Source organism: Pseudomonas sp. (assembly GCF_035512415.1).
GTDB lineage: Bacteria > Pseudomonadota > Gammaproteobacteria > Pseudomonadales > Pseudomonadaceae > Aquipseudomonas.
In genome coordinates this window covers 1-51,913 of the sequence record NZ_DATKDZ010000014.1, presented here as the reverse complement: position 1 = coordinate 51,913, position 51,913 = coordinate 1, and the positions used below count along the sequence as shown (strand labels likewise).

The 51,913-nt window shown below is 60.7% G+C and carries 47 protein-coding genes and 2 pseudogenes; 31 read left to right on the top strand and 18 right to left on the bottom strand.

Annotation, left to right across the window (positions count from 1 at the left end; translation table 11 throughout):
* Positions 1-312 precede the first annotated feature (312 nt).
* From VMP31_RS08980 to VMP31_RS08950, 7 genes are all read right to left on the bottom strand, one after another.
* Entirely contained in the window at positions 313-807 is a 495-nt protein-coding gene (locus VMP31_RS08980) for a hypothetical protein (protein WP_325506226.1), read from the bottom strand.
* Between the two features lie 101 nt (positions 808-908).
* On the bottom strand, positions 909-1,334 hold the full coding sequence (locus VMP31_RS08975) for a hypothetical protein (protein WP_325506224.1): 426 nt from the start codon (positions 1,332-1,334) through the stop codon (positions 909-911).
* A gap of 109 nt (positions 1,335-1,443) precedes the next feature.
* Positions 1,444-1,851 carry a hypothetical protein gene (locus tag VMP31_RS08970; RefSeq protein WP_325506222.1) on the bottom strand — a complete coding sequence of 136 codons (408 nt, stop codon included), beginning with the start codon at positions 1,849-1,851 and terminating at the stop codon, positions 1,444-1,446.
* An 83-nt stretch (positions 1,852-1,934) separates the two neighbouring features.
* Positions 1,935-2,429 carry a hypothetical protein gene (locus tag VMP31_RS08965; protein WP_325506220.1) on the bottom strand — a complete coding sequence of 165 codons (495 nt, stop codon included), beginning with the start codon at positions 2,427-2,429 and terminating at the stop codon, positions 1,935-1,937.
* 109 nt (positions 2,430-2,538) lie between these two features.
* On the bottom strand, positions 2,539-2,979 hold the full coding sequence (locus VMP31_RS08960) for a hypothetical protein (protein ID WP_325506218.1): 441 nt from the start codon (positions 2,977-2,979) through the stop codon (positions 2,539-2,541).
* A 438-nt stretch (positions 2,980-3,417) separates the two neighbouring features.
* Positions 3,418-4,056 carry a two-component system response regulator NarL gene (gene narL / locus VMP31_RS08955; RefSeq protein WP_325506217.1) on the bottom strand — a complete coding sequence of 213 codons (639 nt, stop codon included), beginning with the start codon at positions 4,054-4,056 and terminating at the stop codon, positions 3,418-3,420.
* Complete coding sequence (locus tag VMP31_RS08950) at positions 4,053-5,852, bottom strand: HAMP domain-containing protein (RefSeq protein WP_325506215.1); 1,800 nt, start codon at positions 5,850-5,852, stop codon at positions 4,053-4,055. The genes narL and VMP31_RS08950 overlap by 4 nt, the downstream gene beginning before the upstream one ends.
* 235 nt (positions 5,853-6,087) lie before the next feature.
* Here VMP31_RS08950 and VMP31_RS08945 point away from each other — a divergent pair.
* The 8 genes and pseudogenes from VMP31_RS08945 to moaA form a co-directional block, all read left to right on the top strand.
* Positions 6,088-7,390, top strand: a pseudogene (locus VMP31_RS08945) (MFS transporter); the annotation flags it as partial.
* A complete protein-coding gene (locus tag VMP31_RS08940; protein WP_325506213.1) occupies positions 7,371-8,786 on the top strand; it encodes a NarK family nitrate/nitrite MFS transporter in 1,416 nt (471 codons plus the stop codon). The pseudogene VMP31_RS08945 and the gene VMP31_RS08940, both read left to right, overlap by 20 nt.
* 107 nt (positions 8,787-8,893) lie before the next feature.
* Positions 8,894-12,679, top strand: coding sequence for a nitrate reductase subunit alpha (locus tag VMP31_RS08935; RefSeq protein ID WP_325506211.1), 3,786 nt, complete (start codon positions 8,894-8,896; stop codon positions 12,677-12,679).
* 11 nt (positions 12,680-12,690) lie between these two features.
* On the top strand, positions 12,691-14,229 hold the full coding sequence (gene narH, locus VMP31_RS08930) for a nitrate reductase subunit beta (RefSeq protein WP_325506209.1): 1,539 nt from the start codon (positions 12,691-12,693) through the stop codon (positions 14,227-14,229).
* Positions 14,230-14,231: 2 nt separating this feature from the next.
* A complete protein-coding gene (gene narJ, locus VMP31_RS08925; RefSeq protein WP_325506207.1) occupies positions 14,232-14,987 on the top strand; it encodes a nitrate reductase molybdenum cofactor assembly chaperone in 756 nt (251 codons plus the stop codon).
* Complete coding sequence (gene narI / locus VMP31_RS08920; protein WP_325506205.1) at positions 14,980-15,783, top strand: respiratory nitrate reductase subunit gamma; 804 nt, start codon at positions 14,980-14,982, stop codon at positions 15,781-15,783. The genes narJ and narI overlap by 8 nt, the downstream gene beginning before the upstream one ends.
* Before the next feature lie 323 nt (positions 15,784-16,106).
* Entirely contained in the window at positions 16,107-17,069 is a 963-nt protein-coding gene (locus VMP31_RS08915) for a peptidylprolyl isomerase (protein ID WP_325506203.1), read from the top strand.
* A 160-nt stretch (positions 17,070-17,229) separates the two neighbouring features.
* On the top strand, positions 17,230-18,222 hold the full coding sequence (moaA, locus tag VMP31_RS08910) for a GTP 3',8-cyclase MoaA (protein ID WP_325506201.1): 993 nt from the start codon (positions 17,230-17,232) through the stop codon (positions 18,220-18,222).
* Positions 18,223-18,280: 58 nt separating this feature from the next.
* Here the strand turns inward: moaA and VMP31_RS08905 are convergent, their stop codons facing one another.
* The 3 genes from VMP31_RS08905 to VMP31_RS08895 form a co-directional block, all read right to left on the bottom strand.
* Positions 18,281-19,354: a diguanylate cyclase gene (locus tag VMP31_RS08905; RefSeq protein ID WP_325506199.1), complete on the bottom strand. Its 1,074-nt coding sequence runs from the start codon at positions 19,352-19,354 to the stop codon at positions 18,281-18,283.
* Between the two features lie 131 nt (positions 19,355-19,485).
* Positions 19,486-20,037, bottom strand: a complete 552-nt coding sequence (locus tag VMP31_RS08900) for a YdeI/OmpD-associated family protein (RefSeq protein WP_325506197.1) — start codon at positions 20,035-20,037, stop codon at positions 19,486-19,488.
* Positions 20,034-20,819, bottom strand: coding sequence for a helix-turn-helix domain-containing protein (locus VMP31_RS08895; protein WP_325506194.1), 786 nt, complete (start codon positions 20,817-20,819; stop codon positions 20,034-20,036). Before VMP31_RS08895 ends, VMP31_RS08900 begins: the two co-directional genes overlap by 4 nt.
* Positions 20,820-20,911: 92 nt before the next feature.
* Between VMP31_RS08895 and VMP31_RS08890 the strand changes: the two genes are divergently transcribed.
* The 17 genes from VMP31_RS08890 to VMP31_RS08810 all read left to right on the top strand — a co-directional run bounded on the left by VMP31_RS08890 (position 20,912) and on the right by VMP31_RS08810 (position 39,586).
* Positions 20,912-21,259 (top strand): NIPSNAP family protein, encoded by a 348-nt coding sequence (locus tag VMP31_RS08890; protein ID WP_325506192.1) that lies wholly within the window; start codon positions 20,912-20,914, stop codon positions 21,257-21,259.
* A complete protein-coding gene (locus VMP31_RS08885; RefSeq protein ID WP_325506190.1) occupies positions 21,256-21,603 on the top strand; it encodes an antibiotic biosynthesis monooxygenase in 348 nt (115 codons plus the stop codon). The genes VMP31_RS08890 and VMP31_RS08885 overlap by 4 nt, the downstream gene beginning before the upstream one ends.
* Before the next feature lie 325 nt (positions 21,604-21,928).
* On the top strand, positions 21,929-23,950 hold the full coding sequence (locus VMP31_RS08880) for a ribonucleoside triphosphate reductase (protein WP_325506188.1): 2,022 nt from the start codon (positions 21,929-21,931) through the stop codon (positions 23,948-23,950).
* Between the two features lie 135 nt (positions 23,951-24,085).
* Positions 24,086-24,253 carry an anaerobic ribonucleoside-triphosphate reductase gene (nrdD, locus tag VMP31_RS08875; protein WP_325506186.1) on the top strand — a complete coding sequence of 56 codons (168 nt, stop codon included), beginning with the start codon at positions 24,086-24,088 and terminating at the stop codon, positions 24,251-24,253.
* Entirely contained in the window at positions 24,250-24,957 is a 708-nt protein-coding gene (locus VMP31_RS08870) for an anaerobic ribonucleoside-triphosphate reductase activating protein (protein ID WP_325506184.1), read from the top strand. Before nrdD ends, VMP31_RS08870 begins: the two co-directional genes overlap by 4 nt.
* 195 nt (positions 24,958-25,152) lie before the next feature.
* Complete coding sequence (hemN, locus tag VMP31_RS08865) at positions 25,153-26,541, top strand: oxygen-independent coproporphyrinogen III oxidase (protein ID WP_325506182.1); 1,389 nt, start codon at positions 25,153-25,155, stop codon at positions 26,539-26,541.
* 112 nt (positions 26,542-26,653) lie between these two features.
* Positions 26,654-27,094 carry a hypothetical protein gene (locus VMP31_RS08860; protein WP_325506180.1) on the top strand — a complete coding sequence of 147 codons (441 nt, stop codon included), beginning with the start codon at positions 26,654-26,656 and terminating at the stop codon, positions 27,092-27,094.
* Positions 27,095-27,380: 286 nt separating this feature from the next.
* Positions 27,381-28,640, top strand: a complete 1,260-nt coding sequence (locus tag VMP31_RS08855) for an acyl-CoA dehydrogenase family protein (protein WP_325506178.1) — start codon at positions 27,381-27,383, stop codon at positions 28,638-28,640.
* A gap of 246 nt (positions 28,641-28,886) precedes the next feature.
* The gene (gene nosR / locus VMP31_RS08850) at positions 28,887-31,121 is read left to right on the top strand and encodes a transcriptional regulator NosR (RefSeq protein ID WP_414705439.1); all 2,235 of its coding nucleotides are present in this window, start codon (positions 28,887-28,889) and stop codon (positions 31,119-31,121) included.
* Positions 31,122-31,190: 69 nt separating this feature from the next.
* On the top strand, positions 31,191-33,110 hold the full coding sequence (gene nosZ / locus VMP31_RS08845) for a TAT-dependent nitrous-oxide reductase (RefSeq protein WP_325506174.1): 1,920 nt from the start codon (positions 31,191-31,193) through the stop codon (positions 33,108-33,110).
* A gap of 249 nt (positions 33,111-33,359) precedes the next feature.
* A complete protein-coding gene (locus VMP31_RS08840) occupies positions 33,360-34,664 on the top strand; it encodes a nitrous oxide reductase family maturation protein NosD (RefSeq protein ID WP_325506172.1) in 1,305 nt (434 codons plus the stop codon).
* Positions 34,661-35,587: an ABC transporter ATP-binding protein gene (locus tag VMP31_RS08835; RefSeq protein WP_325506170.1), complete on the top strand. Its 927-nt coding sequence runs from the start codon at positions 34,661-34,663 to the stop codon at positions 35,585-35,587. Before VMP31_RS08840 ends, VMP31_RS08835 begins: the two co-directional genes overlap by 4 nt.
* Positions 35,584-36,414 (top strand): ABC transporter permease, encoded by an 831-nt coding sequence (locus VMP31_RS08830; RefSeq protein ID WP_325506168.1) that lies wholly within the window; start codon positions 35,584-35,586, stop codon positions 36,412-36,414. Before VMP31_RS08835 ends, VMP31_RS08830 begins: the two co-directional genes overlap by 4 nt.
* Positions 36,415-36,582: 168 nt before the next feature.
* Complete coding sequence (locus VMP31_RS08825; protein WP_325506166.1) at positions 36,583-37,122, top strand: nitrous oxide reductase accessory protein NosL; 540 nt, start codon at positions 36,583-36,585, stop codon at positions 37,120-37,122.
* A 35-nt stretch (positions 37,123-37,157) separates the two neighbouring features.
* Positions 37,158-37,328, top strand: a complete 171-nt coding sequence (gene tatA, locus VMP31_RS08820) for a twin-arginine translocase TatA/TatE family subunit (protein WP_325506164.1) — start codon at positions 37,158-37,160, stop codon at positions 37,326-37,328.
* Between the two features lie 179 nt (positions 37,329-37,507).
* Positions 37,508-38,698, top strand: a complete 1,191-nt coding sequence (locus VMP31_RS08815) for an NnrS family protein (protein WP_325506162.1) — start codon at positions 37,508-37,510, stop codon at positions 38,696-38,698.
* Between the two features lie 144 nt (positions 38,699-38,842).
* The gene (locus tag VMP31_RS08810; protein WP_325506160.1) at positions 38,843-39,586 is read left to right on the top strand and encodes an SDR family oxidoreductase; all 744 of its coding nucleotides are present in this window, start codon (positions 38,843-38,845) and stop codon (positions 39,584-39,586) included.
* A gap of 249 nt (positions 39,587-39,835) precedes the next feature.
* Here the strand turns inward: VMP31_RS08810 and VMP31_RS08805 are convergent, their stop codons facing one another.
* A complete protein-coding gene (locus tag VMP31_RS08805) occupies positions 39,836-40,150 on the bottom strand; it encodes a c-type cytochrome (protein WP_325506158.1) in 315 nt (104 codons plus the stop codon).
* A 404-nt stretch (positions 40,151-40,554) separates the two neighbouring features.
* On the opposite strand from VMP31_RS08805, the gene VMP31_RS08800 reads away from it, so the two are divergent.
* The 6 genes from VMP31_RS08800 to VMP31_RS08775 all read left to right on the top strand — a co-directional run bounded on the left by VMP31_RS08800 (position 40,555) and on the right by VMP31_RS08775 (position 46,269).
* Positions 40,555-41,334 (top strand): CbbQ/NirQ/NorQ/GpvN family protein, encoded by a 780-nt coding sequence (locus tag VMP31_RS08800; RefSeq protein WP_325506228.1) that lies wholly within the window; start codon positions 40,555-40,557, stop codon positions 41,332-41,334.
* Entirely contained in the window at positions 41,318-41,905 is a 588-nt protein-coding gene (locus VMP31_RS08795; protein ID WP_325506156.1) for a cytochrome c oxidase subunit 3, read from the top strand. The genes VMP31_RS08800 and VMP31_RS08795 overlap by 17 nt, the downstream gene beginning before the upstream one ends.
* Before the next feature lie 14 nt (positions 41,906-41,919).
* The gene (locus VMP31_RS08790; RefSeq protein WP_325506154.1) at positions 41,920-42,177 is read left to right on the top strand and encodes a cytochrome C oxidase subunit IV family protein; all 258 of its coding nucleotides are present in this window, start codon (positions 41,920-41,922) and stop codon (positions 42,175-42,177) included.
* Between the two features lie 286 nt (positions 42,178-42,463).
* Entirely contained in the window at positions 42,464-42,904 is a 441-nt protein-coding gene (locus tag VMP31_RS08785; RefSeq protein ID WP_318947170.1) for a cytochrome c, read from the top strand.
* 3 nt (positions 42,905-42,907) lie between these two features.
* Complete coding sequence (locus VMP31_RS08780) at positions 42,908-44,338, top strand: cbb3-type cytochrome c oxidase subunit I (protein ID WP_325506150.1); 1,431 nt, start codon at positions 42,908-42,910, stop codon at positions 44,336-44,338.
* 89 nt (positions 44,339-44,427) lie between these two features.
* Positions 44,428-46,269, top strand: coding sequence for a nitric oxide reductase activation protein NorD (locus tag VMP31_RS08775; RefSeq protein WP_325506148.1), 1,842 nt, complete (start codon positions 44,428-44,430; stop codon positions 46,267-46,269).
* A gap of 155 nt (positions 46,270-46,424) precedes the next feature.
* Here VMP31_RS08775 and VMP31_RS08770 read toward each other — a convergent pair whose 3' ends face one another.
* The 7 genes and pseudogenes from VMP31_RS08770 to VMP31_RS08740 form a co-directional block, all read right to left on the bottom strand.
* Positions 46,425-46,616 carry a DnrP protein gene (locus VMP31_RS08770; RefSeq protein WP_325506146.1) on the bottom strand — a complete coding sequence of 64 codons (192 nt, stop codon included), beginning with the start codon at positions 46,614-46,616 and terminating at the stop codon, positions 46,425-46,427.
* Positions 46,617-46,646: 30 nt separating this feature from the next.
* Complete coding sequence (locus VMP31_RS08765) at positions 46,647-47,330, bottom strand: Crp/Fnr family transcriptional regulator (protein WP_325506144.1); 684 nt, start codon at positions 47,328-47,330, stop codon at positions 46,647-46,649.
* A gap of 499 nt (positions 47,331-47,829) precedes the next feature.
* A complete protein-coding gene (locus VMP31_RS08760; protein ID WP_325506142.1) occupies positions 47,830-48,276 on the bottom strand; it encodes a putative zinc-binding protein in 447 nt (148 codons plus the stop codon).
* A 92-nt stretch (positions 48,277-48,368) separates the two neighbouring features.
* A complete protein-coding gene (locus tag VMP31_RS08755; protein WP_325506140.1) occupies positions 48,369-49,043 on the bottom strand; it encodes a Crp/Fnr family transcriptional regulator in 675 nt (224 codons plus the stop codon).
* Positions 49,044-49,188: 145 nt separating this feature from the next.
* Positions 49,189-50,562, bottom strand: a complete 1,374-nt coding sequence (locus VMP31_RS08750) for a 4Fe-4S binding protein (RefSeq protein WP_325506138.1) — start codon at positions 50,560-50,562, stop codon at positions 49,189-49,191.
* Positions 50,563-50,667: 105 nt separating this feature from the next.
* Complete coding sequence (locus tag VMP31_RS08745; protein WP_325506136.1) at positions 50,668-51,201, bottom strand: iron transporter; 534 nt, start codon at positions 51,199-51,201, stop codon at positions 50,668-50,670.
* A gap of 492 nt (positions 51,202-51,693) precedes the next feature.
* Positions 51,694-51,913 (bottom strand): annotated as a pseudogene (locus VMP31_RS08740) (hypothetical protein); the annotation flags it as partial.

The window sequence follows — 51,913 nt, the reverse complement described above, 5'->3', positions numbered from 1 at the left end:
GAGCAGTTTCAGTCCCTTGTGAACGGTTTTGAATCGAGGCATCGCCCCGCGCCTCCCTGCGATTGAATGAGTCGGAGATTATCAGCCTGCGAATCGGAGGGCAGCAGGTTTTTCTACAGCCTCAACGTTTGGTTAAGGGGCCGGCTTTAGCCGGTCCCAGTGAGCGCAGCGAGCGATTTGAACCAGTAGTTATGGGAGCCTAACTACTTTTCTTCTGGTTCACGGCTGGCTCTTTAGATTTTTTAACGTATTCGGTGGTTGGAGGTGGTGGTGGTGTTTTGTTGTTGTTCTGAACTTTCTTTTCAGTGCCAGTCATTTTGTAATCTCCATGCATACTGTTAATGAAGCAGCGACAGCTAGCCCCCAAGCACTTATAGCAAGCTCTTGGTAGGCCAATTCAAGATTTTTTGATTTTTCATCAATTACTTTTGCAAGCTGTTCTAACGTGCCGACGTAGCAGTTATAGAGATATGTTGACTGAGACTCTGGATCAACGACGGAAAGATATTCAGCAGCTACTCTGCTGCGCGGAAGTACAGGGCATTCTCCAATGCGCAGTGCCAACAAGGAGTGCCCCCATGCGCAGACGATAGAAAATGCCCCCATTAGAAATGCAGTGAGAACGATCCAGTCCGTAGGGCTTTCTGGGCGGAATATGATTCCTTTGTTGATTCCTGCGATTGCAGTAATTGCGGCTATTATTATGGATACAAAAGTTAGAAGTTTTGCGCACTTATTTTCAAAGTGGTCAAATCGAGATTGCTCTTCACTGTAACGATCTTTTAGGTATTCCAGTGTCGTCTTCATAGTGGCTTTGAAGGAATCCTATAACGTTTAAGCTAAGGGGCTGGCTTTAGCCAGTCCCAGTGAGCGAAGCGAACGATTTGAGCGCATTGTTATGTGAGTTCTCAACATTGAGCTATTTTTATTAAGTGATTGGTTGCTGTGTAAATGACAAATAAAGTAGATATAAAAGCGCCCGTCCAAACTGTGATTTTTTCTCTTTGGAACCCCTTCCATGGGTCATGGTCATCAATAAATGAGAGAGAGTTTTTGCATGTGGAATATTTTCCACGAAGCAGTGATTGAAGGTCGTGCAATGGTGAAGATTTGTATTTGTTTCGAAAAAGGGCTAATAAAAATATTACTAGCGTTGAGATTGTGATGATAAGATTTATCAAGGCTGGTATGGATGATGCTGATAATGTCGCCAGGCAGAACCCAGTGGTGGCTATGAATGTTGTAGTGAGGAAGTTTGTGGTGTCTGCAGTATGTCGATCCTTCAAATTTATTAGTCTTTCAATTTCTTCTTTCGTGATTTTCTTATCTGTCACGGTATGTTCCTTGTGAATGTATTCACATAACGTTTGGTTAAGGGGCCGGCTTTAGCCGGTCCCAGCGAGCGGAGCGAGCGATTTGAACCAATTGTTAGGGGATGCAGGTTCATGACTTAGCAGGTGATTTATGCTTCCCTTCAAGTAAAACGGCAGAAATTGCCATAAGTATGGCAATGCAGGCAGCTGCTGCTGCAAGCTCGAGACCCAAGAATGTTTTACTTATATTTCCAGATACGATAGATCCGCCGTACAAATTCTCAATGCCGTGGGAAAGCAGAGCGCCGCCCATTACGATAATCACCAAGGTGCTGGCAAGTTTAATATTGTTTTTTGCCCATGCTAACCATAGGCACAGAACCCCGACTCCACAGTTCGTAGTCAGTTGCCAGACCTCATGGAAGCGGGCGTGAGGTGGCCACTCGGAGTTAAAAACGTGAGAGCTATTAATTTCTAGGGCCGGCACAACAACCGCAAATATCATTACTCCAAGTGTGATAAGGATTCTAGCTATCATGTATTACCCTAACGTTTGGTTAAGGGGCGGGCTTTAGCCCGTCCCAGTGAGCGAAGCGAACGATTTGAACCAATTGTTATGTGTCACAACAGAGATTCTAGAAGTTCGCTCTTGATGCTTTCCGAGGTGCTGGGTAATTGGTTAAGTAGAGCAGCGCCATCATCGCCACAACTATAGTACAAAATAAATTCTCCAGACTCGAATACCACTTTGAATCCAGATAAAACTTTGTAGCCATAATTGATATGGCAGTCCACGTGAGCCTGTACGCTCGCAATATTTTCACCTACTAAGTGATTTGCGGTTAACGCTGAAAGAAGGTCTTCGGCTTGCCATGAGCATCGCTCACCTACTTGAAGATCGAAAGCCAGAGGTACTTCAGCGGGCAAGGTGTCTGCACCAACACTCTCACCATTTGTGAGCAAGAACATTGAAACAACGGTCCCGTCAGTGCAACGCCACTCAATGTCGCCTATATCATCGGTTACCTTTTCGGACTCGAAGTAATACTGAACATTACTTACGCCTGCTAGGGTTTTTCCAATCAGACTTTGGGCTTGAGCCAGGTCGTGAAACATCCGTTCTTCCGAGAATATTTTCCGATTATTCATAGAGACACATAACGTTTGGTTAAGGGGCGGGCTTTAGCCCGTCCCAGTGAGCGAAGCGAGCGATTTGAACCAGTTGTTATGCGTTAACGCGCAAATCTTCACCATTTAAACCTATGAGCATTTTCTCTTTTATATAGCTCTTAAAGCTCATTTTCTTGTTATAAAATTCCAAGGAGTCATGCCAAAAGTCCAGTATCGTGAACTCCTGCTTGGCATCAAATACCGAAGTGTCTCCAGAAAAATTGTGCCCAAATGCTATGTATCTCTTAGGCTCAAATTCAAAGCCTACCTCGTAGAGCTCTTCGAAGTAACAGGGCGTATCAAAAACCTCATACTGACATTCACGAAATGGCCCTGCTCCAATCTCTACAAGGTAGGTAGTGTAACTTTCAGGAAGCCCAGGGTATTTCATCAGTATGTTATTGATTTCCTCAGTCGAAAAAATGGTTCTTTGTCCATTGGTGTCATCAGCTGGATCTTCATGAGATCCCAAAAACTTTAATTCATCTTCGTACATGATTGTTTACGCATAACGTTAAATAGACACCAAATGGTGTGATAACGCTTTTACGGGCGTGGTGGATAACATTCCGTGTCCTATCTGGCCTGCACTCTAGAATGGGCCGTGCAGCGGATGGGGCGTCACAATGGGAAGTTATACACCATGGACGATAAAGCCTTAATTGCTCGGCCAGACTCACTTGAGTCGTGGCTGCATTGACGCCCGTTATATCGGCTTTTACCGCGATCGTCACCAGCCAGGATGGCAAAAAGATGGCATTTTTTGAGGCTCGGCTGGCCGTGGTGGAAAACGCTTTGCGGTTTCCACCCGTTGAGTCAGTAAGTTTGTCGGCGGGCTCTGGGATCGGCTATGCGCCGCTTACCTGTGCAGGATCTGGCTGCTGGTGCGTGAGCCTTCTCGTGGTAACGAGAGAGGACAGCGACGTCGCAACCCCTAGCGCAAATGCTCCATTGCCCAAACCGCCGCTTCCACCCGCGAGCGCAGGCCGAGTTTGTGCAGCAGGTTTTTTACGTGGACCTTGACCGTGCCTTCGGTGATGCCGAGTTTGTGGCCGATAACCTTGTTGCTATGGCCGGCGGCGATGGTTTTCAGGACCTGGCGTTCACGGTCGGTGAGGTCGACCTGCGAGCTGGTGTGGGGTGAGCGCAGCGCCTGGGCGAGGATGCGGGTGAGGGTAGGGCTGACCACCAGGTTGCCTTGCAGGGCGTCGCGAATCGACTGGATCAGCAATTCGGGCTCCATGTCCTTGAGCAGGTAGCCGTCGGCATCCAGGCGCATGGCGTCGCGGATGTCGTCTTCGGAGTCAGACACGGTAAAGATCAGGATCTTGCCGGGGAAGTTGAGTTCGCGCAGGCGTTTCAGGGTTTGCAGGCCGTTCATGGTCGGCATGTTGTTGTCCAGCAGGATCAGCTCCGGTTGCAGCTGGTCGACCAGTTGCAGGGCCTCTTCGCCATGCCCCGCCTCGCCGATAACCTCCAGGTCATCTTCGAGTTCGAGCAGCTGGCGCATGCCGCGGCGCATCATCGGGTGGTCATCGACAAGCAGGATGCTGTGGCGGATCAGCGAGCTCATACAACGCTACCTTCTTCTTGCCGCCCGAGAAACTCGGGGCGGAATTGCAAGTGGATACGGGTGCCCTTGGGCACGCGGGGTTCGATATCGAGTTGGCCATGCAGGCTGCGCGCCCGCTCCTGCATGATGGTCAGACCGTGGTGCTGATGCGGGTCGAAGCCCGCTACCAGGCCACAACCATCGTCTTCGATGGTCAGTTCGACCTGTTCGCCCATTTGCTGCAAGCGCAGCCAGGCGTGTTTGGCCTGGGCATGCCGGGCGCAATTGGACAGCGCCTCGCGGGCGATCTGCAACAGGTGGATCTGCTCGCTGGCCGAGAGCTGAAAGGCCAGGCGGTCGATCTGCAAATCGGCACTGAAGTCGCCACGTTTGGAAAATTCCTGCAGGGTGTCCTTGAGTTCCTGGTCGAGGCCGCCTTCCTGAATTTGCAGGCGGAAGGTGGTCAGCAGTTCGCGCAGTTGCCGGTAGGCGTTGTTTAGGCCGTCGCGCAGTTCGTCGCTGACGCCGCCCAGGGTTTCGGCGTTCTCTCCACGGCGAATCAGGGTTTGCAGGCGGCTGACTTGCAACTTCATATAGGACAGCGCCTGGGCCAGGGAGTCATGCAGCTCGCGGGCGATGATGGTGCGCTCGTCGAGCAGCAGCAGGCGGTTTTCCTGTTCGCGCTGGCGTTTGAGCGACAGCGCCGTGCCGACCAGGTTGGCCAGGGCCTGGATCAGCGCGGTTTCCCAGGCTTCCGGCTTATGGCCGTCGCGGAAGTAGGCTTTCAGTTCGCCCAGGTCGTTGCCCTGGTTGCTGATGCCGAAGGTGACCTGGCTTGGGTTGTTCTTGCGTTCGCAGGTGTCGCAGTCGCTGCGCGCACAGACTTCGCGGGTTTCGCTGCCATGCAGGGCCAGCAGTTGTTCGCTGGGCGCTTGCACGTTGTCTTGCAGGCACAGGGTCAGGCGCAGGCCGGGCAGACGCTGCTGGAAACGGTTGATCAGCTCGTCGAGGCGTTCGGCGTTGGCCTGGCGGGTGGCCAGGCTGCGGCTGCTCTGGTAGAGCAGTTCCAGGGCGGCATTGGTTTGCGCCAAGGTCTGGGTCTTCTGCGCGACCCGGCTTTCCAGGGTGCGGTGCGACTCTTCGATGGCCTCGGCCATGGCGTTGAAACTCTCGGCCATCTGCCCCAGCTCGTCATCCGAGCGGAACTCGACCCGCGCGCCATGATCGCCATTGCGAAAGCGTTCGGCGGCCCGCACCAGTTCCTGCAGTGGGCTGATCACATTGAGCTGCAGTTCGTACATGCCCACCAGCAGGATGATCACGGTAAGCAGCAGGGCCGCGCCCTGGATGCTCTGTTGCCAGCCCTGACGGCGCTCGCTCTGTTTCTGCAGGAGCATGACGAAATGCTCCAGTTGGGCGACGAAGTTTTCGCTGTGCTGCTGGAAGGCGGCTTTGTCGCCGCGATCCAGAGCCGGGCGCAGCTGTTCCTGCCATAGCCGATGAATATCGCGGTAGGCGCTGGGTATTGGCGCGTTCGGGCTGCCGCTGATGTGCTGCTGCAGGCTGCCGTCCAGGCGCTGCTGCAGGTCGTCGCGCAGCGCGGCGATGCTGTCCGCGGGCGCAGCGGCCTCCAGTTTCCAGTTCAGGCGGTAGGTGGCCATGCGCAGGGAACCGGCGGTATTGATCGCCGCCGCATCGTCCTCGCTGAACCAGGCGATCAGCCCGGCGCTGAGCGAGCTGCCCAGGGCCAATATGGCGATCAGGGTCACTGCCAAGCCGGCCCTGACCGGCAGTGAACTGCGCATCCATCTCAACATCGCACTGACTACCTCTAAAGAACTCGAGCGGCCTGCGGGGCTGCGGGCACGGATTTACATTATTTATAACTATATGTTTTTAAAGGACTTCTATTATAAAAATCGGGCTACCACTTAAGAGGTAGACGGGGTTAGGGCTGGCCAAAACCGCTCGGAGTTAATTGACCCAGATCAAGTGAATCGACCCTTTGCCTATCTAGTGTGCCGCCCATGGTTCGGGGATTAGGGGGTCGCTATGGCAAGTCTGAGAACACAACAGGGTCTGGTTCTGGGCATGAGCACCCTGGCGTTCACCATCTGTTTTATGGTCTGGATGATGTTCGCCGTACTCGGCGTTCCGATCAAGGAGTTACTGCAACTCAACGACACCCAGTTCGGTTTGCTGGCCGCCACGCCGGTGCTGACCGGGTCTTTGGTGCGTCTGCCGCTGGGCATGCTCACCGACAGGTTCGGCGGGCGCATCGTGTTCTTCCTGCTGATGCTGGTCTGCGTGCTGCCGATCTACATGATCAGCCTGGCCACCGAATACTGGCACTTCCTGGTCCTGGGCCTGTTCGTCGGCCTGGCGGGCGGCTCTTTCTCGGTCGGTATCGCTTACGTCGCCAAGTGGTTCGAAAAGCAGAACCAGGGTTTTGCCATGGGCATCTTCGGGGCCGGTAACGCCGGTGCCGCGCTGACCAAGTTTGTCGCGCCGGCGATCATCGCCGCGGCCAGCTGGCAAATGGTGCCCAAGGTCTACTCGGCGATCATGTTTATCACCGCGCTGCTGTTCTGGTTCTGCACTTACGAGAACAAGGGCCATCGGGTGCGCAGCAACGTGTCTCTGGCCGATCAGCTGCGCGCCCTGAAAGACCCCAAGGTGATGCGCTACTGCCAGTACTACTCGATTGTCTTCGGTGGCTATGTGGCCCTGGCCCTGTGGATGACCAAGTACTACGTCGAGGAATACGGCTTCAACCTGCAGAGCGCCGCCTTGCTGGCTGCCTGCTTCTCCCTGCCGGGCGGCATCCTGCGCGCCATGGGCGGCTGGATGTCGGACAAGTGGGGCGCGCAAAGCGTGACCTGGTGGGTGATGTGGGTGAGCTGGGTGTGCCTGTTCCTGCTCTCTTACCCGCAGACCGAGCTGTTCGTGCAGACCGTCAATGGCCCGAAGGCCTACAGCATCGGGCTCAACGCCTGGGCCTTCACTGTGCTGCTGTTTATCGTCGGCATCGCCTTCGCCTTCGGCAAGGCCTCGGTGTTCAAGTACATCTCCGATGACTACCCGCACAACATGGGGGCCATCTCCGGCATCGTCGGCCTGGCCGGCGGCCTCGGCGGCTTTGTCCTGCCGATCATGTTCGGTGCCCTGGTCGACCTCACCGGCGTGCGCTCCTCCAGTTTCATGCTGATGTACGGCGTGGTCTGGGTCTCCCTGATCTGGATGTACTTCAGCGAAGTTCGAAAAACTCCCGTTATGGGCCTGGCATCTGCAAAGACCAAGGCTCCTGCTTTCCTGCCGTCTGAAGGAGAATGAGCATGTCCGCAACCAAGAATCCCCCGGTAACCGGGCTGCCCAGCCAGGGGCCGGTTATTCACGACTGGCGGCCGGAAGACCCGCACTTCTGGGGCAGCGTCGGCAAGCGGATCGCCACCCGCAACCTGTGGATTTCCATTCCCGCGCTGCTCCTGGCCTTCGCCGTATGGATGGTCTGGAGCGCGGTGACCGTGCGCCTGAACAGCATCGGCTTCACCTTTACCAACGACCAGCTGTTCTGGCTGGCGGCGCTGCCGGGTTTGTCCGGCGCAACGCTGCGGATCTTCTACTCCTTTATGGTGCCGATCTTCGGTGGCCGCAGATGGACCGCCCTGAGTACCGCCTCGCTGCTGCTACCGGCGCTGTGGATGGGCTTTGCCGTGCAGGACACCAGCACCACCTACAGCGTGTTCGTGATCATTGCGCTGCTGTGCGGCTTCGGCGGCGGCAACTTCGCCTCGAGCATGGCCAATATCAGCTTCTTCTATCCCAAGTCGCAGCAGGGTACCGCTCTGGGCCTGAATGCCGGCCTGGGCAACCTCGGTGTCTCGGTGATGCAGTTCGGCGTGCCGCTGGTGATCGGCGTCGGCCTGTTTGGCGCGGTCGGTGGGCAAGCCCAGGAACTCGGCGAAGATAGCCAGCTGTGGCTGCAGAACGCCGGCTTTATCTGGGTGCCCTTTATCGTCGCGGTGGCCGTGGCGGCCTGGTTCGGCATGAACGACCTGAGCAGCGCCAAGGCGTCCTTCAGCGAGCAGGCGGTGATCTTCAAGCGCAAGCACAACTGGTTGATGTGCTGGCTGTACCTGGCCACGTTCGGCTCCTTTATCGGCTTCGCCGCCGGCTTCCCGATGCTGATCAAGACCCAGTTCCCCGGCGTCGATCCGCTCAAGTTCGCCTTCCTCGGCCCCCTGGTCGGTGCCCTGGTACGCCCGCTGGGCGGCTGGCTGGCGGACAAGCTGGGCGGCGCGCGGGTGACCCTGTGGAACTTCGTGCTGATGATCGCGGCGGTATTCGGCGTGCTGGCCTTTATCCCGGTGGCCGGTACCGAAGGCAACTTCTACGGCTTCCTGGCCATGTTCATGTTGCTGTTCGTCACCACCGGCATCGGCAACGGCTCCACCTTCCGCATGATTCCGGTGATCTTCCGCACCCTGAGCGAGCGCAGCAGCGTCGGCCAGCCTGCGGCGATCAAGGAGCAGGCGAGCAAGAACGCCGGCAAGGAAGCGGCCGCGGTGCTCGGCTTCAGTTCGGCGGTGGCGGCCTACGGTGCCTTCTTTATTCCCAAGTCGTTCGGCACCTCGATGGCGCTGACCGGCGGCCCGCAAATGGCCCTGTATGTGTTCATCGGCTTCTACGTCAGCTGCATCGTGCTGACCTGGTGGTGGTACTCGCGCAAAGGCGCGGAAATTCCCTGCTAACGGACCCTTATCCGGTGCCTGGCACCGGGGCAGGGGACGCGCTAACGAATCGAATCATTGCGTGTGTGGGGCGTAGATCCCGCGGCAAGCCTGAGAGGAAAAAAGAAATGAGTCATTTACTCGACCAACTGCGCTTCTTCAATCGCAAACAAGGTGAGTTCGCCGACGGTCATGGCGAAACCCGCATCGAGTCCCGCGATTGGGAGAACGTCTACCGTTCGCGCTGGCAGTACGACAAGATCGTGCGTTCCACCCACGGGGTGAACTGCACCGGCTCCTGCTCGTGGAAGATCTACGTGAAGAACGGCCTGATCACCTGGGAAACCCAGCAGACCGACTACCCGCGTACCCGTAACGACCTGCCCAACCATGAGCCGCGCGGCTGCCCGCGTGGTGCCAGCTACAGCTGGTACATCTATAGCGCCAACCGTCTGAAGTATCCGAAGGTGCGCAAGCCGCTGCTGAAACTCTGGCGTGAAGCGCGGGCCACCATGGCCCCGGTGCAGGCCTGGGCGAGCATCGTTGAAGACCCGGTCAAGGCCACCAGCTATAAAAGCAAGCGCGGCATGGGCGGCTTTATCCGTTCGAGCTGGGACGAGGTCAACGAGATCATCGCCGCGGCCAACGTCTACACCGTCAAGGAGCACGGCCCGGACCGCGTGGTCGGCTTCTCGCCGATCCCGGCCATGTCGATGGTCAGTTACGCCGCAGGCTCGCGTTACCTGTCGCTGATCGGCGGCGTGTGCCTGAGCTTCTATGACTGGTACTGCGACCTGCCGCCGTCCTCGCCGCAAGTGTGGGGCGAGCAGACCGACGTGCCGGAATCGGCCGACTGGTACAACTCCAACTACATCATCGCCTGGGGCTCCAACGTGCCGCAGACGCGCACACCGGACGCGCACTTCTTCACCGAAGTTCGCTACAAGGGCACCAAGACCGTGTCCATCACCCCGGACTACTCCGAGGTGGCCAAGCTTACCGATCTTTGGCTGAACCCCAAGCAGGGCACCGATGCGGCGTTGGCCCAGGCGTTCAACCACGTCATCTTCAAAGAATTCCACCTCGACAAGCCGAGCGCCTACTTCACCGACTACGTGCGCCGCTACACCGACTTCCCGGTGTTGGTGCTGTTGAAAGATCACAAAGGCGCGACCCCGGAACTCAACGGCTACCAGCCGGATCGCTTCCTGCGTGCCGCCGACCTGGCCGATAACCTTGGCCAGGAAAACAACCCCGAGTGGAAAACCATCGCTCTGGACAGCGAAACCAATCAGTTGGTCTCGCCGTTGGGTTCGATCGGCTACCGCTGGGGCGAGAAGGGCAAGTGGAACATCGAAGCCCGTGAAGGCGGCGAGGGCCGTGAGGTCAAGCTGCAACTGAGCCTGATCGACGATAAAGCGGACGGTGCCGAAGTGGTTGAAGTGGCCTTCCCGTACTTCGGCGGCCAGACCCACGAACACTTCCAGCATGTCGCCGGCGAAGCCGTGCAACTGCGCCGCGTACCGGTGCGCAGCATCACCCTGGCCGACGGCACGCAAGCCAAGGTCGCCACTGTGTTCGACCTGTCGGCGGCCAACCTCGCCATCGACCGCGGCCTGGGTGGCGGCAACGTCGCCAGGGATTACGACGACGCCACTGTGCCGGGCACTCCGGCCTGGCAGGAGCTGATCACCGGTGTCAGCCGTGAGAAGGCGATCCAGATCGCCCGCGAGTTCGCCGACAACGCCGACAAAACCAAGGGTCGTTCCATGATCATCGTCGGTGCGGCGATGAACCACTGGTACCACATGGACATGAACTACCGCGGGCTGATCAATATGCTCATGCTCTGCGGTTGCGTCGGCCAAACCGGCGGCGGTTGGGCCCACTACGTCGGCCAGGAGAAACTGCGCCCGCAGTGCGGCTGGCTGCCCCTGGCCTTCGGCCTGGACTGGAGCCGTCCGCCACGCCAGATGAACGGCACCAGCTTCTTCTATGCGCACAGTTCGCAGTGGCGCCATGAAAAGATGAGCATGCACGAAGTGCTCTCGCCGCTGGCCGACAAGTCGCAGTTCCCCGAGCACGCGCTGGACTACAACATCCGCGCCGAACGCGCCGGCTGGCTGCCGAGCGCGCCGCAGATGAACCGCAACCCGCTGCAGATCACCCGTGACGCCAAGGCCGCCGGCATGTCGCCAGTGGATTACGTGCTCAAGTCGCTGCAGGACGATTCCCTGCGCTTCTCCTGCGAGCAGCCGGACAACCCGGTTAACTTCCCGCGCAACATGTTTATCTGGCGTTCCAACCTGCTGGGCAGCTCGGGCAAAGGCCACGAGTACATGCTCAAGTACCTGCTCGGCACCAAGAACGGCGTGATGAACGAGGACCTCGGCAAGCGCGGCGGCTTCAAGCCGAATGACGTCGAGTGGGTGGACGAAGGCGCGATCGGCAAGCTCGATCTGGTCACCACCCTGGACTTCCGCATGTCCAGCACCTGCGTCTACTCGGACATCGTGTTGCCGACGGCGACTTGGTACGAGAAGGACGACATGAACACCTCGGACATGCACCCCTTTATCCACCCGCTGTCCGCAGCCATCGACCCGGCCTGGGAATCGCGTTCCGACTGGGAAATCTACAAGGGCATTGCCAAGGCCTTCTCCGAGATGTCGGTCGGCCAACTCGGCGTCGAGCAGGATCTGGTGACCATCCCGATGCAGCACGACAGCCCCGGCGAACTGGCCCAGCCATTTGGCGGCATCGACTGGAAAACCGCAGGCGAGGCACCGGTGCCGGGCAAGAACTGCCCGAACATGACCGTGGTCGAGCGCGATTACCCGAACATCTACAAGAAGTTCAGCTCCCTCGGCCCATTGCTCGACAAGCTGGGCAATGGCGGCAAGGGCATCAACTGGAACACCCAGCATGAGGTCGATTTCCTCGGCGAGCTGAACCACAAGGTGCGCGCCGAAGGCGTGAGCCAGGGCCGGCCACAGATCGAATCGGCCATCGATGCCTGTGAGGTGATCCTCACCCTGGCCCCGGAAACCAACGGTCACGTGGCGCTCAAGGCCTGGGCGGCGCTGTCCGAGTTCACCGGGCTGGATCACAGCCACCTGGCGATCAGCAAGGCGCATGAGGCGATCCGTTTCCGCGATATCCAGGCGCAGCCGCGCAAGATCATTTCCAGCCCGACCTGGTCGGGTCTCGAAGACGAGAAGGTCAGCTACAACGCCGGCTACACCAACGTTCACGAGTTCATCCCATGGCGCACCATCACCGGCCGCCAGCAGTTCTACCAGGATCACCCGTGGATGCAGGCGTTTGGCGAGCAGATGATGAGTTACCGGCCGCCGATCAACACCCGCACCATTGACTACGTGAAGGGCAAGCGGCCCAACGGCAACACCGAGATCGTCCTCAACTGGATCACCCCGCACCAGAAGTGGGGCATCCACAGCACCTACTCGGACAACCTGATCATGCTCACCCTGAGCCGTGGCGGGCCGATCATCTGGCTCTCGGAAACCGACGCCAAGCGCGCCGGCATCGAGGACAACGATTGGGTCGAGTGCTTCAACGCCAACGGCGCCCTGACGGCCCGTGCGGTGGTCAGCCAGCGGGTCAAGGACGGCATGGTGATGATGTACCACGCCCAGGAACGCATCGTGAACGTGCCCGGCAGCGAGACCACCAAGACCCGCGGCGGCCACCACAACTCGGTGACCCGCGTGGTGCTCAAACCCACCCATATGATCGGTGGCTACGCCCAGCAGGCTTACGGTTTCAACTATTACGGCACCGTTGGTTGCAACCGCGATGAGTTCGTCGTGGTGCGCAAAATGGACAAGGTCGATTGGCTTGACGGCTCCGACGACGAAGCCCTGCCACAACCCCTGCCACAAGACATTTGAGGATTGATGCCATGAAAATTCGTTCACAAGTCGGCATGGTCCTCAATCTGGACAAGTGCATCGGTTGCCACACCTGTTCGATCACCTGCAAAAACGTCTGGACCAGTCGTGAAGGCATGGAATACGCCTGGTTCAACAATGTCGAGACCAAGCCGGGGATCGGCTACCCCAAGGAATGGGAAAACCAGGACAAATGGCGCGGCGGCTGGATCCGCAACAAGGACGGCTCGATCAACCCGAAGATCGGCGGCAAGTTCCGCGTGCTGGCGAACATCTTCGCCAACCCGGATCTGCCGACCATCGACGACTACTACGAGCCGTTCGACTTCGACTACCAGCACCTGCACACCGCCCCGCTCGGCGAGCACCAGCCGGTCGCACGACCGCGTTCGGTGATCACCGGCAAGCGCATGCAGAAAATCGAGTGGGGCCCGAACTGGGAAGAGATTCTCGGCACCGAGTTCGCCAAGCGTCGCAAGGACCAGAACTTCAACCAGATCCAGGCCGACATTTATGGCGAGTATGAAAATACTTTCATGATGTACCTGCCGCGTCTGTGCGAGCACTGCCTCAACCCGACCTGCGCGGCGTCCTGCCCGAGCGGTGCGATTTACAAGCGCGAAGAGGACGGCATCGTCCTGATCGACCAGGAAAAATGCCGCGGCTGGCGCATGTGCATCAGCGGCTGCCCGTACAAGAAGATCTACTTCAACTGGAAGAGCGGTAAATCCGAGAAGTGCATCTTCTGCTACCCGCGCATCGAGGCCGGCATGCCGACCGTGTGTTCGGAAACCTGCGTCGGCCGCATCCGCTACCTCGGCGTACTGCTGTACGACGCCGACCTTATCCATGAAGTGGCCAGCACGCCGAACGAGCAGGACCTGTACCACAAGCAATTGGAGATGTTCCTCGACCCGAATGACCCACGCGTTATCGCCCAGGCCCTGGCCGACGGCGTGTCTATGTCGGTGATCGACGCCGCGCAGAAATCCCCGGTGTACAAGCTGGCGGTGGACTGGAAGCTGGCCCTGCCGCTGCACCCGGAATACCGCACGTTGCCGATGGTTTGGTACGTGCCGCCACTGTCGCCGATCCAGAACGCCGCGACCGCTGGCACCGTGGGCATGAACGGGGTGATCCCGGATGTCGACAGCCTGCGCATACCGCTGCGTTACCTGGCCAACCTGCTGACTGCTGGCGACGTGCGCCCGGTCAAGCTGGCACTCAAGCGTCTGCTGGCGATGCGTGCCTACAAGCGCTCCGAGCAGGTGGACGGCGTGCAGGACCTGCAAGTGCTGGCCGATGTCGGCCTGAGCGTGGCCCAGGTCGAAGACATGTACCGCTACCTGGCCATCGCCAACTACGAAGACCGCTTCGTGATTCCGTCGGCGCACCGTGAAGACGCCATGACCGATGCCTTCGCCGAGCGTTCCGGTTGTGGCTTCAGCTTCGGCAGCGGGTGCAGCGGTAGTTCGGACACCAACATGTTCGGCGCGAAGAAGGCCAACCAGCGCGACATCCTTAAAACCGTCCAGTTGTGGGAGGAATGAGCATGCAAATTCTCAAAGTGATTTCACTGCTGCTGGATTACCCAACCGAGCAGTTGCTGGAGGCCCGGGCCGAGCTGGCCCAGGCCATCGACGCCGCTCGCGAGATCAGCCCGCAGCAACGCAGTGCGCTGCAGGAGTTGCTGGCGCTGATCTGCGACAACGACCTGATGGATGGCCAGGAGCACTACGGCGCGTTGTTCGGCCGCGGTCGCTCGCTGTCGCTGCTGTTGTTCGAGCATGTGCATGGCGAGTCCCGCGACCGTGGCCAGGCGATGGTCGACATGATGGCGCAGTACGAGGCGGCCGGTTTCGCCATCGGCATCAAGGAACTGCCCGATTACATCCCGCTGTACCTGGAGTTCCTCTCCACCCGCGAAGATCTCGAGGCCCGCGAGGGCCTGGCCGATGTCGGTCATCTGCTGGCGCTGTTGGCAACCCGTCTGGACGAGCGCGAGAGCGCCTATGCCAGTTGCTTCCGCGCGCTGTTGCAGATTGCCGGTGTCGAGCCCCAGCAAGCCATGGCCGAGATGCGCGAACAGGTCGCCGCCGAGGTACGCGACGACTCGCTCGAAGCCCTCGACAAGATCTGGGAAGAGGAGGCCGTGGACTTCCTCCAGGCCGAGCAGCAGGACCGCTGCCCAAGCCAGACAACGATGCCGGGCAAGGCCCGCGAAGAGGTGCCGGTGCCGCTGCACTGGGTCGATTTCAAGCATGCAGAGCCGGCCGCCGAGCCAGTTCAGGAGGTGCGCAATGTCTAACATCAATCTGTTGGCGTTCGGGGTGTATCCCTATATCGCCTTGGCCATCTGCATCATCGGCAGCTGGGCACGTTTCGACCTCTCGCAGTACAGCTGGAAGGCCGGTTCGAGCCAGATATTCGCCCGCTCGGCGGCCGAGCAACGCTATATGCGCATCGCCAGCAACCTGTTCCACGTCGGTGTGTTGTTTGTTTTGGCCGGTCACTTCGTCGGGCTGTTGATGCCCGAGGCGCTTTACCACTCGGTCATCAGCACGCAGAACAAGCAGCTGCTGGCCATGGTTTCCGGTGGCTTCTTCGGCGGGCTCTGCCTGATCGGCCTGCTGATGCTGCTCAAGCGTCGCCTTAGCGACCCGCGGGTACGGGCCAGCTCCAGCACCTCGGACATGCTGGTGCTGGTGGTGTTGTTGGCACAGCTGCTGCTGGGCCTGGCCACTATCTTCGCCTCCGCCAGCCATATGGATGGTTCGGTGATGGTGATGCTGGCCAACTGGGCGCAATACACCGTAACCCTGCAACCGGTGGCCGCTGCCGCCTCCATCGCGCCGGTGGCGCTGGTCTACAAGCTGCACGTGTTCCTCGGCTTGACCCTGTTCGTGCTGTTCCCCTTCACCCGCCTGGTACACATCGTCAGCGCGCCTGTTTGGTACCTGGGTCGGCGTTATCAGATCGTTCGGCAGAAGGGTGTACGCCCGCTAGCACAGCGGCCAGCGACGCCGCGCCAGTTCCAAGAGCCGGTTCGTGAAGCACCGGCGCAAGCGACACCCGGTTATGCCTTGAAGGCCAAGGATGCCTGAGCCGTTGCCCTGGCTGGCGCAAACGCGTCGGCCAGGGGCGCGCCAGGTACTGAATCGAATAATCAATGAGGTAATGATCATGGGATGTGGATGTGGTGGTAGCAATGCGGGGCAGGGCGGTTGTGGTGGGCAAAAGTAGCCCGTCGAACATCCGGCGGATGCACCCGCGGTGCAGCAACAGGCACCCGAATCGCGGCCCTCGGCCGACGAGCCGGAAACCGAGCTGGACAGCGTAAAAACCGAACAAACGAAATAGTCGCAAACAGATGCACACGAGCAGCTGCCGCAACACGGCAGCCGCTCCCCGAATTGAGGAACAGGTCATGGCATGTGGATGTGGTGGTAGCAATGCGGGGCAGGGCGGTTGTGGTGATGTCAAAGTGCCGCCCGCAGCAATGCCCGAAACTGAACTGGCCCATGAACTGGTATCGCCTGCCGTGAGCGCGGTGGTTGAGCAGCCAGCGGCGGCAGATGTCGAACCGCTGCTGATCGCCAGCAGCGAGCAGGAATGGCCGCGCATCAGGGTCAATGGCGTGACCATCGCCCCCGAGGCCATGGCCCAGGAACTGCAATACCACCCGGCGCAAAGCCGCGAAGAGGCGGTGTTTCTTGCTAGCCAGGCGCTGGTGATTCGCGAGCTGTTGCAGCAACGCATCGGCGAACTGGGCTTGCTCGTGGTGCCCCAGCCCGGGCAAAGCGAAGAAGAAGCCGCGACCGCGCTGCTGATCGAGCGTGAAGTGTTGCTGCCCGAGTGTGACGAAGAGAGTTGCCAGCGCTATTACCAGAGCAACAGCGAGCGCTATGCCACCGCGCCCTTGCTGGCTGCGCGGCATATTTTGCTCGAATGCGCTCCCGAGGACGCCGAGGCCCGCAGCCTGGCGAAAGAAAAAGCAGAAAGCCTGCTGGAGTTGCTGCAGGAAGATGCCGGCCGTTTCGCCGAGCTGGCGCAAGCCCATTCGGCTTGCCCGTCCAAGGCCCAGGCCGGCTCCCTGGGGCAGATCAGCAAGGGCCAGACCGTGCCCGAGTTCGAACGTCAGCTGTTCAAACTGCCGGCCGGGCTGGCCAGCCAACCAATCGAAAGCCGCTATGGCTGGCATGTGGTCAGCATCGACCAACGCCTGGAAGGCAAATTGCTGCCCTACGAAATAGTCGCCGACTCCATCCGCGCGCTGTTGCAACAGGGCGTTTGGCAAAAGGCTGTGTCCCAGTACCTGCAAACCCTGATCGGCGCGGCGGATATCGTCGGCATTCAACTGCAAGGCGCTGACTCGCCGTTGGTGCAGTAACGCGTCGCCCGGGTGACACCCGGGCTACCAGGGCAGATGTAGGGCGGACATGGCGAAGCCTTGTCCACCGTTAGGGGCCTAATGGCGGACAAGCCTTCGGCATGTCCGCCCTACGATTTTTCGCAGGCCTTGCAGTTTTGTAGCCCGCATCGGAGAAACCATGAACACACAACTGCAGGATGGCTTTGGCCGCACTATCGATTACCTGCGTATGTCGGTCACCGACAGGTGTGATTTCCGCTGTGTCTATTGCATGGCCGAAGACATGACCTTCCTGCCGCGCCAGCAGGTGCTCGGTCTGGAAGAGCTCTATCGTCTGGCCGCGCTGTTCGTCGGCCTGGGCACAAAGAAGATCCGCCTGACCGGCGGCGAACCCCTGGTGCGCAGCGGCATCGTCGAGCTGTGCCAGCGCATTGCCGCCTTGCCCGGCCTGCGCGAACTGGTGATGACCAGCAACGGCTCGCAACTGGTGAAGTTGGCCAAGCCGCTGGCCGACGCCGGGGTCAAGCGCCTGAACATCAGCCTCGATAGCCTCGACCCCGGCAAATTCCGCGGCATCACCCGTACCGGCAGCTTGCGTCAGGTGCTGGACGGCATCGAAGCGGCGCGCGATGCCGGCTTCGAACGGATCAAACTCAACGCGGTGGTGATGAAAGGGCGCAACTTCGACGAAGTGCTGCGCCTGGTCGACTACGCCATCGCGCGCCAGCTGGATATCAGCTTTATCGAAGAAATGCCCCTAGGCGATGTCGGCCGTTCACGCGGCGAGTCCTATTGCTCCAGCGAGGAAGTGCGCAACCTGATCGCCAGCCAGCACCAACTGCTCGACAGCGCCGAACACAGCGGCGGCCCGGCTCGTTACATCCGCCTGAAACAACATGCCGATACGCGCATCGGTTTTATCTCGCCGAATTCGCATAACTTCTGCGGCACTTGCAACCGCGTACGCCTGACCGCCGAAGGCCGCCTGCTGTTATGCCTGGGTCACGAGAACTCCATCGACCTGCGCGCCCTGGTGCGCCGTTATCCGCTGGACGACCAACCGATCATCGATGCGGTGCAGCAGGCCCTGCAACGCAAACCCCTGCGCCACGAATTCAGCGCCGATGGCGAAGTGAAGATCCTGCGATTTATGAATGCCAGCGGCGGTTGAGTGACCGCTTCAGTAGAAGCGGTCTGGCCGCGATCTGCTGATGGCCGGGAGATGGCGTTCAAGCGATCTTGTCGAAACCAGAGCACACCTCAACCCGGTTCCGACCATTGTCCTTGCAACGGTACAGCGCCTTATCGGCCCGCTTGATTGGGCTCTTCAGCTCATCACCCTCTTCGAATTCGCTGATGCCCACGCTGATGGTGACTGCGACGGGCTTACCGTCGAAACACCAGCTCTGTTGCATCAATGCCTGTCTGACGCGTTCGGCAATAGCCCGCGCCTGCTCCAGATCGGTATCCGGAAGAACCGCCAGAAATTCCTCGCCACCCCAGCGCGCAATCAAATCCTGAGTTCTCAGCTGCGAATTGATGCTGTTCGCCACCTCGACCAACACCTTGTCGCCGACATCGTGGCCATGGCTATCGTTAATGGTCTTGAAGTGATCGATATCCAGCAACAGCACCCCGATTGGATGCCGGTTGCGCTCGAAACGAGCCAATTCCCTCTCGGCCGAATCGATCATATGGCGGCGATTGAACAACCCCGTCAGCGGGTCGGTGGCTGCCATCTGCCGCAGTTTGCGCTGCGCCGAATTGACGATCTTCAAATAGAAGAACGACAGATAACTGAACATGGCGAACACCACGCTCAGATTGAACAGGTGCACTGCCAGCAAGGCACTACGGGAAATTGGCTGCAGCGGCTCAATAGCCCACATGACGGCATCCAGCACAACATAGAACGCCCATAGTGAAACCAGTGACACCAGGGCGGCGCGCAATTGCATGCTGAGAAACAGCGCCGGAATGAACATCAACAGATAGTAGTGAAAGCCACTGTCCCAGCCGATCAACAGCGTGCCCAAGGCGGCATGAACGATTACCTCTGTCCAAATCAGCGCAATGGCCAGCCGATTGCGCCGCCTGGCCAGCGCCTGATAGGCCAGCACGTACATGGAAACACTGATGACATTGACCCACGCCAGGATCGGAGAGCCGAAGGCATGGAAAAGGAAGAAAAACGCCACATCCACCGTGCCGGCAATCTGGCAACAACGCTTGGCCACTCGCCAGAACTGCGGACGCCGTACAAAGACCGGCGCTAGAGGCTTGGATTTATCGCTGCTATTCATAGGTGAAATCCAGAGGCGATAACCCAAGCCTAGGCTGCAATGGAAGGACTTGCGCGCTTGGCATCGCTGAGAACTGCTGACTCGCAGGGTGCGCCGTGCGCACCAGCCTCTGCGGCCGCTGCAAGATTGCCCTAATCCGCCGCCTTGGGCGCGCTGAGGGCTTTGCTGTAGTAACCAGATAGATCGAAACAGCAAACCCGCCGCTTTCCAGAGGCGAGCATGTCGCACGCATTACTAATCCGCTGTGCCCGAGTCTTGGCCTGTTTGGCTGAGGTGATCCAATGGATCCAGTCCAGGCGGGCGATGGTGGTTGTGTCGTCCCAAACGGCTCGCGCCTTGGGGGCAGCCGCCAGGGCTTGTTGCAGGTCAGCGGGGATCTCGGGTTCAGGCTCTTGCTCCACAGCCATGATCTCAAGCGTGGCGGTGTCGCCGACGCTCACGCCTGCGGTTTCTAGTAGCGCCTCATTCACCCGCAGCCAGTGGCTCAATTGGCCATCCGGTTCAAGCGTAGCCTGGAAGCCATGACCGTTGAGGCTGCCTTCCACCGTCGTTCTTCCTCGTCTCGGCAGCTTTTCGCTCGCGCTCTTGGGCAGCACTACAAAAGCCCAAGGAGTATCACTGTCCGACTTGGCCGGGCGCAGCAGCTTCGCTTGGATCCGAGATTTTGTGGCGCTTTGCGTCATTTCGAATCAGCCTCCCAATGCGCCTCACGGCGCGCTAGAAAAATTGCAGCGGCAGGGGAGTCGCTTGCGATGTTTTCTCGGATGGGCTCGGATGTAGTGCTTCCCGAACTAAGCGCCGCCAACAGTGACGCTTCGCCTCGGTCGCTGAATACTATAGCGCGAGAATCCTTTGCCCGCTTCGCCCAGCCGAGTTCCTGGATTCGTGTCAGCAGCGCCGCCCCGAGCGCCCCTGCCAGGTGATGCCGGCGCTCGCTCCAATCGAGACAGGCCCTGCAAAACGACCGTTTTGCACAGGCAACCGCGTCCGTATCTATGCCTAAACGAAGAAACCACAGCCGCCCATGTTCAGTGAGCCGTGGGCCTTCGTGACGGGTTTCGAACACGCCCTGGCGCAGCATCTGCTCGTACGCCAGCACCCCCAACTCGCCGGCAAGATGGTCGTAACAGATGCGCGCCTTGCGCAGGGCTGGGTCGCGTGGGCCCGTTCGCGGGCGGACGCCTTCGCTTTGCACCGCCATGCCCATCAACGACTCCAGAAGTTGCGCGACATCCGGCCCGGCAAGCCGGAAGTAGCGGTGACGGCCCTGCTGGTCGACCTTGAGCAGCCCGGCTTCGAGCAGCTTGCCGAGGTGAAAACTGATGGTTTGCTTGGTGACGCCGGCCATATCCGCCAGCTCGGTAGCGGTCAGCGCGCGACCCGACATCAGGGCGCAGAGAACCTCCGCCCTGGCGTTTTCGCCGATAAGCGCCGCAATGCGCACGATGTTAGGACCTTCACTCATGGTTCGATCCTAGTCGAACCACCCGGGGCCGGCCAAGCGCTAACCTGCCTACGTATTTCAACGGCCTGCTACCAGTTAAGAGGGAGAAGCACATGGGCATCACCTGCGTTATCCGTTACGAGATCGATCCTTTCCAGCGCGATGCGTTCAATGAGTACGCCGAAAACTGGGGGCGCATCATCCCCAGGTGCGGCGGTCACCTGCTGGGCTATTTCCTGCCCCACGAGGGGACCAACAATGTCGCCTGGGGGCTGATCGCGTTCGACAGTCTGGCGGCCTACGAGGCTTACCGCGGCTGTTTGAAGTCCGATCCGGAAGGCCACCAGAACTTCACCATGGCCCAGGAGCGCCGCTTTATCCTCAAGGAGGAACGAAGTTTTGTGGAGGTGGTGAAGGGCACGCTCGGCATGCCAGCTTTGCCTGTGGGAGTCCTGGCATGATCGCAGTCATTTTCGAGGTGCTGCCGCATGCGCAGCGCAAGCAGGACTACCTCGACGCCGCAAGCGCACTGCGCCCGCACCTAGAAGAGATCGACGGCTTCCTGTCGATAGAGCGCTTCGAAAGCCTTAGCAATCCAGGAAAAATCCTTTCGCTGTCGTTCTGGCGGGATGAAGAAGCCGTAAAGCAATGGCGCAACTTCGAACTTCATCGCTCCACCCAGAAGGCCGGTCGGCAGGCAATCTTTGCCGACTACCGGCTCCGCGTCGCTACTGTCATTCGGGATTACGGCCTAAACGAGCGAGACGAGACACCTGAGGATTCGCGTGAAGTGCATTTATCGTAGGGGGAGAAAGGGCTCAAGGGTGGTTGCAGGAGCTGAGTGCACCCGCCCAGCAATGCGATTTGCAGCGCGCGGCGCGGCTGAACGACCCATTCCTTCGCGTTGCTGGCCACTTACGTAGGCACGTGCTGTCTTGAATGGGTTGCGTGGCACACGGGCCTGCGCGCAGTCCGTCGCCGCGTGGTCACCGCCTGCGCATTCTCTCGCTTTGACCAGCCTTCCCTGTTCTTGATCGTAGTCAATCGTACACCCGCTTTTCTCGCGTAACTTTCACTGCATGTTGTGTTTGTAAGAAAACAAATACCTATATGTAGTGTCAGGAGGCGGAATGCTCAGCACGAAGATGGCCCTTCACCCGCAGCAGCTTTGCAAGCGCGACGGCAGCGTAGTTGCGTTCGATCTCGGCAAGATTGCCCAGGCGATTGCCGCGGCGGGGGAGGCGTGCGGGGAGTTCGATCAGGCCCTGGCGGGGCAGTTGGCCGATGCGGTATTGGCGCGCCTGCTGGACTTGCCCAGTGTCGATGTCGAGCAGGTGCAGGATCGCGTCGAGCGGGTGCTGATGGAGGCCGGTTTTTACCAGACCGCCCGCGCCTATATCGTTTACCGTGAGCGCCATGGCCGCTTGCGCCGTGATCGCAAGGCGCTGGTGGATGTGGCGGCTTCGATGAACGAGTACCTGTCGCGCGAGGACTGGCGGGTGCGCGCCAACGCCAACCAGGGCTATTCCCTCGGCGGCTTGATTCTCAATGTCTCGGGCAAGGTCACCGCCAACTACTGGCTGGACGAGGTGTACAGCGAGGCCATTGGTCAGGCGCACCGCGAGGCCGATCTGCATGTTCATGATCTGGACATGCTCGCCGGCTATTGCGCCGGCTGGTCGCTGCGCAGCCTGCTCAACGAGGGTTTCAACGGCATTCCCGGGCGGGTCGAGGCGGGGCCGCCCAAGCACCTCTCCAGCGCCCTGGGGCAGATGGTCAATTTTCTCGGCACGCTGCAGAACGAGTGGGCTGGGGCCCAGGCCTTCAGCTCCTTCGACACCTACCTGGCACCCTATGTGCGCAAGGACAACCTGGGTTTCGCCGAGGTGCGCCAGGCGATTCAGGAGTTCATCTATAACCTCAATGTGCCGTCGCGCTGGGGCACCCAGACGCCGTTCACCAACCTGACCTTCGACTGGGTGTGCCCGGAAGACCTGCGCGAGCAGATCCCCTATATCGGCGGGGTGGAAATGCCCTTCGCCTATGGCGACCTGCAGGCCGAGATGGAGCTGATCAACCGCGCCTATATCGAGGTGATGCAGGCCGGCGACGCCATGGGCCGGGTGTTCACCTTCCCGATTCCGACCTACAACATCACCCATGACTTCCCCTGGGACAGCGAGAACGCCGACCGCCTGTTCGAGATGACCGCGCGTTACGGCCTGCCGTACTTCCAGAACTTCCTCAACTCGGATATGCAGCCCAACCAGGTGCGCTCGATGTGCTGCCGCCTGCAGCTGGACGTGCGCGAACTGCTCAAGCGCGGTGGCGGCCTGTTCGGCTCGGCCGAGCAGACCGGCTCCCTGGGCGTGGTGACGATCAACTGCGCGCGCCTGGGTTACCTCTATAAGGGCGACACCCAGGGCCTGCTCAAGCGCCTCGATCAGCTGATGGAGCTGGCGATGGAGAGCCTGGAGGTCAAGCGCAAGGTGATCCAGCACCATATGGACGCCGGCCTTTACCCCTACACCAAGCGTTACCTGGGCACGCTGCGCAATCACTTCTCCACCATCGGCCTCAACGGCATGCACGAAATGCTGCGCAACTTCAGCGGCGACGAGGAGGGCATGCATACGCCGAAGGGCCGCCAGTTCGCCTTGCTTCTGCTCGACCATGTACGAGCCACCCTGGTGCGCTTCCAGGAAGAAACCGGGCAGATGTACAACCTCGAAGCCACGCCGGCGGAGGGCACCACCTACCGTTTCGCCAAGGAAGACCGCAAGCGCTACCCGGACATTCTCCAGGCCGGCAGTGCCGAGGCACCGTACTACACCAACTCCTCGCAATTGCCGGTGGGCTTTACCGACGACCCCTTCGAGGCGCTGGAACTGCAGGACGAGCTGCAATGTAAGTACACCGGCGGCACCGTGCTGCATCTGTATATGGCCGAGCGGATTTCTTCGGTCCAGGCCTGCAAGCAACTGGTGCGCAACGCCCTGGGGCGCTTCCGCCTGCCGTATCTGACGATCACTCCGACGTTCTCGATCTGCCCGGTGCATGGCTACCTGGATGGCGAGCACGAGTTCTGCCCGAAATGCGATGAAGCGCTGCTGCGCAAGCAGCAAAGCTGCGCCGAGAAGGCCTGCGGCTGATCGCGGGTGACCGCCGGTGTTAGCACTGGATCGCGGCTGAAGCCCCTCCCACAACTGGCCACTCCCCCAAAGAGTGGCGCATATAACAGATCCGCATCTGGATTTTTCCTTTTACCCACAGCAAGGAGCTACACCATGCAAAACACTCAGCAACTCCCAGAAGCACAACGCCAACGCTGCGAAGTCTGGACCCGGGTGATGGGCTATCACCGCCCGGTTACTGCCTTCAACCCGGGCAAGCAGTCCGAGCACTTCGAGCGTCAGCACTTCACCGAAGCGGCGGCGCGAGTGCGCGCTGCGTGAGCAGAGCGTTACGGGTCGGGGGCATGGTGCCCCTGACCACCCTCGACTATCCCGGGCTGCTGGCCTGCGTGCTGTTCTGCCAGGGTTGCGCCTGGCGTTGTCGTTACTGCCACAACCCGGACCTGATCCCAGCCCGTAGCGAGCAGGAAATTCCCTGGCCGCAGGTGCTGGAATTTCTCCGTCGGCGTCAGGGCTTGTTACAGGCCGTGGTGTTCAGCGGCGGCGAGGCGACCCTGCAAGGCGGCCTGGTGCCGGCAATGGATGAGGCGCGCGGGTTGGGCTATCGCATCGGCCTGCATAGCGCCGGGATCAAACCCTGGGCGTTTGCCTGGGCGCTAAAGGCGGTGGACTGGGTCGGTTTCGATATCAAGGCCCTGGCCGAAGATGCCGAGCTGATCACCGGCGTCAGCGGTAGCGGCAAAGCCAACTGGCGCAGCCTGGAACACCTGCTGGCCAGCGGCGTGAACTACGAATGCCGCACCACCGTGCATTGGCACCTGATGGATGTGGATAAGCTCTGGCGCATCGGCCAGCGATTGCATGCCTTCGGCGTCAAACACTTCGCCGTACAACTGGTACGCAGCGCGCACATGCTCGACGCGGCGCTGCCGATAACCGCGACGCCGAGCGAGGCGGGCGAGGCGGGCGAGCTGTGGTTGCGCCTGGAACAACTGTTTCCGGCTTTCGAGTTGCGTGGCCACTGATCACAACGCCGACATCTCTTCTCGCTCCGCCGCCGAACGGGGTCGGTCTGTGCGCGAGAATTGACTCTCGTCAGGTGTGCCACTGGTGCGGGTCCGTACAATCGCAGCATTAGTGCCAGCTATCACGGCTGGCAACGCGGGCGCTCCGCCAGCCGCAGTTGCGGTCATCCTGTTTATGTTGCGAGGTGGTCGAACATGGCCCAATCACTGAGTTTTGATCGTGCCCTGGTCGAGAAATATGACCGTCCGGGGCCGCGTTATACGTCCTATCCGACGGCGCCGCAGTTCCATCAGGCCTTTGCCGTGGACGACTATCAGAGCGCCGCGGCGGCCAGCAACCGGGCCGCCGCGCCCAAGCCGCTGTCGCTGTATATCCATATCCCGTTCTGCAAGAGCCTTTGTTACTACTGCGCCTGTAACAAGATCATCACCCAGAAGACCCACCGCGCGGTCGAGTACCTGGACTACCTCAAGCGCGAGATCGCCATGCAGGCGGCGCTGTTCGACGGCACGCGCAAGCTGACCCAGCTGCACTTTGGCGGCGGCACACCGACCTACCTGACCCGCGAGCAGCTGGCCGACCTGATGGACTGCCTGCACCAGGCGTTCGATATGGACGACAGCGACGAGCACGAGTTTTCCATCGAGGTCGACCCGCGCACCATCAGCACCGAGCAGATCCAGCATCTGCGCTCGCTGGGCTTCAACCGCCTGAGCTTCGGCGTGCAGGATTTCGACCCGCAGGTGCAGGCGGCGGTCAACCGGGTGCAGAGCGAAGAGCAGATCTACGCCCTGGTCGCCGCAGCGCGCGAGGCGCGCTTCAAGTCGGTCAGCGTCGATCTGATCTACGGCCTGCCGCTGCAGACCGTGGCCAGTTTCGACGTCACCCTGAGCAAGATCATCGCCCTGCGCCCGGATCGCATCGCCGCCTACAGCTACGCGCACCTGCCGGAACTGGTACGGGCGCAACGGCTGATCCGCCGCGAGGACATGCCGCCGCCAGAGCGCAAACTGGAGTTGCTGGAGCTGACCATCAAGCGTCTGACCGCCGCCGGCTATGTGTATATCGGCATGGATCACTTCGCCTTGCCGGATGATGAGCTGGCCCTGGCGCGGGCCAATGGCACGCTGCAGCGCAACTTCCAGGGTTATTCCACCCATGCCGACTGCGACCTGATCGGCCTCGGCGTGTCCTCAATCGGCAAGGTCGGTGACAGCTACAGCCAGAGCGTCAAGGAGCTCTCGCAGTACTACGCGCGCCTCGACCAGGGCCTGCTGCCGGTGCATCGCGGCTACCGCCTGAACGCCGACGACCTGCTGCGCCGCGAGGTGATCAGCGACCTGATGTGCCACGGCCGCATCGACTTCGCCAGGATCGAGGCGCGTCATGGCATCGACTTCAAGGACTACTTTGCCGATGCGCTGGCCGCGCTCGACGAGCATGTGGCGGATCGTTTGGTGGAGATCCACGACGACCAGCTGCTGCTGTTGCCCCAAGGCCATTTGCTGATGCGCAGCGTGGCCATGGCTTTTGATGCCTACCTTGGCAACGCGCAGAAGGGCAACTTCTCGCGCACGGTGTAGGTGTTGGGTGTAGGAGCTAGCTTGCTGGCGATCAGCGAGCTAAGGATCGCTAGCAAGCTAGCTCCTACAGAAACCGGCTGAACATTTCGAACCGGCTCACTAGGAATCTGTGATGAGCTATTCGCTACTGCATACCCTGCACCTGCTCGGTGCCATCGCCTTTATCGGCACGCTGTTCTTCGAGGTGATCATCCTCGCCAAGGTCAAGCCACAGCTCGACGTCGGCGCGCTGGTCGAGCTGGAACGGGCCCTCGGCAAACGCACCCGCACCGTGCTGCATTGGGTGGTGCTATTGGTTTACGGCGCCGGCTTCGGCCTGGCCTGGTATCACCGCCAGGCGCTGAGCGACCCTTTCGCCAGCAGCTTCGCCACCTTGCTGAGTCTGAAGATAGTGCTGGCAGTCAGTGTATTTCTCAGCTTCGGCCTGGTCGCCATGCTGCTGCGCTCCGGACGCATGAGCCCAGGCCTGTATCGCAAACTGCACTGGGCCGTGCTGGCGCAGATGCTCGGCATCGTCCTGCTGGCCAAGGGCATGTTTTATATCCAGTGGTAACAGATGATCGCGGCCAAGGCCGCTCCTACGGAATGTTTGCGATCCCGTAGCCCGGATGAAATCCGGGGAGCTTTGGCGCTTGCAACACCGCTCCCGGATTGCATCCGGGCTACAAAAAGCCAACGCCACTACCAGCGTTACCGCCCACGGTAATGATCTCGATCAAGCTTCCTGGCCTACTGCGCCGCTGTGATGGGCACCGATTCAGGCGGTCGAATATCCTGGGTTTTGCCCAGGTGGCGGCCTAAGGTAATGCCTCACTCCGATGATTGATACGAGGCTTGCCATGCACTTTGCCTACAGCCCCCGCACCGAAACACTGCGCCTGCAGCTGCGCGATTTTATGGACGCCCACATAGTGCCGCGCATCGGTGCCTGGCATGCCGCGGTGGCCGCTGGGCAGTTTCCGGTGCCCTTTATGGCCGACCTCAAGGCCCTGGCGCGGGCCGAAGGGTTGTGGAACCTGTTCCTGCCGTCGCTGCATGCGGACGAACCGGGCACGGCCTTGAGCAATCTGCAATACGCGCCCCTGGCGGAGATCATGGGCCGCGTGCACTGGGCTTCCGAGGTGTTCAATTGCAACGCGCCGGACACCGGCAATATGGAATTGCTGCATATGTTCGCCACGCCCGAGCAGCGTGCGCGCTGGCTGCTGCCGCTGCTTGAAGGCGAAATCCGTTCGGCCTTCGCCATGACCGAGCCGGATGTGCCCTCATCGGATGCCAGCAATATCCAGACCCTGATCCGCCGCGACGGCGACGACTACGTGATCAACGGGCGCAAGTGGTTTATCACCAATGCCTCGCACCCCGATTGCAAGCTGCTGATCGTCATGGGCAAGACCGACCCGAACGCCGATGCCCATCGCCAGCAGAGCATGATCCTGGTGCCGTTCGACACGCCTGGCGTGCAGCTGCTGCGCAATATCCCGGTGATGAACCATATCGCCCCGGAAGGCCATAGCGAGCTGCTGCTGCGTGATGTGCGGGTGCCGGCCAGCAATTTGCTGGGCGAGGAGGGTGCCGGTTTTATGATGGCCCAGGCGCGCCTCGGCCCCGGACGCGTCCACCATTGCATGCGCTCCATCGGCATGGCTGAGCTGGCCCTGCAGCTGATGGTCGAGCGCGCTCAGGAGCGCAAGGCTTTCGGCAAGTACCTGCACCAGTACGCCAATATCGGCGACTGGATCGCCGAGTCGCGTATCGAGATCGAGCAGGCGCGCTTGTTGGTGCTCAAGACCGCCTGGATGATCGACGAAGTCGGCACCAAAGCCGCGCGCAAGGAGATTGCCATGATCAAGGCCCTGGTGCCGGGCATGCACACCCGTGTGGTCGACCGCGCCATGCAGGTCTACGGTGCCATGGGTCTGACCCCGGACACGCCCTTGGCCGATATGTGGACCACCGGCCGCGCCCTGCGCTTCGCCGACGGCCCGGATCAGGTGCACCTGCGCAGCATCGCCCGCATGGAGCTCAAGGCCAGCGAAGCAAGCCGTGGAGCGACCGCTGCGTATTTAACCCCGCACAGTGACGTAGGTTGGTGCTGAGCCTGCGAAGCCCAACGCCGCCAACCCGGTTTGGAAAACGCGAAACCGTTGTAAGGCGCAAGATCGGGCCCGGATTGCGCCTAGGCTTATTCGGGCTACGAAGAGCTGACTGAACAGCCTGCGCACCCGCGGCAGGATGTCGCAACTTGATTTTGGTCAAGGGGAGAGAAGCCAGGCATCCCTACCATGGCTGCACGTTCTAACCGCCTGAGGCGGAAAATGCACATGCAGCCTGTCAGCCCTCAAATGGAATGCCCTGGCGTTTCTCTGCCGTTGCTACGGTGGTTAGCCAAAGCGCTTCAAGCAAACCGTTTCCTCTCCCTGTCCGGTGCCTGGCGCTTGGCTGTCGCGGCTTTGTTCGCGTGCATATTGGCAACCACCCAGACCGTGCAAGCCAAGCCATACGGCGAGATAGAACAACAACGCATCGATTCGGTTTTTCCCCAAGCCGATGCGCCGTCCGAACCACAAGGCGAATTCAACGTACGCACCCTGTCCAGTGGCGACAAGGTGCTCGGTTATGTGTTCCAGAGCCTGGATGTGATCGATATCCCGGCCTATTCAGGCAAGCCGATCAATATGCAGGTGATCCTCGACACGGCCGGTGTGATCCAGGACGCCTATGTACTCGAACACCACGAGCCGATCCTGTTGATTGGCATTCCCGAAGCCAAGCTGCACGGCTTCAACGCCAAGTACAAAGGTATCAAGGTCAACCAGCGGGTGGTGGTGGGGCGCTCCAGTGACCCGAATGCCGTGACCGTCGATGCGGTGACCGGTGCCACGGTCACGGTGATGGTAGTCAATGAAGTGGTGATGCGTGCCGCCCATACCGTGGCGGTTTCGCTGGGTCTGGTCGCGGATGATGCCGGGCTGACGCAGAAGCCAGCCACGCTGCGCGAGGGCATTTATCAACCTGCCGACTGGACCCAGCTGACGGGTAACGGAGCCATTCGCCGCCTGCACTTGACCCGTGGTCAGGTCGACGAGGCGTTCAAGAGCAGCGAAGCCGAAGGGGTCGAGGTAGCTGCGCCCGAGCAGGTCGACGAGACCTTTATCGACCTTTACACCGCGCACCTGAATGCGCCGACCATCGGCCGCAATCTGCTCGGCGACAACCAGTACCGTTTTCTGATGGAGTCGCTCAAGCCCGGCGAGCAGGCGATTGCCGTGCTGGGCAGCGGCAGCTATTCGTTCAAGGGTTCGGGTTACGTGCGTGGCGGCATCTTCGACCGGGTGCAGTTGCGCCAGTTTGGCACCACCATCAGTTTTCACGACCGCGATTTCGAGCGTCTGAGCGATGTCTATGCCGAAGGCATGCCGGACTTCAGTGAGATGGCGATCTTTATCGTGCGCGAGCCCTATGGCTTCGACCCTGGCTCCCCCTGGACCCTTGAGCTGCTGGTAAAGCGCCAGACCGGCCCGATCAGCGGCATTTTCAGCAGCTTCGAATTGGCCTACCAGATGCCTGAGGAGTACCTCGACCGGCCGCAACCGAGCGCCGCCGAGCTGGCCGCCATCGAAGAGGCCAACCGGCCGTTGTGGCTGAATATCTGGTATCAGAAGAGCTTTCAGATCGGCGTGATACTGGTCGCCTTGCTGCTGCTTACGGTGATTCTGTTCCTGCAGGACAAATTCACCCAGCGCCCGCACTTTCTGCATTGGCTGCGTCGCGGCTACTTGATCTTCACCGTGGTGTTTATCGGTTGGTACGCCCTGGGCCAGTTGTCGGTGGTCAACGTACTGACCTTCGTCCATGCCCTGGTGCAGGACTTCCGCTGGGAGCTATTCCTTACCGACCCGATCATTTTCATTATCTGGACCTTCACCGCCGCCAGCATCCTGCTTTGGGGCCGCGGCGTGTTCTGCGGCTGGCTGTGCCCGTTCGGCGCGTTGCAGGAGCTGATCAACGAGGCCGCGCGCAAACTGAAAATCCCTCAGTACGAGCTGCCCTTCGCCCTGCACGAGCGGCTGTGGGCGATCAAGTACATCATTCTGTTGCTGCTGTTCGGCCTGTCCCTGGAGTCGCTGTCCACTGCCGAGCGCTTCGCCGAAGTGGAACCGTTCAAGACCGCCATCACCCTCAAGTTCGACCGCCAGTGGTGGTTCGTGCTCTACGCGGTGATTCTCCTGGTGATCAACATTTTCACCCGCAAGGTCTACTGCCGTTACGTCTGCCCGCTGGGCGCGGCGCTGGCCATTCCAAGCAAATTCCGCCTGTTCGACTGGCTCAAACGCCGTAAGGAATGCGGCAACCCCTGCCAACTGTGCGCCAAGGAATGCGAGATCCAGGCGATCCACCCGGACGGCCATATCAATGCCAACGAGTGCCACTACTGCCTCGATTGCCAGATGACCTACCACAACGACGACAAGTGTCCGCCGCTGATTCTGAAGAAGAAGCGCGGCAAGCCGTCGCCCTTACAGCCCGATTTGATACCCCCCGTTTTGATACCAGTAACGCAGGTGGTCGTCCCCTGAGCGCGCCTTTCGGCAACAACGGTACGACCCGCTCGACAGTCAGTTTTATCCAGTCAAGGAGCACAACCCATGAGCGATAAAGAATCGAAGAACAGCAACCCGAAAAGCGCAGCCGAGCAGCAGGAAAAACTCGGTTTGAGCCGCCGCGGTTTCCTTGGTGCCTCGGCCATAACTGGCGCGGCAGTGGCTGCGACGGCGCTGGGCGGCACAGTGATGACCCGCGAATCCTGGGCGGCTGCGGTTAGCGAGTCGAAAACCAAGATTCATGTTGGCCCGGGCGAGCTGGACGATTACTACGGTTTCTGGAGCGGTGGTCACCAGGGCGAAGTGCGAGTGGTGGGGGTGCCGTCGATGCGCGAACTGATGCGCATCCCGGTGTTCAACGTCGACTCGGCCACCGGCTGGGGCCTGACCAACGAAAGCAAGCACATCATGGGTGACAGCGCCAAGTTCCAGAACGGCGACTGCCACCACCCGCACATCTCCATGACAGACGGCAAATACGACGGCAAGTACCTGTTTATCAACGACAAGGCCAACAGCCGGGTCGCGCGTATCCGTCTGGATATCATGAAGTGCGACAAGATGATCACCGTGCCCAACGTGCAGGCCATCCACGGTCTGCGTCTGCAGAAGGTGCCGTACACCAAGTACGTGTTCGCCAACGCCGAGTTCGTTATTCCGCATCCCAACGATGGCAGCACCTACGATCTGCAGGACAAGAACAGCTACACCATGTTCAACGCCATCGACGCCGAGACCATGGAAATGGCCTTCCAGGTCATAGTCGACGGTAACCTGGACAACACCGACGCCGATTACACCGGCAAGTACGCCGCCGCCACCTGCTACAACTCGGAGAAGGCTTACGACCTCGGCGGCATGATGCGCAACGAGCGCGATTGGGTGGTGGTGTTCAACATCGAGCGCATCGAAGCGGCGATCAAGGCCGGCAAGTTCACCACCCTCGGCGACTCTAAAACGCCGGTGGTTGATGGCCGCGAAGGCTCGCAGCTGACCCGCTACATCCCGGTGCCGAAGAACCCGCACGGCTGCAACACCTCGTCCGACGGCAAATACTTCATTGCCAACGGCAAGCTGTCGCCGACCGTGTCGATGATCGAAATCGCCAAGCTCGACGACCTGTTCGACGACAAGCTCAAGGACCCGCGCGACACCATCGCCGCCGAACCCGAACTGGGTCTGGGCCCGCTGCACACCACCTTCGACGGTCGCGGCAACGCCTACACCACGCTGTTTATCGACAGCCAGGTGGTCAAGTGGAACATGGCCGAGGCCGTGCGCGCCTACAAAGGCGAGAAGGTCAACTACATCAAGCAGAAGCTCGACGTGCACTACAACCCGGGGCACATCCACGCCTCGCTGTGCGAAACCAGCGAAGCGGACGGCAAGTGGCTGATCGCCCTGAGCAAGTTCTCCAAGGACCGCTTCCTGCCGACCGGCCCGTTGCACCCGGAAAACGATCAGCTGATCGACATCTCCGGCGACGAAATGAAGCTGGTGCATGACGGCCCGACTTTCGCCGAACCGCACGACTGCACCATGGCGCGTCGTGATCAGATCAAGACCCGCAAGATCTGGGACCGCAACGACCCGTTCTTCGCCCCCACAGTCGAGCGGGCAAAGAAGGACGGGATCAACCTGGAAGCCGACAACAAGGTGATCCGTGAGGGCAACAAAGTCCGCGTGTACATGACCTCGATGGCACCGTCCTTCGGACTGACCGAGTTCAACGTCAACCAGGGCGACGAAGTCACCGTGACCATCACCAATATCGACCAGATCGAGGACGTGTCCCACGGCTTTGTGATGGTCAACCACGGCGCGAGCATGGAAATCAGCCCGCAGCAGACTTCCTCGATCACCTTTATCGCCGACAAGCCCGGCCTGCATTGGTACTACTGCAGCTGGTTCTGCCACGCCCTGCATATGGAAATGGTCGGCCGCATGATGGTTAAGCCGGCGTAGCCGCACAGCTCCGCAAGGGGGAGCTAGCGGGGATCTTCACGGCGGATGCGGTTTGCTCCCCTCTACCTCCGGGAGAGGGGCTGGGGCGGGCCGCGTGCGGATGAGGGTAATCAAGGCCGGCATTGTCGTTGGTTCGATAGCCCAACCCCTCACCCTAACCCTCTCCCCAGAGGGGCGAGGGGACTGATCGGGGGTTAGCCGTGCGATCGTGCAACGGATACATATCCATTAAAAAACCAGGTAAGCGCAGTGCTCAGACCTCAGGCAATCGTTTCGCTTTACGCCGCTGCGCTGTCGCTGCTTATTCTCTGCGGGGCTGCCCAGGCGGCCCCGCAATCCATCACCGCGCTGCCGCTGCAGGCCGAGGGTGACAATCGTTGGCGGCTGCCCGTTGGCGAGTATCAAGGTTCGTTCAGTATTGATCAGCCGATGCATATCCTTTGCGAGCCCGGTGCCGTGTTGCAGGGCCAGGGGCAGGGCAACGGTTTAATCATCAGCGCGCCCGAGGTAACCGTCGAAGGCTGCACGCTGCTCGACTGGGGCCGCGATATGACTGCCATGAACGCCGCCATCTTTATCCAGCCCAAGGCCAGCGGCGCGCTGATCAAAAACAACCGCATGCAGGGGCCGGGCTTTGGCATCTGGGTCGATGGCACGGCGGATGTCAGCCTGATCGGCAATAGCATCCAGGGCGATGCCAGCATCCGCTCGCAGGATCGCGGTAACGGCATCCACCTGTATGCGGTGCGCGGTGCCAAGGTTATCGGCAACCAGGTGCGCGATACCCGCGACGGCATCTATATCGACACCTCCAACGGCAACCTGCTCGAAGGCAACACTCTGGAAGACCTGCGCTATGGCGTGCATTACATGTTCTCCAACGACAATCAGGTGCTTGGCAACATCACCCGCCGCACCCGCACCGGCTATGCCCTGATGCAGAGCCGCAAGCTGACGGTGATCGGCAATCGCTCCGAGCAGGACGAGAACTACGGCATCCTGATGAACTACATCACCTATTCGACCATCCGCGACAACGTCGTCAGCGATGTGCGCAGCGGCTCCACCGGCGACAGCATGATTGCAGGTGCCGAGGGTAAGGCGCTGTTTATCTACAACTCGCTGTTCAACAGCATCGAGCACAACCACTTCGAACGCAGCGCCCTGGGCATTCACCTGACCGCGGGCTCCGAGGACAACCGCATCGCCGGTAACGCCTTTGTCGCCAACCAGCAGCAGGTCAAATATGTCGCGGTGCGTACCCAGGAATGGTCGGTGGAGGGGCGCGGCAACTACTGGAGCGATTATCTGGGCTGGGATCGCAACGACGACGGCCTCGGCGATGTTGCCTACGAGCCCAACGACAATGTCGACCGCTTGCTGTGGTTGTACCCGCAGGTACGTCTGCTGATGAACAGCCCGAGCATCGAACTGCTGCGCTGGGTGCAGCGCGCTTTTCCGGTGATGAAATCCCCTGGCGTGCAGGACAGCCATCCACTGATGCAATTGCCCACCGCCGATTTGCTGCACAACCGTCAGGAGCCAACGCCATGAATGCCGTCGAAATCGAAGGCGTCAGCCAGCAGTACGGCAGCATGACCGTGCTGCACGACTTGAACCTGAGCCTGGGTGAAGGCGAAGTGCTGGGCCTGTTCGGCCATAACGGTGCGGGCAAAACCACCACCATGAAGCTGATTCTCGGCCTGCTACAGGCCAGCAGTGGCACGGTGCAGGTGCTTGGGCGAACGCCCAAGGATCCCCAGGTGCGCCAGCAACTCGGCTATCTGCCGGAGAACGTGACCTTCTACGCCCAGCTCAGCGGCCGCGAAACCCTGCGCCATTTCGCCCGGCTCAAGGGCGCGCCGCTAAGCCAGGTGGACGAGTTGCTGGAGCAGGTCGGCCTGGCTGCAGCCATGGAGCGCCGGGTCAAGACCTATTCCAAAGGCATGCGCCAGCGTCTCGGTCTGGCCCAGGCGCTGCTTGGCGCGCCGCGTCTACTGCTACTCGACGAGCCCACGGTCGGCCTCGACCCCATCGCCACCCAGGATCTCTACCAACTGGTCGACCGTCTGCGCCAGCAGGGCACCAGCATCATTCTCTGCTCCCATGTATTGCCGGGGGTCGAGGCGCATATCAACCGCGCGGCGATTCTCGCCCATGGTCGTTTGCAGGCGGTCGGTAGCCTGGCCAGCCTGCGCGAAGACGCCGGCCTGCCGGCGCTGATCCGCGCCAGTGGGCTGAAACAGAGTGCGCAGTTGTTGCAACGCTGGCACGCCGGCGGGCATCAAGCCCGCTCGGTCGGCGTCGATGGCATCGAAGTGGTGGCGATCAATGGCCACAAGCTTGGCCTGCTACGCGAATTGCTCGGTGAAGGCGGTGCCCAGGACATCGATATCCACCAGCCGTCGCTGGAAGAGCTGTACCGCCATTACATGGATCAGGCCCAGAGCACGCGGGCCGGGGAGGGCGCGGCATGAGTCAGATATGGAATATCGCCCGCAAGGAGCTTAGCGACGGCCTGCGCAATCGCTGGTTACTCGCCATCAGTCTGCTGTTCGCGGTGTTGGCGGTGGGCATCGCCTGGCTCGGTGCTGCGGCGTCCGGGCAGCTGGGCTTTACTTCGATCCCGGCGACCATCGCCAGCCTGGCCAGCCTGGCGACCTTTCTGGTGCCGCTGATCGCGTTGCTGCTGGCCTACGACGCCATCGTCGGCGAGGACGAGGGCGGCACCCTGATGCTGTTGCTGACCTACCCCCTGGGCCGCGGCCAGTTACTGCTGGGCAAATTCGTCGGCCACGGTCTGATCCTGGCCCTGGCCACCCTGATCGGGTTTGGCTGCGCCGCCTTGGCCATTGCGGTGCTGGTCGAGGATATCGAACTGGGCCTGCTGGCCTGGGCGTTTGGCCGCTTTATGTTGTCCTCGACCTTGCTCGGCTGGGTATTTCTGGCCATGGCCTATGTGCTGAGCAGCAAGGTCAGTGAAAAATCCAGCGCCGCCGGGCTGGCCCTGGGGTTGTGGTTCCTCTTCGTGCTGGTGTTCGATCTGGCCTTGCTGGCGTTGCTGGTACTGAGCGAGGGCAAGTTCAACCCCGATCTGCTGCCCTGGCTATTGCTGCTCAATCCGGCCGACGTCTACCGGCTGATCAACCTGTCCGGTTTCGAAGGCAGTGGCAATGCTGTCGGGGTAATGGCCCTGGGCGGCGACCTGCCGGTCGGCAGCTCGTTGCTGTGGCTATGTCTGTTGCTGTGGGTAGAGCTGCCGTTGTTGCTGGCCCATTGGGTATTCCTGCGCCGGCCGACGTGATGGCGAGCAAACCATGTTGCGTAGGTTGGGTTGAGGAGCGCAGCGACGAAGCCCAACGGGAGGCACGCGGTTAACCGGGTCACCGCCGTTGGGCTTCGCCAAGCTCAGCCCAACCTACGCGCCCGCCCAAACCTGCACCGCCATTTTTTCAAGCTTCAAGGAGTAACCATGAAACCCCTGTTAAAACACAGCGCGCGTACCCTGCTGGCGCTATTGATCGGCCTGGGATTGCTGGCCTGTAGCGAACCCGAAGCCGTGCAGCAAAAACTCGCTCCGGTGGCCTTTCACGACAGCGATGAGTGCCATGTGTGCGGCATGATCATCACCGACTTTCCTGGGCCCAAGGGCCAGGCGCTGGATAAAACCGCGGTGAAGAAATTCTGCTCCGCCGCCGAAATGCTCGGCTGGTGGCTGCAACCGGAGAACCGCATTGGTGCTGCCAAACTCTACGTGCATGACATGGGCCGTAGCGAATGGCTCAAGCCCGACGACAGCCACCTGATCGATGCTAGCAGCGCCTTCTATGTGGTCGGCCTCGGCGAGAGTGGTTTGCAAGGGGCCATGGGCGCGGTACTGGCCTCGTTTGCCGATGAGCAGGCTGCCCGCAAGCTGGCCGCTATCCACGGTGCCCGGGTGTTACGCTTCGAGGAGATCGACCAGGCCGTGCTGCAACAGGCTGCGGCAACGCAGCATATGGGCATGCACTGAGCACTTTTCACCACTCATAAAAAGAGGAAATCCCCATGGGTATCAGTATCTGGCAACTTCTGATCGTGCTGCTGATCGTGGTCATGCTGTTTGGCAGCAAACGCCTGCGCAGCCTGGGCTCCGATATTGGCGGTGCCATCGGCGGTTTTCGCAAATCCATGGGCCGTGACGACGCACCGCAGCAGCCGGAGTCGAAGCAGCCGTAGCTCGCTACGCCACCCAGACCTGCCGCTTTGCGCTGGCCTGGGGCGCAAAGCTGATCGCGGTCAAGTCGTCCAGGCCCTTGCATCCTGTAAAAAGAGCCTAACGGCTGCCAATACCCTCGTAGCTGCAATGCCCCGGTTGTTGCTGCCGGGCGCTTGACGATCTTTTCAGGAGGCTTGCAGTGAACATTATCGACCGGCGTACCGCCCTGAGTATCCCGCCCATCTGGCGGCTGGCCTTTCGCCCATTTTTCCTCGCTGGCAGCCTGTTCGCGTTGTTTGCCATTGTCCTCTGGGTGCTGGCCTGGAGCGGCAATGGGCCGGACTGGCAGCCCGTCGGTGGCTGGCTCGCCTGGCACCGTCACGAAATGCTGTTCGGCTTCGCCGCCGCTATCGTGGCCGGCTTTCTACTGACCGCGGTGCAGACCTGGACCGGTCAACCCGGCCTGAGCGGCACGCGCCTGATACTGCTTGCAGGTCTCTGGCTGGCAGCGCGGCTGGGCTGGCTGTTCGGTTTGCCCCTGGTGCTGCTGATTCCGCTCGACCTGGGCTTTCTGCTCGCGGTGGCCGGCCTGATGGCGCGCATGCTCTGGGTGGTGCGGCAGAAGCGTAACTACCCGATCGTTGCGGTGCTGTGCCTGCTGGCTGCGGCCAATGCCTTGCTCCTGGTCGGCCTGGCTCAGGGCGACGATGAACTGCAGCGGCGTGGCGTATTGGCCGGGTTGTGGCTGGTTGCGGCACTGATGGGCCTGATTGGCGGCCGAGTAATTCCCTTCTTTACTCAGCGCGGTCTGGGTCGCATCGATGCGGTCAAACCCTGGCTCTGGCTGGATATTGCTCTGCTGCTCGGCACCGCTCTGATCGCCGCACTCTATGCCAGTGGTCTGGCCCTGCAGGCTCACGCCCCGCTGGCCGGGTTGTTCCTGGCGGTGGCGGTGGGGCATCTGCTGCGCCTGGCGCGCTGGTACGACAAGGGCATCTGGGCGGTGCCGCTGCTGTGGTCGTTGCACCTGGCAATGCTCTGGCTGGTGCTGGCCTGTATCGGCCTGGCGCTGTGGCATGTCGGCTTGCTGACTACGCCCAGCCCGGCCCTGCACGGTTTGACCATGGGGGCCATGAGTGGGCTGATTCTGGCCATGATCGCCCGCGTGACCCTGGGGCATACCGGGCGGCCGCTAGAACTACCGGCCGGCATGGCGGCGGCCCTGGTGTTGTTCAACCTGGGCTGCGTGGCGCGGGTCTTGGTGTATCCGCTCTGGCCGTTGGAAGGCCTGTGGCTGTCGGCAACCGGCTGGTCACTGGCGCTGGCCATCTATGCCTGGCGCTATGCGCCGATGCTGGTCGCGCCACGGGTGGATGGTCACCCGGGCTGACTGTCCCGGCCGCGAGCCGAATCCCAAAATGCGCAAAACCTTTGCTGATGCAGCGCCACGCTGCCCATCCATTGATATCCGCTTGCCTGTGCTTTGTGCATGGGTGGCCTTACCGCTCGCTATTGCCGAGCACCGGAGAAGCTGATGAGAACCGAATTTCAGGATCGTCTGGCCGTCGTTACCGGAGCCAGTTCAGGTATTGGCCTGGCGTTATGCGCGGCTTTGCTACAGCGCGGTGCCAGGGTGTTGGCCATGTCACGCAGCCTCGGCGGTTTGCAAGGCCTGCAGGAAAGCTACCCAGAGCGCCTGGTCTGGCATGCCGGTGATGTGACCTCGAGTGAGGATCTGGCCAGCCTCGGCCTGCGCGCAGCACAACTGGGCCAGGTGGACTATCTGGTGCCCAACGCCGGTATTGCCGAGCTGGCCGAAAGCCTCGATCTATCAGCATTCGACCGGCAGTGGGCGGTCAACGGTGCCGGTGCATTGAACACCCTGGCAGCGCTACGCGACGCGCTGGCGGCCCCCAGTTCGGTGGTGTTTATCAGCAGTTTTCTTACCCGTTCGACCTTTCCCGGCCTGGCCGCCTATATCGCCAGCAAGGCGGCACTTAGCGCCCAGGCGCGCACCCTCGCAGTTGAGTTCGCGCCACGCGGTGTGCGCATCAATCTGGTTTCGCCCGGCCCCACGGCAACCGCAATCTGGGGCACCCTGGGGTTGAGCGACGAGCAACTGGATGAGGTCGCCGACAGCGTCAGCAAACGCCTGCTGCCGGGCCACTTTCTCGATGCAGCGGCTGTCGCCAGCGTAATCCTGTTCCAGTTGTCAGCTGGCGCACGCGGTGTCTATGGCCAGGATTGGGTGGTCGATAACGGCTATGGCTTGAGCTAGGAGTCTGTCGGACTTAACACTGTTCTGCTGCGGAAAAGCCGGGCTCGGCCATTTTTGCTGCTCTTTCTCGTTAAATAGCTCGCTATTCGCCTCGAAAGACCAGCAAAACTGACTCGATCCGGACTTTCCCTCGCTACGAACGGTCAAGCCCGACAGGCTCCTAGAGCCTGAAAAAATGTAGGAGCCCGAGGGCTCCTATTGAGAAGGAAGGGTAGGGTGGACGCCAGGAGCCTGGCGTCCTTCAGCAGGTTATTTGAGGCTCAGTACCCATTCGGCGAGGATCTTCGCTTCTTCATCGGTGACCGGGTTAGCCGGCATCGGCATCGGTCCCCAGACGCCCTGGCTACCATTCTTGATATGGCCCGCCAGCAATTCGACGGCACCTTCGGTGCCCGCGTATTTGGCGGCGACTTCTTTCAGCGCCGGGCCAACCATTTTCATGTCGACGTTGTGGCAGGCGGCACAGGGCTTGCTCTTGAACAGCGCTTCGGCGTCAGTGGCGAAGGCAGGCTGCACACTCAGCGCAGCCCCCAGAACGAGCAAGGGGAGCAGAATTTTCTTCATGGTGATTATTTCCTCAAGGCTATTGAGAGCAGGGTATATGCCCTGCCAATTTCGCTGCAGTTACTGTTGTGCGTCTTCTTCTGGGCGCTGCCTGAGCCTCTCTGCGTGAACACGGATCTCTACGGTTATAGGTATGGACCCATGCTGCTCGTAAAGGGTTCGGATACGAGGGCTGACAGTAGTCATTGCATGGCTGAGAGGTGAGCCGGCTATATCCGACCACTTCATTCAACGCTAGGGGCAGCATACTCAGGCCGATTGCCGATGGGCTTGACCAGAATCAAGAGTTGCCCGCACGCGGCTTGAGGGCCGTAGTAGGTCGCAGGTAGCGTGCAGGCATGATTAATCACCGCGGTGAGGTACTGACTGTGAATGCGCCTGTGAAACTCGTCGAAACGGCTGCCGTGCTGGATGCACCGTTCTACCAACCCCTGGGTAATGAGCAGGTGCTGTTCGAACAGGCCTGGCAGCACGGCATGCCGGTGCTGATTAAAGGCCCGACCGGTTGCGGCAAGACCCGCTTCGTTCAATACATGGCGCACCGCCTGAACTTGCCGTTGTACACCGTGGCTTGCCATGACGACCTGAGCGCCGCCGACCTGGTCGGTCGCCACCTGATTGGCGCCCAGGGCACCTGGTGGCAGGACGGCCCCTTGACCCGCGCGGTGCGTGAGGGCGGCATCTGCTATCTGGATGAGGTAGTCGAGGCGCGCCAGGACACCGCTGTGGTGCTGCACCCGCTGGCCGACGACCGCCGCGAGCTGTATCTGGAGCGCACCGGCGAAGTGCTGCGCGCGCCGCCGGGTTTTATGCTGGTGGTGTCCTACAACCCTGGTTACCAGAACCTGCTCAAGGGCATGAAGCCGAGCACCCGCCAGCGCTTCGTCGCCCTGCGTTTTGGCTATCCGCCGGTGGCCGAGGAAGAGCGCATCGTCGCCAACGAGGCGCGGGTCGGGGCCGAGCTGGCCGCCCAGGTGGTCAAGCTCGGGCAGGCTCTGCGCCGGCTGGAGCAGCATGATCTGGAGGAGGTGGCCTCGACCCGCCTGCTGATCTTTACCGCACGGATGATCGGCTCCGGCATGAGCCCGCGCGATGCCTGCCTGGCCTGCCTGGCCGAGCCGCTGTCGGACGATCCGCAGACCGTCGCCGCGCTGATGGACGTGGTCGATGTTCACTTCGCTTGAAGCCGTCGCTCGCCCAGCGCGCCATCTGCCGGGCGACCTGGCGATGTGGTTCTTTATCCTCGCCGAGCTGACGGTTTTTGCCCTGCTGATCCTCACCTTCGCGGTGGCCCAGGCCCTGCAGCCACAGCTGTTCCACGACGGCCGCCAGTTGCTCGACAGCTCCACCGGCCTGGCCTTGACCCTGAGCCTGCTCACGTCCGGCCTGTTCGCCGCGCTGGCCCAGGAGCAGGTGCGCCAGGCGCGAGCGCGACGCGCTGCCTGGTTGCTGCTGGCGGCGCTGCTGTCGGCCAGCGTCTATGTGGGGTTGAAGCTCGGCGAGTACAGCCATCTGGCTACTAGCGGGCTGGGCATGGAGCACAACACCTTCTTTACCCTTTACTGGATCCTCACCGGCTTTCACTTCGTCCATGTACTGCTCGGTTTGCTGATCCTCGGCTGGCTGGCCGAGCGTTGCCGACAGCGCGCCTATGGCCCGGGCAATTGCAGCGCACTGGAATCCGGCGTGCTCTATTGGCATATGGTCGATCTGGTCTGGGTGCTGCTGTTTCCGCTGGTGTACGTGCTGAACTGACCGAGAAATTCGCTATGTCCGCTTCGCGCACCCTGATTCTCTGCTGGCTGGGCCTGGCCGTACTGTCGGTTGCCAGCGTGCAGCTGGGCAATGCCGGGGCGACCCTGCTGATGGCCAGCGCGGTACTGCTCTCAGCCCTGGGCAAGGCCTGGCTGATTACCGACGGCTTTATGGAGTTGCGTCATGCGCCGCGCATGTGGCGCTGGCTGCTACTGGGTTGGCCGGTGGCGATGGCGGCAGGGGTACTGCTGGCGTTGCAGTTCTCTTTGTAGCCCGAATAAGCCCAGGCGCAATCCGGGAGCGATTGCGCATTCACCGCCTTTCCCGGGTTTCATCCGGGCTACAAGAGCCTCCATCGGGTTGACATTGCGAAGCCTTGTCCACCGCTGCGGCCCAATGGCGGACAAGCCTTCGGCATGTCCGCCCTACGCTTAATCCCTTCCTCAATTTCCCCTTCGCTATACCCGAGCATAACCATCGGACTTTCTTGATTCTTATCAAGCAGGTTTCGTTAGCAGGCTTCCTAGAATGGACTCGCCAAGCAAAGAGGAAGCGACCATGTCAGAGACCTTCACCAAGAGCATGGCCCGGAATATCTACTTTGGGGGGAGCGTGTTCTTCTTCCTGGTGTTCCTGGCCCTGACCTATCACACAGAGCAGACCTTTCCAGAACGCAGCAACGAATCGGAGATGAACGAGTCGGTGGTGCGCGGTAAAGCGGTCTGGGAAAACAACAACTGCATCGGCTGTCACAGCCTGCTGGGTGAGGGTGCCTACTTCGCGCCTGAACTGGGCAATGTGTTCACCCGGCGTGGCGAGGACGCGGCCTTCAAGCCCTTCCTGCACGCCTGGATGAAGGCGCAACCCCTGGGTATTCCAGGGCGTCGGGCGATGCCGCAATTCAATCTGACCGAGCGGGAAGTGGACGATATGGCGGAGTTCCTCAAGTGGACTTCGAAGATCGATACCAACGACTGGCCACCAAACAAGGAGGGCTGATAGATGAATATTGCCAACCCCCATCTGAAATTCGCCTCGCAAGCCGTGGCCAAGCCGTACTTCGTGTTTGCCCTGTTGCTGTTCCTCGGGCAGATCCTGTTCGGTTTGATCATGGGCCTGCAGTACGTGGTCGGCGACTTCCTGTTCCCGCTGATCCCCTTCAACGTGGCGCGCATGGTGCACACCAACCTGCTGATCGTCTGGCTGCTGTTCGGCTTTATGGGCGCGGCCTACTACCTGATACCCGAGGAGGCGGACCGCGAACTGCACAGCCCGTTGCTGGCGATGATCCTGTTCTGGGTGTTCGCCGCCGCCGGTGTGCTGACCATTCTCGGCTACCTGTTCGTGCCCTATGCGGGCCTGGCGGAGATGACCAGGAACGACCTGCTGCCGACCATGGGCCGGGAGTTTCTCGAACAGCCGACTATCACCAAGATCGGCATCGTGGTGGTCGCTCTGGGCTTTCTCTACAACATCGGCATGACCCTGCTTAAAGGGCGCAAGACCACCATCAGCATGGTCATGATGACCGGCCTGATCGGTCTGGCGGTGTTCTTCCTGTTCTCCTTCTACAACCCGGAAAACCTGGCGCGCGACAAGTACTACTGGTGGTTTGTGGTGCACCTGTGGGTGGAAGGCGTGTGGGAGCTGATCATGGGTGCGATGCTCGCCTTCGTGCTGATCAAGGTCACCGGGGTGGACCGTGAAGTGGTCGAGAAGTGGCTGTATGTGATCATCGCCATGGCCCTGATCACCGGCATCCTCGGTACCGGTCACCACTTCTTCTGGATAGGTGCGCCCGAGGTCTGGCTGTGGGTCGGCTCGATCTTCTCGGCGATGGAGCCGATACCCTTCTTCGCCATGGTGCTGTTCGCCTTCACCATGGTCGGCAATCGGCGTCGGCAGCACCCTAACCGTGCCGCCACCCTGTGGGCCAAGGGCACTACCGTGACCGCGTTCTTCGGCGCTGGCGTGTGGGGCTTCCTGCATACCCTGGCCCCGGTGAACTTCTACACCCACGGCTCGCAGCTCACCGCGGCCCATGGCCACCTGGCGTTCTACGGTGCCTACGCGATGATCGTGATGACCATGATCAGCTACGCCATGCCACGCTTGCGCGGCCTTGGTGAAGCGCCGGATGAGCGCGCGCAGACCATCGAGATCTGGGGCTTCTGGTTGATGACCCTGTCCATGGTGGCGATCACTCTGTTCCTTACCGCCGCCGGTGTGGTGCAGGTACAACTGCAACGCTGGCCTACAGATGGCACCGCGCTGTCGTTTATGAACACCGTCGACCAGATGGCCGTTTTCTTCTGGTTGCGTCTGGCTGCCGGGGTGGTCTTCCTGGTTGGCTTGATCTGCTACCTGTACAGCTTCAAGCAGCGGGGTCGGGCCACGGCCCGCGATGAAGCCGCCCTGGCCGTTTCGGCCTAAGCGGGGACATTAATTAACCTTCGGCCCGGCTGGTAGAGCGGGCCGTTTTGCATTTGGCTCTGCGGAGCACAGCGAACAAGGTGAAGCAGATGGCTTTTACCGTCGAAGTGGAAGAATGGGTGGGCAGCGTCTGGCACCGCTTTATCACCCGCCGCGCCAGCCCGGATTTTCCCGAGGCTCGGGTCGAGCTGGCCAGCATGCAGCGGCCCCTGGCGTTGTTGTTCCGCGCCATGGGGGGGGCCAGCGGGATTGCGGTCGAGGCCGCCAGTGCGCGTGACCTGGTGCTGCGGCGCAACCTGCTGCAACAGGTAGCCGGCACCTGCAAACAAATGCCGGTGGCCTGGTGCGATGCCAGCAACCTGCGCCTGCCGCCGAGCCTGGCGGTGTATCCCGAGGCCGCGCTGAATCAGGATCTCTATCGCTGGCTGGCGTTGCTCGCCGCACAAGCGGGGGAGATGCGCCACTGGGCGCGGGATAACCAGCGCTGGACCCAAGAACTGCTGCAAACCTATCCGGCTCTGCGGCCGCGCTACCAACGCCTGGTCGAAACCCACCTGCAGTTGCGCCCGGACCCAGGCCAACTCGGCAAAGGCGAAGCCGAACTGGAGATTGCGCTCTGTCAGGCCCTGCGCGAGCCAGGTAGCGTCGAGCACTTTCCCCGTAGCGAGCGGGCACCCTGGCCGTTGCCGCTGTGGTTGTACCCGGCGCAAAACCTGGGCGAACCCCAAGCCTGTGAGCTGGGCGAGGAAAGCGAGGGCAACCTGTTGACCCCGCCGGGCGCAAGCCAAGGTGGGCCCAAACGCGCCAAGCGGGTCGAGGAGAGCACCAGCAAGGGCGGCCTGCTGATCTTTCGCCTGGAGAACCTGTTCAGCTGGTCCGAGCATGTCGAGCTGGATCGCTGCACCGATGACAGCGAAGACCTGGACGCCGCGCGGGTTGCCGAGGATCTCGACGAACTGGCGCTGTCCAAGCAACGCCTGCGCAAGGGGGGCGGGCTTAAATTGCACCTCGATCTGCCGCCGGCGGATGTCGACGACATTCCCCTGGGCGAGGGCATCAAGCTGCCGGAGTGGGACTACCGCAAGCAGAGCCTGCGCGAGGATTTCGTCAATCTGCAGATGATGGTGCCACGCGGCAGCGAGGCGCAGCCCTTGCCAGCGCGCCTGGCACCATTGGCCAAGCGCCTGCGCCGGCAGTTCGAGCACCTGCGCAATGATCGCCAGTGGCTACGCCAGCAACCCCAAGGCTCGGAGCTGGATATGCAGGCCTGGCTGGATTTTCATGTCGAGCGTCAGCATGGCCAGTGCGCCGAACGCGGCCTATTTATGGAGCAGCGGCAAACTCGCCGCGATCTGGCCTGCCTGCTGCTGGCGGACGTGTCGATGTCGACCGACGCTCACTTGGATGACCAGCACCGGGTTATCGAGGTGATCAACGACAGCTTGCTGCTATTCGGCGAAACCCTGTCGGCGCTGGGGGACGAATTCGCCCTTTACGGGTTCTCATCCCTGCGTCGCCAGCAGGTGCGCATGCTCGAACTAAAATCCTTCAAGCAACGCTATGACGACAACACCCGTGGGCGCATTCAGGCGCTCAAACCCGGCTATTACACCCGTATGGGCGCGGCTATTCGCCAGGCCACCGTGCTGCTCGGGGCCTGCAAGCAGCGGCGCAAGTTGTTGCTCCTGGTGACCGACGGCAAACCCAACGACCTGGATCTTTACGAAGGCCGCTATGGCGTTGAGGACACCCGTGAAGCGGTGCTGGAGGCGCGGCGTCAGGGCCTGCTGCCGTTCTGCATCACCATTGACAGCGAGGCCGGTGATTACCTGCCCTATATGTTCGGTGCCAATGGCTACACCCAGATCCGCCAACCCCAGCAGTTGCCGCTGCGCCTGCCGCAGTTGTATCGGCAACTGACCCAGGCGTAGCCGGCCGGGTGTCAATGCCATCGCGACAGGGGCTGGTGCGCGCGGCCTAGGCGGCCCCGCGCACCCTACGGCGGGAGGGCCTTAGTGCGCACGTGGAGGATGGGTAGGGTGCGCCGTGCGCACCGATTACCAGCAGAGGATCTTGAGGGGGCAGCTCAGGCAATACTGCGCGGCAACCACACCATCATCACCGCACAAAACACCGTCAGGCCGATGCAGAACCACATAAAGCGCCGTTGCCGGCGCTCGCCCGCGTCGTCGCTCAGGACCGGCAGGGGCATGCCGCAGTTATCGCACTCGGCTTCCCCAGGGGGATTGTCTTGCTGGCAATACAGGCATTTAGGCATGGCAGCCGCTCACGGGCGAAGACAGGTATTTCACTCGAACTGCTCCAGGCGCAGGCGGTCGACAATAACGATCTGGCGGCCTTCCTGGGTGATGATTTCCTCATCGATCAGGCGGCGCATGATCCGCGAAAAGGTTTCCGGCTGGATCGACAAATGGCCGGCGATCAGCTGCTTGGCCATCGGCAACTCGAAGCTGTTGCCCGCATCCGGCTGGCGCGCGAGCTGAGTGATCAGGTAGCGCACCACACGGTGGGTGGCGTTTTTCAGCGACAGCGTTTCGATCTCGTTGACCCGCTGATGCAGGCGCACGCAGAGCTTGCCGAGCAGAGCAAAGGTCAGCCGGTTATTACTCTGCAGCAGGCGCATATAGGTGCTGTTGGCGATGCGGTAGAGCTGGGTAGGGCACACCGCCTCGGCCGACGCGACGTAATTGGGCGTATCCATCAGCATCATGGCTTCGGCGAAGGTCTGCCGATTGCCGATGACCTCGAACACCTTCTCCTGCCCATCCGGGGTCAGGCGGTAGATCTTCACTGCGCCAGCGATGACGAAATAGAACGAATGGGCTGGCTCGCCCTGACGAAACAACGGCTCGCCCTTGTCGATGCTGAGCAGCTGGCTGGTGCTCATCAGCTCATCCATCTGTTCTTCGTTCAACGGCTCGAACAAGTGGTGATTGCGGAGAATCTGGTGATGAACGCGATGAAGCACCATAAAAGGCATCCTGATTGTTTGGCCTGAAGCCTGGAGCGACCTTAAGCCCGACCCTGTGCATGACGGGCTGACGACTCGGGCCTGTGTGGGCAACGCAGTACTGGCAGACAGCTCAGATGGCGGGCTGTTGCAACTCAATGTTGTACGGGCAGCGCCAGGGGCGCGCTGGTTGCGTGCTGATAATCGCTGTTGGCGGCCTATACCGTGACCGAGGCCAAACTCAAAGCAACGCCACTGGCTAAAGCCAGTCCTGAGGTGAGAACCAGGTAGCAGACGATCAGTTGCAGAATTTTTTTCATGGAGACTCCCGGCATGGCGCTCATGCACTGATATTGCGTTATGGACAGCTATCTCTGCTTATCCTGAGCAAGCCGCATGCCATCTACAAGCTATTGAATCTAAAGGATTTAATTGAACTAAATGGTTAATTTGACCGTACATAATCAGGGTTATAAATACCTTTATGGTCGTTTTCACCATAACTCGACTGACAGACTGCTCAATCCACCGCTTGCGTACCCATTTTCTGAGAGAGCAGCGGCTCGCGGGTCACACGCTGAGCCTGGGTGTCGCGTGGATGGCCAAAATCGCTGGCGATAATGCGGCTCATGTCCTCGAATAGCGCGTCGGCGTCTGCCGCGCTGCAGTCTTCCCGGTAGCGTTTGCGCAGGCCATAGCTGCTGAGGGTGATATGCACGTCGGCGCTGATGCCATGCTGAGCCAGACAGGCGCTGACGCAGTGCAGGGGGCAGCCGTCGAGGGCCAGGATCGGCCGGCCGGCACTGGCCTTGTTCACCAGCGCCTGGACATGGCCACCGACGCCGGCGATGCAGGACATTTCCGCCAGGCCGGCACGATCCAGACGCACGGCCAGGGTATTGGCCAGTTGTGCTACGTTGGAGCAGCCAGAGCAGGAATAGACCAGGGGGAGAGTTGTCTTGGACATTGCGTGCGTCCTCCAGGCGTCAAGAGTCTGCCCAGTTTGACCAGCGTACGGCAGCTGACGTTGACCAAAGTCAATTCTGGATTTATAGCCTCTTAGTCATAGTTACTCAGCCCTTGCAGGTCGATGATTTCTATACTTCGCCGCTGTACGGCAATCACTCCCAAGTCGATCAGGCGGTGAAGGATGCGCGAGAACGTCTCCGGCTGGATGCCCAGCCTTGAGGCGATCAGCCGTTTCGGCACATCGAGCATGATCACCCCGTTGCCTTCTTCGTGGGCCTGGGCGAGAAAACGCCTGACCCGGTGGCAGGCATTAGCCAGGGTCAGGGTGTCGATCTCGTTCAAGCGCTGGTGCAGGCGAATGCTCAGCGTGGCGAGAATATCCAGGCAGATGCTCGGGTGTTCTTCCAGCAGGCGGCGGTACTGCGCGCCGTGCAGGCTGGCCACCTGAGAGGTTTTCAGTGCGGTGGCGCTGACCGGGTACTGCGGCACACCGGTGAACAGCAGAGCTTCGGCAAAGGATTCGCCGGCGCGGATGATTTCCACCAGTTTTTCCTGACCGTCGCAGACCACCCGATGCAGCTTTACCTGGCCACTGAAGACGAAATAGAAGCGCTCGGCCTTGTCGCCCTGATGGAACAGCGAAGCGCCAGTAGCCAGACGCTTGAGGTTGGCTGAGGCGCACACCTCCTGCAACGCCGCCTCCGGTAGCCGGCTGAACAGGTGGTGACGGCGCAACTGTGCGACAAGTGATGGTTCGGTCAGCATGGTGTCTCCCACGACGCAGCTCGGGATTGCTCGGGATTGCATGCTAGAAGGCCTACGGGCGCGGCTTCCTTGATTTCAAACAAGTCCGCGCGCGACGGCCCGGATGGGCAACGAGAAGGGCACATCCGCCCTCTGTCGGCACGGCTCAACTCCAGCCCCAGAACTGCAACCACCAGCCATAACCGACCCCGGCAGAACCCAGCGCCAGACAACCGAACGCGGCGAGGCGATTAAGCCCACGCGCGCCATGCCGGCCCAGCACCTGCCAGCCCAACCACAGGCTCCAGACAATAGCGGCAGCAAGCAGGGCGGCGCGAGCAGGTTGCACCCAGGCCAGAGCCAGACCCTCGTAACGCAGCAGCTTGACGGTGGTGGCGCTCAGGCCGAGAAACAACCCGCTGGCACCGAGCGGAATCAGGCTCAAGGCCAGGTGCTCGAAGACATTGCCGGTGCGCGATACCAGCAATGCCGCAGCCCGCAGCAGCAACCACAGACCGCCGCCGAGCAACAACGCGCTGGCCGTCAGGTAAAACAGGATCAGCAGACCATCAAGCCAGCTGAACAGGTCATTGGCCTGCGGGTAATGGGTCAGCAGCCACCAGGGCGCATCGGCTTGCAGCAGCCAGTAGCTGTCATGCTCGACCAGCCAGGTCGCCGCTGCTTGCTTCAGGCTGACGAACCAAGGGCTGACCGTCCATTGAAAGGCACCCATGGCCAGGCCGATCACCCCGAACAGCAACAGGCTGCTGTCCCAATGGCTGGCGTGCTGGGGGCCGACGATCAGTACCTCGGCGTTCGGCGAGCGCGCGCTTAGCTTAACCGCACCGCGTTGCCCGCTGCAGCGCCCGCAGGCGTGGCAGTCGGCGGCACCCTGCATACGCCGGATATCCAGCAGCGGCGCGCAGTTGGGCGGCGGCTGGCGCGGCGGCGGATTGTCCAGCCAGCGCTGCTCGTCGACCTTGTAATGCAGGGGTGCCAAGCGGGCGAGCAGGGCGAACACACCGCTGACCGGGCACAGGTAGCGGCACCAGATGCGCTTGCCGCGTCCATAGAGAAAGCCCACCAGCATCGCCGCAAGGGTCGAACCGCCGAGGATCAGCAAGGCGGCCTGGGCGTAGTCGTAGACGCTGATCAGCTGGCCATAAATAGTAGTGAGGATAAACGCCAGGGTCGGCCAGCCGCCCCAGCGAATCCAGCGCGGCGTCCCGCGGCCCAGACCGCGCCAGCTGATCCATTCGCTGAGCGATCCTTCGGGACACAGCAGCCCGCACCAGAGCCTGCCGAACAGCACGATGGACAGCAGCACGAACGGCCACCAGAGGCCCCAGAAAACAAACTGGGCGAGCAGCGTCAGGTTGTCGAGCATCCGCGCCTGACTGGACGGCAATGGCAGCAGCGCCGGCAGCACCAGCAACAGGCCATAGAAGGCCACCACCACCCATTGCACGCCCCGGATTAGCCGCGCATGTCGTCGCAGGGCATCGCCCAGGCCGCCGAGCAGCCCGTTCAACTTGCGCATGGCGACACGCTGGGCGAGTTACGCCGCAAGCAGCCCCGGTAACCGCTCAGGATGGAACACAAGACAGCTGACATCGCGAACTCCACTGCGCCGCGGCTGTAAGGATCAGTAACCGCCTTTCTTGCCGATGCCGGCGTAGGTGAATTCGTAGCTGAGTTCGCAGCGTTCGAACCAGGGGGCGACGCCGGTTTCCTTGTCGGTGTGGCGACCAAACATGGCGTGGCCGCCAGTGGGCGGCAGGATGCTATAAGTCAGGTGGTACTTGCCCGGGCCGAACAGCTTCAGATTGTCGCCATAGTGCGGGCCATCGTTGGCCACCATCGCGTGGAAATCGCCCTTGAGTGCCTGATCGCTGCCTTCCTTGCGCAGCACGAAAGCGACGTTCAGATAGGGCACAAAGCTGCCTTCCGGGAAACCGTTGGGGTTGTTTTTCAGTGCGCTGATATCGGCTTCCAGGTGCACATCCGAATCGGCGGCGAGGCGCATCATGCCCGGCGGATCCATCACGATCGGCTGCAGGTACACCGCCCCGACCTCCAGACCGCCGCATTGCTGGGGCTCACCAATCGGGTATTCCTTGGCCTGGGCAAATGCAGCGACCAGCAGTAGGGCGAATGAGAATGGCAGTTGTGCGCGCATCGACGATTTCCTCTGAGCATTGGCTTGGATGGGGCCTAGCTTAGGGATATACGCCTTAAATAATAATGATTTGCATCAAGATTGATCTTTGTCGAATGACAATTATCCCAGCCTACCGCCCGTTTGAAGAGGGTGGCGCAGGTAGTGGTGATCAGTGTTTGGGTAAACCGCCAGCAAGGACGCGAATAGCTTGGTTGCTTGCATATGGTGCTAACGGGGCGAGTGTTCGAATCACTCCGTCCCGACCATATAAGTCAATGAGAAAGCCCAGTTCGTAAATGACCGGGCTTTTTATGTCTCTAATTTGCCTCGCTTATTGCCTTGTCTATATAGGTTGGGTGCGTCGGGTGCAGTCTTCCAGTGTGGTGATGGGGTAGGTCCGTATGAATCAGGTATTAGATAAGCCTTGACCTGGCTTCGCTTGCCCCTATAATGCGCACCTCTTCCGGCGCAGATCTCTCGGAAAACTTATTCTAAAACAATAAGTTAGCTTTAAAAGAGAGATTGCAAAGCAGCGCAAGCTGTGTAGAATGCGCCGGGCTGACAGGGTGGTGGTTTGATCCTGTTGGTAGCTTCGATCAGGTAGATCGGCAGCGGTTGAAGAGGTGGTTGACAGCGGTTTGAAACGCTGTAGAATTCGCCTCCCGCTAACGAGAAGCTGGATGTTGGTCGGGGATGCAAGTGGTTGAGTAGAAAGAACTTCTTCGGAAAG

What these genes read in the sequence shown, in the direction of transcription:
- VMP31_RS08980 (WP_325506226.1), bottom strand. Translation starts at nt 807, where the DNA reads ATGAAGACGACACTGGAATACCTAAAAGATCGTTACAGTGAAGAGCAA.
- VMP31_RS08970 (WP_325506222.1), bottom strand. Translation starts at nt 1,851, where the DNA reads ATGATAGCTAGAATCCTTATCACACTTGGAGTAATGATATTTGCGGTT.
- VMP31_RS08965 (WP_325506220.1), bottom strand. Translation starts at nt 2,429, where the DNA reads ATGTTTCACGACCTGGCTCAAGCCCAAAGTCTGATTGGAAAAACCCTA.
- VMP31_RS08960 (WP_325506218.1), bottom strand. Translation starts at nt 2,979, where the DNA reads ATGTACGAAGATGAATTAAAGTTTTTGGGATCTCATGAAGATCCAGCT.
- narL (WP_325506217.1), bottom strand. Translation starts at nt 4,056, where the DNA reads ATGAGCTCGCTGATCCGCCACAGCATCCTGCTTGTCGATGACCACCCG.
- VMP31_RS08950 (WP_325506215.1), bottom strand. Translation starts at nt 5,852, where the DNA reads ATGTTGAGATGGATGCGCAGTTCACTGCCGGTCAGGGCCGGCTTGGCA.
- VMP31_RS08940 (WP_325506213.1), top strand. Translation starts at nt 7,371, where the DNA reads ATGTCCGCAACCAAGAATCCCCCGGTAACCGGGCTGCCCAGCCAGGGG.
- VMP31_RS08935 (WP_325506211.1), top strand. Translation starts at nt 8,894, where the DNA reads ATGAGTCATTTACTCGACCAACTGCGCTTCTTCAATCGCAAACAAGGT.
- narH (WP_325506209.1), top strand. Translation starts at nt 12,691, where the DNA reads ATGAAAATTCGTTCACAAGTCGGCATGGTCCTCAATCTGGACAAGTGC.
- narJ (WP_325506207.1), top strand. Translation starts at nt 14,232, where the DNA reads ATGCAAATTCTCAAAGTGATTTCACTGCTGCTGGATTACCCAACCGAG.
- narI (WP_325506205.1), top strand. Translation starts at nt 14,980, where the DNA reads ATGTCTAACATCAATCTGTTGGCGTTCGGGGTGTATCCCTATATCGCC.
- VMP31_RS08915 (WP_325506203.1), top strand. Translation starts at nt 16,107, where the DNA reads ATGGCATGTGGATGTGGTGGTAGCAATGCGGGGCAGGGCGGTTGTGGT.
- moaA (WP_325506201.1), top strand. Translation starts at nt 17,230, where the DNA reads ATGAACACACAACTGCAGGATGGCTTTGGCCGCACTATCGATTACCTG.
- VMP31_RS08905 (WP_325506199.1), bottom strand. Translation starts at nt 19,354, where the DNA reads ATGAATAGCAGCGATAAATCCAAGCCTCTAGCGCCGGTCTTTGTACGG.
- VMP31_RS08900 (WP_325506197.1), bottom strand. Translation starts at nt 20,037, where the DNA reads ATGACGCAAAGCGCCACAAAATCTCGGATCCAAGCGAAGCTGCTGCGC.
- VMP31_RS08895 (WP_325506194.1), bottom strand. Translation starts at nt 20,819, where the DNA reads ATGAGTGAAGGTCCTAACATCGTGCGCATTGCGGCGCTTATCGGCGAA.
- VMP31_RS08890 (WP_325506192.1), top strand. Translation starts at nt 20,912, where the DNA reads ATGGGCATCACCTGCGTTATCCGTTACGAGATCGATCCTTTCCAGCGC.
- VMP31_RS08885 (WP_325506190.1), top strand. Translation starts at nt 21,256, where the DNA reads ATGATCGCAGTCATTTTCGAGGTGCTGCCGCATGCGCAGCGCAAGCAG.
- VMP31_RS08880 (WP_325506188.1), top strand. Translation starts at nt 21,929, where the DNA reads ATGCTCAGCACGAAGATGGCCCTTCACCCGCAGCAGCTTTGCAAGCGC.
- nrdD (WP_325506186.1), top strand. Translation starts at nt 24,086, where the DNA reads ATGCAAAACACTCAGCAACTCCCAGAAGCACAACGCCAACGCTGCGAA.
- hemN (WP_325506182.1), top strand. Translation starts at nt 25,153, where the DNA reads ATGGCCCAATCACTGAGTTTTGATCGTGCCCTGGTCGAGAAATATGAC.
- VMP31_RS08860 (WP_325506180.1), top strand. Translation starts at nt 26,654, where the DNA reads ATGAGCTATTCGCTACTGCATACCCTGCACCTGCTCGGTGCCATCGCC.
- VMP31_RS08855 (WP_325506178.1), top strand. Translation starts at nt 27,381, where the DNA reads ATGCACTTTGCCTACAGCCCCCGCACCGAAACACTGCGCCTGCAGCTG.
- nosR (WP_414705439.1), top strand. Translation starts at nt 28,887, where the DNA reads ATGGAATGCCCTGGCGTTTCTCTGCCGTTGCTACGGTGGTTAGCCAAA.
- nosZ (WP_325506174.1), top strand. Translation starts at nt 31,191, where the DNA reads ATGAGCGATAAAGAATCGAAGAACAGCAACCCGAAAAGCGCAGCCGAG.
- VMP31_RS08835 (WP_325506170.1), top strand. Translation starts at nt 34,661, where the DNA reads ATGAATGCCGTCGAAATCGAAGGCGTCAGCCAGCAGTACGGCAGCATG.
- VMP31_RS08830 (WP_325506168.1), top strand. Translation starts at nt 35,584, where the DNA reads ATGAGTCAGATATGGAATATCGCCCGCAAGGAGCTTAGCGACGGCCTG.
- VMP31_RS08825 (WP_325506166.1), top strand. Translation starts at nt 36,583, where the DNA reads ATGAAACCCCTGTTAAAACACAGCGCGCGTACCCTGCTGGCGCTATTG.
- tatA (WP_325506164.1), top strand. Translation starts at nt 37,158, where the DNA reads ATGGGTATCAGTATCTGGCAACTTCTGATCGTGCTGCTGATCGTGGTC.
- VMP31_RS08810 (WP_325506160.1), top strand. Translation starts at nt 38,843, where the DNA reads ATGAGAACCGAATTTCAGGATCGTCTGGCCGTCGTTACCGGAGCCAGT.
- VMP31_RS08805 (WP_325506158.1), bottom strand. Translation starts at nt 40,150, where the DNA reads ATGAAGAAAATTCTGCTCCCCTTGCTCGTTCTGGGGGCTGCGCTGAGT.
- VMP31_RS08795 (WP_325506156.1), top strand. Translation starts at nt 41,318, where the DNA reads ATGTTCACTTCGCTTGAAGCCGTCGCTCGCCCAGCGCGCCATCTGCCG.
- VMP31_RS08790 (WP_325506154.1), top strand. Translation starts at nt 41,920, where the DNA reads ATGTCCGCTTCGCGCACCCTGATTCTCTGCTGGCTGGGCCTGGCCGTA.
- VMP31_RS08785 (WP_318947170.1), top strand. Translation starts at nt 42,464, where the DNA reads ATGTCAGAGACCTTCACCAAGAGCATGGCCCGGAATATCTACTTTGGG.
- VMP31_RS08780 (WP_325506150.1), top strand. Translation starts at nt 42,908, where the DNA reads ATGAATATTGCCAACCCCCATCTGAAATTCGCCTCGCAAGCCGTGGCC.
- VMP31_RS08775 (WP_325506148.1), top strand. Translation starts at nt 44,428, where the DNA reads ATGGCTTTTACCGTCGAAGTGGAAGAATGGGTGGGCAGCGTCTGGCAC.
- VMP31_RS08770 (WP_325506146.1), bottom strand. Translation starts at nt 46,616, where the DNA reads ATGCCTAAATGCCTGTATTGCCAGCAAGACAATCCCCCTGGGGAAGCC.
- VMP31_RS08765 (WP_325506144.1), bottom strand. Translation starts at nt 47,330, where the DNA reads ATGGTGCTTCATCGCGTTCATCACCAGATTCTCCGCAATCACCACTTG.
- VMP31_RS08760 (WP_325506142.1), bottom strand. Translation starts at nt 48,276, where the DNA reads ATGTCCAAGACAACTCTCCCCCTGGTCTATTCCTGCTCTGGCTGCTCC.
- VMP31_RS08755 (WP_325506140.1), bottom strand. Translation starts at nt 49,043, where the DNA reads ATGCTGACCGAACCATCACTTGTCGCACAGTTGCGCCGTCACCACCTG.
- VMP31_RS08750 (WP_325506138.1), bottom strand. Translation starts at nt 50,562, where the DNA reads ATGCGCAAGTTGAACGGGCTGCTCGGCGGCCTGGGCGATGCCCTGCGA.
- VMP31_RS08745 (WP_325506136.1), bottom strand. Translation starts at nt 51,201, where the DNA reads ATGCGCGCACAACTGCCATTCTCATTCGCCCTACTGCTGGTCGCTGCA.